Here is a 57,671-nt window from a genome sequence, read left to right on the forward strand (position 1 = left end):
CGCCTGCAGGGAGCGCGGAGAAGCCGTAGGTATCCGTTCCGTTGCCATTGCCGGACCAGCCACTGCCCGACTTAAGAGCCTCACCAGCAGCGCTGGAACCACCAACAGCCTTGAACAATGTTTGCCATTCGTCGTATGTCGGCAAGTGCCAACCACTGGGGCACACGCCTTGAACAACTGTCGGCAGCCTACATTCTTTGAAGTAGCCGCAAGTCTGAGGATTATCAACATCGTTCGCCAAAGCAACGGAGTCAATGGCCGCCGCCCAAGTGTAAAGGCGACCGGCTACATCGCAATTCTCGGCCTTATTGCCATAGCACCAGGAATTGCCCTTCAGGCTCGGTGTCTTTACAGAATCCGCGTAGTTCAGATTCTCGGCCATCCATACCTGATCATAGATCTTTACGGTCTTATAGGTCTTATTGTCGCGGGTGTCAGTCATGGTGCCGTAGGTGATTTCCGGGTTCAGAAATTCATCCTTCGTCACATCAAAAAGACCGCGACTACTACTGGACTTCGGGTCGTCCTTCTTGCTGCTGGAGGAACCGGGCTTGACACTGGAAGATGAAGCGTCCTCCGAAATAACAGACGATGAAGATTCCTTGTCCGCATCTTCGTTATTTGCAGAAGAAACGCTATCGTCACAGGCCACCATGCCCAAAGCCATAGCCACAACGCTTATTCCATAAAACAGCTTTCTCATCGAAACTTCTCCTTGAATCACCTACAAGATAAAAAATATTCAAAATTTTTCCACGGGAACAACCTTAATAACATACCCGTTCTTTTCAATGACCCGTTCATCATTCCATGTTACAATGGTAAGGTTATCGCACTTCAGTTCGCCGGCGCATTCCACAAGGCTACCCACCTCTCGCTTTTCTGTTTTTTCGTTCGACATCTCGTAACAAACTTGAATTAGCTGCTTTACCTTGTTACCTTCACGAACTACAAAATCCGTTTCCTTGTCATTGCGGGAATGGTAGTAGAACAAGGATTTTTCGGTATCGTACCCACGGCGAAGCAATTCAATAAAGACTTGATTTTCCAGAAGTTTTCCCAGATTTTCGCTAAGGCTAAACGCCCTCGACGAAACAAAGCCATTGTCAACCACATAGACCTTGCGCGGAGCCTTTTTCATCAGTTTCAATTTGTTGTTGTATCTATCCAGATAATAGAACAGGAATGGCTCATGCAAATAGTCCATGAACTTTTTTGTCGTGGCAACACTGGAAAGGCCAAGGTCATCCGCCACATCGTTGTAGCTAAATGTTCCCGTAAAATTTGCAAGAAGGAATGTAGCCACATTATTCAAGTCCGTAACATTTCGGATCTTGTGCCTGCGAACCACATCCTTGTACACAATGGAATCGAACAGTGTCTGCAAGTATGTTTGCGTTATGGCCCGATGCGACACCGTTTCTGGATAGCCCCCGTTTTTAAGATAATCGTCCTTGGTCAATTCCCGATTAAACGAGCATGTTTCAAACAAACTAAAAGGTAGCATCTTGATTTCAAGATATCGGCCCGTAAGCACGGTTGCCATTTCTCCCGAAAGCATGTTGGCGTTACTACCTGTTATAACCAGGTTGTACCCACGACGAAAAAGCTTGCCGACCCAAACATCCCAGCCACTTACATTTTGGACTTCGTCAAGCAAAAGGTACTGAAAATTCGGGTACACCTCGTTCAGCAGCATTTCCGCCTGTTCCTCGTTCCAGCCTTTTAGCAATTCATTATCATCGAAATTCAGGTAAGCAAAATTCTTCCCGCGCAGCATCAAAATAGCCTGGGTGGATTTTCCCACGCGACGAGGCCCCGTTAGCAACTTTATGTTCGGGCTCCGAAGCAAGGCATCAAAATCATACACTGTTTGACGTGTAAGGTAAGGCTCCGCTAAAAGGCGGTCCCGTTCTTTTCGCTGATTGAGCACGGCACTTTTCATGCCTTAAAAATAGCATTTTTAGTCAACAGAGCAACCATATTGAACAAAAAAGGTTAATTTTTATTCAATACAGCAAGCAAATTGAATAAAATGAATTAGACAACCTATTTTAGGTAAAAGTTTAGTTAGAGTGGCGTTCACACGCCACTTCGCTGCGGATCGACCATGCCAGAACGCAAGCGTTCTGGCGAGGCACTCGCCTTGCTTCAGTTCTGGAGACAACGCACTGAGTAACCGTAGTCCGTATCGCAGTAGTACATGTCGGCACTCTCGTTGACGTAGTACAAGTACACGCCGTTGGCGCCGCCGCCATTGCCCTCGTACGGAGGGGCAGACCAGAAGATGGCATCGTAGCCGGCACCGTTGAAATTACCATTGCTGCGTCTGTAGCCTGCAGGGAGCGCGGAGAAGCCGTAGGTATCCGTTCCGTTGCCATTGCCGGACCAGCCACTGCCCGACTTAAGAGCCTTACCAGCAGCGCTGGAACCACCAACAGCCTTGAACAATGTTTGCCATTCGTCGTATGTTGGCAAATGCCAACCACTGGGGCACACGCCTTGAACAACTGTCGGCAGCGTACAGGTCTCACCATAACCGCAGGTCTGAGGATTGTCTGCATCATTTGCCAAGGCAACAGAGTCAATGGCCGCAGCCCAAGTGTAAAGGCGACCGGTTACATCGCAGTTCTCAGTCTTATTATCATAGCACCAGGACTTGCCCTTCAGGCTCGGCATTTTTGTAGAATCGGCATAGTTTAGGTTCTCAGCCATCCACACCTGATCGCCAATCTTAACGGTCTTGTAGGTTTTATTGTCGCGGGTATCCGTCATGGTGCCGTAGGCGATTTCCGGATTCAAGCGTGCTTCCTTGGGAAAGCCCCAGCTCCAGCCACCCATCAGGCTTACCCAGCCCTTGCTGGAGCAGTAGTACTTGTTGGTTGCAGTCTCCTTGCCGTTCATGGTCTTGCCCACTTCGGCACTGGTGCACTTTTCACCATAGGTGTCGTAGTCAATTTCTGCAGCCACCCGCCAGTTGCTGTTCTTGCACACGTAGTAAGTTTCACCGCTCTTGCCGATTTCGCCGGTGCGGTTGGTGGTGCAACCAAAGCCTACGCTCACATCGTTCTCATTTGCCTCCACCCACTGATCCAGGGACTCGTCGTACTTGTACTGCACATCGGTGAAGTTCCCCCTCTTGATGTCGCCATCTTCGCCAGCAGCCCACTGGTAAGTATCGTATTCAATTTTTTTGGCCACCTGCCAGTTGCTGCTCTTGCACACGTAGTAAGTTTCACCGCTCTTACCGATTTCACCGGTGCGGTTGGTAGTGCAGCCCATAAGTTTCAGGCTTACATCATTCGCATTCGTTGCCACCCACTGATCCAGGGCCTCGTCGTACTTGTACTGCACATCGGTGGAGTTCCCCTTCTTGATATCACCATCGCTACCTTCTACCCAACCCTGGGTATCAACGGTAATGTTGTTGGTGGATTCCCACTTGCGGTTCTTGCAAATGTATCAGGTTCCATTCACCTTGCCCGTATTCAGAGAAATGTCGGCTTCGCGAGTTTCGGTGCAACCGCCAAGGGCGGCCTCAACTGTGGAGGCGTTTCTCCAGGCGTTTTTAGCGCCGTCGTAAACATAGTTCACTGATTTGGTTACACTGCCTAGCCTAATTTCGCCATCTTCACCGGCAGCCCACTGGTAAGTGTCCTTTTCAATGTCGCTAGCTTCTACCCAACCCTCGCCATTACAGATATAGCGGGTTTTAGTACCATAGGCTTCAACAAGTTCGTTGGAGGCTGCGGCAACCACGCCCTTGCTATCGGCTTCGCAAGCCTCAAGGCCATAATTTGCATACCAGAAATTACGCACATACTTTTCAAAATCCGGGACCGAACCCAAGCCCCAAGTATTGATATTGAAACGGATCAAAGAAAGATTACCATTCAGGTCCTGTTCATTAGCCCAGTCCGCAATCTTCGCCTTTGTGGAAGCGTCATTCCATTCGCCATCCTTCTCGATGTCGGTCGCAAACTTTGTCAAAAGTTCCGTGAGTTCCGCTTCGCTGCGATCGCCCTGCATCAAGATGCTGAAGGCCAAAAGGGCAGCATTGCCCTCGCCTTTGCTAAAGATGTTCAGATCTTCGGAGTTGGCAAAATCGCCCTGAATACCAAAGGCGTTAAAGATTTCTGCCTCGGCCTGTTTCTTGGCTGCAGGAACATTCACGCCAGTGCCCACCAGGTAAAGGGCGCGTTCATACTCAAGGTGAGTCAGCAAGTTGATGTTCACCTTTTCGCGGTCGCTAAGGTCTGTAAGTGCGTTCAAGGTAATGGTACCGCCCGACTTCTTGCCGCTGACTTCGTTACGGTAGTAGCCACTGGCTTCGAGCAATGCATACTGGCTGGCCAAGGTAACGCTGGAAACACCAAACTCACCGTTGTCGCTAGTAATCTTGCCTGTAAAACTCTTGCCGGTCTGTGCGTAGGTTTCGCCATCCAGTTCATAAAGCTTAACCGCAGAACCTGTCACAAACGGACCCTTCTGGCTAACGCCTGCGATGGACTTGTCCTTCACCTTCACAACATCGGGCTGTTCGTAGGCCGTAGAATAAATCCATTTGCCGTCTTCGCAGATGTAGGCGGTCTTTTCATCCTTCACGTAGGCGGTAGCGCCCTCACGCTTGCCGCTGCAAACAGGCAAGTCATCGAAAGTCGCAACAACCAAATCGGCCTCAGAAACGGAACCATTTGCAGAGGTCCCGGAATTGGACTCGCCGTCACCGCAGGCCCAAAAGGCCAACGGGGCACAAAGTAGCGGAAGCATCAGAGAAATCTTTTTACGCATATAAAACTCCTAGGACAAAATGGAGATTATCTGTAAATAGAAATATACGCTTTTTTATAGATAAGCACAACAGACAAGTGCTAACTCAGCCCTTACAAGCGGGCAATGCTCGCAGCAAATTCAACAAAATCGCTTAGGTTATTCTTGACAATGGAGTAAATTATTTTGTTGTCAATAACTTCGTATTGATGTACTGCGATATTTCTAAAACCAACAGCCTTCGCTAGATTGTCTGCATTGGATTTTGAAATCACATTTTTCTCAAACAAAATTTTGAAAGTATCCGCCATGGTAACTGGCGATGCTCCGTAATCAACTACAATGTGATTACCAATATCTACGCACACCTGAACAGCCCTTTGCAAATTCAAAAGGATAATATCTTGTTTATCCAAACTGTTTTCAAGGTCTTCCAAAGTCTGGATATTTTGCGACTTTATGCGTTCAACACAACGCATAAGCATTTCTAATTTCGCTTGAAGTACATCCTTATCCATTAACAAACCTCTTTATTTTTTCTGCACGGCAAGCACGGATAATCGGTAAAAAATCCTCGTAAAAATAGAGAGCCTTCATAAGGTACTTGTGGAATACCGCATGGTCAAACTTGATGCGTTCACCGGTGGTCATCACCTGATGCAAAAATACACCCTCGGCCTTGGATAAATCCGAAATATCGATTTCTCGACCGCAAAGAAGACTCAATTCCACCTGCATTGTCGCAAGCGAATCAAAATCCAGGCTTTCCTTTGAATGGACCACAAGGTCAATATCACTATACTCGTTGAAATTACCTTTCGCAAAGGAGCCATAAAGGATTACCGCATCAATGGAATCCTGATGCGCAAAATAGTCCTGCAACTTAGACTTGATTATGTCCTTTTGTATCTGCACTGCTAGAATATAACTATTTCAACAAAACAACGCAAGCCGATTTCCAAACGCAATTTTTCATTTATCTTTTTTTCTAAATTTTGCGGGTAAAATTTCAAGCCCCATGCCCAGCACTTCGAGCATCAAACCTCGTACCTGGAGCCTCGAACCTGGAACCTATAAATGAGCGAAGATATTTTAAAGAAGATTGTTGACCGCAGACGTGCAGACATTGAACGTCTTGGCCTCACCTTTGGCTTTGACATTCCCGAAAAGCGTACCGTTGGTCGTTGCGAATTCCTGGGCCGTCCTGGTCCCATTCTGGAAGTCAAGCGAGCTTCGCCCTCCAAGGGGGACATTGCCCCGGATCTGGTTCCTGCTGATTTGGCATGCACTTATGCCGCTGCTGGAGCACAGGCAATTTCCGTTTTGACGGAAACCAACTTCTTCAAAGGTACTTTGGCCGACTTGATTACTGTAGCCAAGGCCGTGGATAACGGCGATACAACCGCCGACAAGTTGGGAACCAAGAAGTGCGCCGTGCTCCGTAAGGACTTCTTGCTGTTCGAAGATGAAATCGACATCGCCTACCGCTGCGGTGCCGACGCCGTTCTCTTGATTGCCCGCATCCTGGATGACGAGCAGCTGATCAAGATGGCCAAGCGCGCCCAGAGTTTCGAGATGCAGGCTTTTGTGGAAGTCCGTGAACCGGACGATCTGAGAAAGCTGAATCTTGTTTTGGAAACGTTGGACAAGGAAGCCGCTGGGGACGCAGCGAAAAGCGCCGAACGTACCATCGTCGCAGGCGTAAATTCCCGCGACCTGGCAACCTTCCACATCGATCCCATGGTTCCTGCAGCTATCCGCAACAAGTTGCCGGCAAAGGCTGTTTTTGAAAGCGGCGTACACACTCCTGCCGACGCAGCATTCGCCCGCAGCCTGGGCTTCAAGGGAATTCTCGTTGGCGAAGCCGTGGCAAAGAACCCGCCCCTGGCCGCAAAGCTGGTTGAAGCATTCGCTGCAGCCGAAGACAACCGCCGCGGTGACTTCTGGAAAACCTTTGCAGAACGCAGAGACGGCAAACGCGCAGCCTACGGCGCACAGATTCCCATGGTCAAGATTTGCGGCATCACCCGCGAAGAAGACGGCTTCGCCGCCGCCGAAATGGGAGCCGACATGCTGGGCTTCGTTTTCAGCAATACCAAGCGTCTCACCAACGAAACCTTTGTCCGTAACTTTACCCAACTGCTCCGTAACGAATACGAAGCCGAAGGTCGCGCTTGCCCCCTGTTTGTTGGCGTCATTACCGAGACCACCACAGAAGAAGGCAAAACAGCCATTAAGCTTGCGGCCGAAGGCGTTCTGGACGCAGTGCAGTTCCACGGATTTGCAGCCCCCGCATTTGACGCAATTCCCGCTGACGCTGCGGAAACAAGCGCCGCCCAGTCTCCGTCCCTCCCCTGCTACAACGCCCTTCGCATCGGTTCCGCAGAAGACTTTGAGAACTTCGCCGCCATCCGCAAGCACGGCGAGCCCCGCGTTCTTCTGGACGCCAAGGTAGAAGGCATCCCCGGCGGATCCGGCCAGCGCATTCCTGAAGAACTGCTCCGCGAAAAAGCAGGCGAAACACCCTTCTGGCTCGCCGGCGGCATCACTCCCGAGAACATCGGCGACATTTGCGCAAAGTTCTCCCCGGAACTTATCGATGTTTCCAGCGGCGTAGAAGACGCACCAGGCATCAAGAACGCAGAAAAGATGATGCAGCTGTTCGAAGCAATCAACAGCTTGTAAGAATTCTCAATAAGCATTCAAAAAATTCAAACTCCAGAGATCACAACTCCGGAGTTTTCTCATTTTTCTAACGCATGTTAATCCGCACTGCCGTATTTTGAAAACTAACCGTTTCTTTTCCGTCTCCGTTCTTCGTGCATAAGCTTGATTTCGGCTTCGATTTCTTCTTCGCTCATGCCGGCAGTACCATTGCGAAGAGCATTTTCATTTGCAGCCTTGAAGGCCGCTAGCAATCCTGTCGGATCGTAAATAGCACCGTTGTCGTTTACCACCAATGGAATAGTTGGATTAATCATGTTCAAAAAAGTCCTTGGAGTTACTGCAAATTCGCAATCAGGGAAATGCTTTGTATTTCCGGTTACGATGTAAGCACCCTTGTCCTGATTGGCAAAAGCAACATCATAAAAGATGACGTCATCCATATCCGGTAAAATCTTCCCGGTCGATGGAATGGAAACCTTGAGCGCATTCTTTAAGATGATTTCAATTACATTTTCTGCTTCTTTGTGAATAAAGCCAAATTTCGTTCTAAACAAAACTTCTTTATATTCTTCAACGATCGATTCATCAACTATAGGGATAAAAGATTTTTTCAAAATTTCCAACAAAATCAAATAAGGAACAGATTCTATTTGATTTCTCGCTAAAGCTGCAGATACAAGAACATTGGTGTCTATTACCGCGTAGAGCATTTTTTCTTCCTTCTTTCAGCATGCATCTGCTTGATTTCTTCCTCAATTTCTTCTTCGCTCATGCCTATAGTCCCATTTTTTTGAGCATTAGCATTCAACGCCTGAAGTGAAGACAAAAGCCCCATTGGATCATCAGCCTCTTTTGACGAAGTGGTTTTGACATCAAAGGGCAATCCTTTTTCAACAAGGGCTCGCTTGAAAAATACACGAATTGCAGTAGGGATGTCCATGCCGAGACTTTCGAACAATTCTGCGGCCTGGTTTTTCAAATCTTCATCCATTCGAATTTGTAATAACGACGTCGCCATATTTAACCTCATTATAGAATATATGATAATAGCATACATTTGTCAATATATTGTAATCATAAAGCACTTATTTTTATCGCAGTATAAAAAAAGGCAAAAAAAACGCACCTATTCTTAAACCATATTGAAAATTTCTAGTTTTATAAGAGTTGCTTCGCCGCTTAATTAAAAACATCAACATGCCAAAATTCATACCACCGTTTTTATTGAAGATCCTCTGTTTTAGCCTGATGGGTTGTCATCCTCCATCACACCTAATCCGCATTAACGAATCCCTGCCGAAAAATGCAACCATAGAAAAAGAATCCGTCGTTGTTTATGCACAAACAAACTGCCCTGGGGATTGTCCTCTAAGCGACAAGGATGTGGAATGGCATAGCGCAACGATTTATAAAAATGTAAGACAAATCCAATTTACACGATACGGGCGAATGACATGCGATCCCGATGAACTTTGGGAAGGATATCGCGGTTACAACTATTATGTAATTTGGTACAGAGAGGGAGTAGCCCATCGGGGAATACAGGCATATTGCGATGCAGAAAAAAAAGAGTTCGTTGTAAAGAACATTATTGACGAAACAACGCATGTAGCTTTTCTAAAATCACGAGATGAATGGGTGGTTGAAGTAAAATGAAAGCCTTACTCTTATTAGCACTATTTCTTCTTGCTTCTTGTGGAGGGATCTTCAGCTCAGATTCATCGTCCTATGTAGATAGGCTACCCCCAAAAATTGAGATTGAGCCGTTTTTTGTTGTAGTCGGTGATTTTCCTGAAGGAGTGTCCCCAAAGGATTTCCAGATTGTCGCTTACAAAAATACTCCTGTCAAAAGCGTCGTTCCTTACAAATATTATATTGATTATAGATATGCATTAAAAACGGGAGGATTCGACTTTAAGAATCCAATACCCTCTTACGAAGTTCTTATAGACGAATTCGACCCGGCAACCGAAATCGTGTGGTACAATAAAGGAGTTCCTTACCAAACCTTGAATATTGAATATACGATAAAGAAAGGGGATATCGTTTCCTTTAAAGCCTTTTGGAATGGAAAGCAAGAATTGTGCTTAAACAATTATATCGGAACCTCGGTTTCACGAATTTATATTCACATGCCAGACAACCGCCAGCCAGAGAGTGAATGGTTTACGATATTTAAAGACAATCCCAAATGCCGAGAAACTGAAAAGTAGAAACACACGAATTTTTAAGAACGGCATTTTTTACTGAAAACTTTTTCAAAATCAAGTAAAAGTTTTCAGTAGGAATTTCAATTTACTAAAGAGCGTTCCATTCTAGGAATGCTCTTTTTTGTATTGCAACCACACGTTGTAGGCGGCTTGCGCTTCTGCCAAAGTCACCGCCTTGGGTATCACATCCAGAGAATCCATCATCAAAAAATCCTTGAGCATGATATGCCTTACCGTACTTGAAGAATAGTCCACTTCATCGTTGGTGATAATTATTTTCTGGAAGTCTCCTTCTACACCAATGAACGCATTAAACTCCCTAGCGTAAGCCTTTTCTTCGGCGACGCTGTAGGCAACTTGTATCAAGTATCTTTTGTTACCCTTTTGGGCAAGGAAATCAATTTCTTTTCCCTTGTTGTTATACACAAACAATTCGTAGCCCATATAGATTAGTTCATTGTAGACAATGTTCTCCAGGTTGTGGATAATGTCGTAACGACCCGCGGAGGCATGGATAGAATTGAGGGCAACATCTTCATTGTAGATTTTCTCGTAGAAAGAAAGTTCACGCTTGACCTTGGTGGAGTATTGCGGCAATCCGCAAATGACGTAAGCCTCCTTTAAATAGGCAATGTATTTCATAATTGTGTTGACAGAGCACTTATCATGTTCCTGTTTCACGTAATCACGAATCGCCTTGGCCGAGAAAATGCGACTATTGGAATGCAGTATAAAAGTAACAAGGCTTTCAAAGAGTGAGCGTTTTCTGATGCCGTAGCGGTTTACCAGGTCATTAACGACAATAGTTTCCTTAAGGTCATTAAGATATAAGTCTTGAGCCTCTTGATTTTTCATGTAGAACCGATTTGGGAAACCACCCCAAATCAAGTAATCGGAAATGGGAACCTTTTTCCTCTTTTCCTTGGCAATCTTTAAAATTTCCTTGTAAACAAAGGGACGAATCCGGAATGAAACATAACGGCCACTTAGTTCCTTGGTAAATTCACTTGAAAGAAGTTTTGAATTTGAACCTGTAATGAATACGGAACATTGATTCAGGCGCAAGGTCTTGCACGCAAGTTGCCATCCATCGATGGTTTGCGCTTCATCCAGAAAAACGTAGCAAAGCCCGCGTTTTTTCTTTTTCAGAACGTAATCAATCAAGTCATTGCCGTTCTTTATGTCCGGAACATTGACTGCGTTTTCAAAATTAAGGTAAATCAAGTTAGAAGACTTGACAGAAATTTCATCCATGACCTGCTTAAGAATCACGGATTTTCCACAGCGGCGAATCCCTGTGATAATCTTAATCAAATCAGATTTATAAAAGTCACGAATCGGAACAATGTACTTTTCTCTTAAAATCACTCAAAACCTCTACTGAAAACTTTTTCCAAAATATACAAAAGTTTTCAGTAGGAAAAAAATCAAATAAAACCAAAATCGGTTCAAAATCAATGATTATATAGAATCGACTTTTAAACCAAGCAATTCCAAAGTCCTTGTGTCTTTTTCTCCCGAAAAGAATTTCTCAAGGACCTTTCCGAAGACTTCGATTTCGGGCGCCACTTCCATGAACAGAGTCATGCTCGATCTCAGTTTCAGATCGTCGGGATACCCCATGACTTCTGTTGCATCATTATTTTCCAACGCCAGCAACGCCTCTGAAATTTCAACAAGGCGAGTCCTTAAAACATCATCTGCAATGTAAGCCCTGGCCTCATCCTTCGTCAATCCATAGTATTTTGCAGTTGGGCTATATCCAAGTTCCTTCAGTTGAGGAAAGATGTACCAAATCCAATGGCTTTCTTTGCAGCCAGCCTTTATTTCGTTCAACGCAACTGGATAATCGGATTCCTGGGCGTCTTTAAACCTTTGCAAATCAAAACTCATATTGATAAATATACTCTATTTTTCAATGACACTTGTAGGGCGAAGGGATTATATTTACAACCGTATGAAGAATAGAATTACTAAAGATCATTTTGTCATCGCCTATGCCGTGGTGATTGCGGTCTGTAGCGTAATTTGTCTTGTTACGACTTTAAAAATTTATTCCTTGCCAGAACTTGGGTATGTAATCAACGACGGCTTTTTGAAGTTGCTGGTTCAGTACGAAAATTACGAAATCATCCAGGATTCATCCGCAGTACTTGCAGTCACTTTTGGAATCGCTATTTGCATTTACATCGCCCTCAAATACAAGTTCCCAAGATTCGAAGAGAATCACAAAAAATGGAATTTGGGTTGTGCGCTCATTGTGTTTCCTGTTATAGGCTTTTTTGCATCTATCGCCCCTAACCTGGATTTTCCCACAAGGCTAAAGGCAGAACCTAGACTCCATAAAGAATTTGTCGTCGATAAGTATAAGTCCCATGGATCAAAAAGTGGAACCTCTTACCACTTGCTATTTAACAGCGGTTCCTCATTTATGGTGGGTTCAAAAAAGTTTAACGCCGCATTTAATGGACAAGAATTCTATACGGTTTACCAGGGAAATACTTTGATCCAAATTTTTTCGCCTGATAGGTATCGATTAGCTGAAGAAAAATAGAGATTTCGGCAAACAAATTTACAGTTATTACATTGAATCTTACAGTTCTTTTTGAACCCGGGGAAAACCTTAACGCTCATCGTCATCACCTCCGAAGAAAACAGCAAGAATCCAACCAATTACGAACGCCGCGACGACAATGGCCAGTTCCTTTATCGTCACTTTGTACCTCCTAAGTTCAGCTTGCCGTCAACGAGCAGCTTTATCTGTGTTGTCAGCTCAATCAAGTTCTTTTCAACCCCGCTCATGCGGTCGGTCAGCTTCTCGGTGTTGGCGTCAAGGCGTGCCTCCAACCTCGCAAGGTCAATGGCCTGTTGCTGTATGGCTAGAGAGTTGCGCTGTGCCGTGTAGCAGCCGTATGCATCTTATAGGGGTTCTTTTTGAACCCGGGGAAAACTTTACTCTGCAAAATTGGGTGATTATGAGGAATTCTTTTCAGAATCTTTTGCTATATGGATTCAAAGTAAGTTATCTTTAGATAGACGAATTTCTAACTTTATCGGCGAGGTAATGGAATGATTTTTTTATTTAAAACAGATGAAGCTCGATATGCTTTTTATAAAGGGGTGCGAGTTTTCAGCAAAAAAGATTATTCTCCAGAAGCAATCGAAGATTTAAAAGCGTTTGATAAAACCCTTGAAGAACGAGGCTTGAAAAGACTTGTTTTTGTAGATTGATAAATCCGATTTTTTTTTAATCTTATAGGGGTTCTTTTTGAACCCGGGGGAAAACTAAAAAAAATCTTTGGTTAAAATTGGACCATGTTATTTTTAGGGCAAAAGAAAAGCCGGTAAAAACCCGGCTGGATATCATTTGTCCCAAACTATAAAATAGTTGTAACCAATCTCAGGATGTTCTATAACATAAAAATAAAGCTTATGTTTCTGGTCAAAATCAATTGACTTTATCAATTGATCCGTTGAAACTCCTCCTGATTTTAAAGAACGTTTATACAATTTTGCTGGTTTTTGCTTACCATTTTTCGAACCAAGTAAAATTCTAAACTGTATAAAATCAGTCGGTTCATCAACTTTACACCCAAATCTTGGCTCATATTCAGAATACTGGCATTCATGGGACGTTGTGTAGAACGAAGTCTCATTGTAGGCCAACGTTTTATCAAGCTTTATAGAAACCTTGTCAAATTCATCAGGATTACCATTCGTAGAGTAATTTACAGGATGGCCATTTACCTTAAATATCGGCATTCCTCTACCTTGCCATTTTCTTTCATAAGTAACTTCATTCAGAAAAGGTGCTTTAGACTGAATAAATTTTCTGGTTTCAAACACGACCGTTTTACCATCATCACAAGTAAACGTGTTCAAAACAGCAATCCTCTTGTATTTGTCTTTATACCTAAAAGAAAGGCTTCTTAAAACATGAATATACACGGCAATAAAAAAAGCAGTAATAGCTATAGAATAAACTATTACCGCAACCAAGAATCGATCCTTATCTAAAAGGAACATCGAAACAACTCCAACAATGGAGCAAACGCCAGAAACTACTGCAAATATTTTACCGACAATGTTTAACATATTAGGAATCAGTATCCATGGTTCGTGTCCTCCGTTAGAGTGTACCATAAATCTACAAAGAAAATACCTAATTGATTTTGGTAAAGCAAAGTAAATCATTCCAAATCATAGCATTTTTAATCATTTCATTGCAGTTTATATCGTTTTATTGCATTTTACATCATTTTTGTTCACTTTCATTCATTTACATTCACTTACGTTCATTTCCATTCATCTACATTCATTTATCGTCTTTTACATTCAATTTGTCAATATTTTCTGTGCCGGGTTTCCCTGACAGGGTTTTCTATGACGGGAAGCGGTGCAGCTGTGAGCGTAATGGGGCCATCTTCGGATCCCAACTGGATGCGGCGGTCCACCCAACGCCAGGCACCATCCACCAACCATCACCACCCCTTAACCCAAATCAAAAATCCACACAAACGGCGGATTTTGGGGCTCGCAGTTACCCCATTCGGGCTCTGAGCAGTAGCAACCCTTTTGACGCCCGGGGGCCTACCCCGCGAGGGTGCCCATCATCCAGGACTGCGGCAAACCATCGGTCCAGGTCACGCCACGCGGCACCCCTCCCCCCGCCACGCTTTTAAATCTTATAGGGGTTCTTTTTGAACCTAAGCAAAACTCAAGAATCCCAATGACTGCAGTTCGAACGGAGCACATCGGAGTTGGCCAAAATATCCGCTGTTTTCACTACACTTTTTCGAGACGTACGCAGCAGACAAAAAAACACCCTTGTGTTTAAAGCCGTGGATGGATATTTGCAAATCTATACATTCTACCCATCTGGAAAATTATCAAAGGGAAGCCCGATGTAAAAAAAGCATTGCCGCTGAGCAATGCAAAAAAAAGGCGCCGGCGCATCTCACCTGCATCCGGGACTCTTGTTAATCATCAGGGTGGACAACCATAACAAGTTCAATACAAATATAACTCTTTTTTAGGGAAAGTCAAATCTTATAGGAGCTCTTTTTGAACCCGGGAATTTTATTTACATTCCTTCCATCATTTTTGTAAAATGCTTATCCCCATTTGGACTTGTTGAATATAAAATAATTGCGTTGGACTCTTTTAAAAGAAACACTACAAAATCATTTTTTTGTTCGTCTTTTGGGACGGACAAAGAATAGTGGAAATTCATTCCCTCAATATTTTCAACAATCTGATATGAGCTAAAATCTTTTAATACATCAGCAACATTATCTATTGATTTATCAAAGTCCCCCAATGAGCAGCGAACCAAAGCCCGTCGAGTACTACCTAATAAAGGAATTTCCGTTTTTGTTATTTTCACTTTTACTGGGGATCCAAAAGCGTAGTGTGAAAAAATAAGATCAATCGCATCGTTCATCCTGCCGGACTGCGCATAAGCAAATTGCATCGATTCCATTTGTTCCAACAACGCCTGCAGTTCCTGCGAAGTATAACGAATTTTAGGATTTGCGGTTTCCTTACATTTCAACGATGTCCCAGAACCATCGCATAAAAAGGCGTAGGGATACGTCTTCTCAAATTCAACATTGGACTCGCATCCCATAAAAAGCATCGAGCACAAGGTCAAAACAGACAATAAAGGGCTTTTCAACTCACCCTCCACAAAAGCCAAGAAGTATCGTACCAATAAAAATTATAACACCAGGAATTAGTCCAAACTGGTAAATCATAAAACCACCTAGAATCAATCCACCAATAATTATTTCCATAATCATCTCCTATTTGAAACGAAACGTAAACAAAAAAAACATTGTCAAGTGTTTTTTGTATTTTTTACTAAAAAATCAGTATTTTCGGAAAAAAATTCTCACAAAATCCATTCCTTCCCCATTCCCTTGCCAATTTTTAGGGATTTTCATAAATTTTGAAGCATGAAGATGATTAACGTGCTTTGCGAAAACTTTGACAGCCGATGGTGGCGCAGGCTCTAACATAGAGTCTGGTTTTTGCGAGTATAGTTGATCAAGGCAAAAGGCTTCCAGACTCCCTGGAGGCTTTTATTTTTCCCAAAGACATTTAGAACCTCCAGGTAATCCAGGGCCTGCGCCTAAAAAGCTATTTTTACGGCGTTTAAAACAGCGGCTATGCCGCGTAACCTTAACCTCAAAGGCCGTTGGCCGACCTCGAAGAGAGCGAAGCGAACGACCTGAAACCTGAAGACCTGAATATGGCAAAATCTCTGGTAGAATCTGATAACGGCTTTTTCGACAAGTTCGGCGGCAAGTACGTCGCTGAAATCATCCGTCGCCCTTTGGACGATCTTGAAGAAGCTTTCAACAAGTACATCAAGGATCCGGAATTCCTGGAAGAACTGCGTATCATCCAGCGCGACTACATCGGCCGCGAAACTCCGCTGTACTACGCCCCCACCGCAACAGAACTTCTGGGCGGCGCTCAGATCTACATCAAGCTTGAAGGCCTCGCCAACACCGGCGCCCACAAGATCAACAACGCCATCGGTCAGTGCCTCTTGGCAAAGAAGATGGGCAAGACCCGCATTATCGCAGAAACAGGCGCAGGTCAGCACGGTCTCGCCACTGCAGCCGCTTGCGCAAAGCTGGGCCTGGAATGCATCGTCTATATGGGCGAAGTTGACGTTCGTCGCCAGCAGCCCAACGTCGCCACCATGGAACTTTACGGCGCCAAGGTGGTGCCTGTCACCAGCGGTAGCCGCACCTTGAAGGACGCGGTAAACGAAGCCATGCGCGACTGGGCAACCAACTTTGCTACCACTCATTACGTTCTGGGTTCCGCTCTCGGCCCCGCACCGTTCCCCGATATCGTCCGTACTTTCCAGAGCATCATCGGTGAAGAAGTAAAGCGCCAGGCTGCAGAACGCAACATCGACATTGCTGCAATCGTAGCTTGCGTGGGCGGTGGTTCCAACTCCATTGGCGTTTTCACCCCGTTTATCGAAGACGAAAAGATTCGCCTCATCGGTGCAGAAGCCGGTGGCGTAGGTCCGAAGCTTGGCGAAAACGCAGCCCGCATGGTGGGCAATGCTGCCAAGGTGGGTATCGTTCAAGGTTACAAGAGCAAGTTCCTGGTGGATGACGATGGTCAGTCACAGCCCACACGCTCCATTTCCGCAGGTCTTGACTACATGGGCATCGGCCCTCAGCTGGCAGCCCTGGGCGAAGCCGGCCGCGTAGAATTTACCAGCATCCTGGATAAGGAAGCTTTGGAAGCCGTAAACTTCTTCGCCAAGAACGAAGGTATCCTCTTCGCCTTGGAAAGCTCCCACGCCGGTGCCGCCGCCATGAAGATTGCCAAGGATTATCCCAAGGATAAGGCAATCATCATCAACATGAGTGGCCGTGGCGACAAGGACATCTTCATTACCAGCCCCGTGTTCCGCCCCGAAAAGTGGAAGGAATTCCTGGCCGCTGAACTGAAGCGCCTCGAAAACAATGAAGACATCCACGACGCAGAAATTATGAATAAATAGGTTTGAGGACGCGCTTTCGCGCTTTGAGCAATGAGGTCGGTGCCAAGGCACCTAGAGGCAAAAGAACTTCACATCAAAGCGAGTAAACACAACCTCAAATTTCAACCTTTGAACTTTAACCTCAGAGGCCAAAGGCCGACCTCAAAGCGAGCAACGCGAGCGACCCCACACCTCACACCTAAAAATATGAACGCACCAATCCGTTTAATGTCTCATTTGATTGCCGGTTTCCCCGATGGTGAAACTTCCGTGGCAATCGCCGACGCTCTGGTAAAGGGCGGCGCATCCATTCTCGAAATCCAGTTGGCCTTCAGCGATCCTAGCGCCGACGGTCCCGCTATCCAGACCGCTTCTACCGTGGCTTTGGAAAAGGGCTACTCCACCAAGCAGGGTCTTGAAATCGTGAAGAAGATTCACGACATGCATCCGGACATTCCCATCTACATCATGACCTACGGCTCCCTGGCATTTACCCCCGGTGTCGAAAACTTCGTGAAGATGTGCAAGGACGCAGGCGTTAGCGCTTGCATCATTCCGGACCTTCCCTTCGATAATGACGAAGGCCTCACCGCCGCTTGCAAGAAGTACGGCATGGAAAACATCCCCGTGGCAGCTCCTTCTATGACCCAGGCTCGCCTGGAAGAAATGGCCTCCAAGGGCTTCACCTACATCTACGCAGCACTCCGCGCAGGTACCACCGGTTCCCAGACGGTCATCGACCAGGCAACTCTCGACTTCCTGGATACCGTGGGCAAGGGCGGCGCCAAGGTTCTGGGAGGCTTTGGCATCCGTACCGGCGAACAGTCCAAGGTTCTCTGCAAGCATGTGCATGCCGTCGTGGCAGGTTCCGTATTCGTGAACATCATGCTGAAGGATCCCAAGGATATCGCAGGCGTTGAAGCCAAGGCCCGCGAACTTTCCGGCTTGTAATTCCGCCAAGCAAAATCGTTAGGCAGTTGTCATTGCGAGCGAAGCGTGGCAATCTAGCCTAAAACACAAATGAAAAGTCCAAGGTTCATTCACCGCCTTGGGCTTTTGTTTTTTTAGAAAAGGTTACGATTACATGGGAGGCGGAGTGTATTGCCACTTGCTGCCATCGCATATGAAATCGCAATTTTCAAACACTCTGTTGCATATAGAAAAATCCAAGGCAACAACCCTGGATCCTATCTATAGAGAAATATCCGACTCCCCTACGGTTTCAAATACAGTTTCCTGTTTTCCTGAAGGCCTTCATTATCAAATCGGACGGTTGGATTTTCGCCCTTCTTATAAGCCTCTTCGCTTTCATAAATGGACAAGGCTATAGTTACGCCAGGCAAAGCCGCCACATTGGTCTGTCTTGCAGGAACTTCATGGGTGAAAGAGAATTCCTGAGTCATGCCATCCTTGAACGTTTTCTTGGGAATATGGACGGTCTTGCCAATCTGCGCCAGGGACGTTCCCTCGCCATCCACAAATTCAGCCACCAGATACACGTCAAAGAAACAGGGAGCCACACCGGAATTCTTCACCGCAATATTTAACTTATTTGTAGTCACCGTCGCTTCGGTTACGGTTAGCAGTTCCGCCTTGGCGATCGTAAAATTATAACCGATAACATGGGTCATGGAATCCGCCAGCGCCTTGTTATCCTTGTAGAAATAGTAGCCATCATCGCTATCCTGATCCAGCACGTAGTAGGTCAGGTGTGCGGTAGTAATGGCATCCACCCAACGTTGCGGAGTCCACTTCAAATAACCGCCAGGAATGACGTCGTTATACGTGAGCATGGTCTTATAGCCACCCAAGTTTTCCGCAATTGTGGGAAGCCCCGCCTTGTAGCAACGCACCAGGGAATCAGCCCTTCCGGGAGTTCCGATAAAACCGTCATCACGTTTGGCGATGCCCAGGCTCAGCGCATACGTATACACATCGCCGGAACCATTGGAAGGCAGTACAATCAAGGTTTTCTTGAAAACAGAAGCATAATGTTTCAGCATGTCCTTCTCGATTTCGGCAGAAGGCATTTCGCTCCCCACCAAGTGAGAGGCATGCCACTCGCCCCATTCCCCAAAGGAACGAATATCAATGTATTCCAGGCGGGGATCCCCATCATACTTTTCAGCCAACGCGGTTCCAAAATCCTTGGCGGCCTGCAAGTAAATGGAATCATCCCAAACAGGAACGGTGGCGTCGTAACCTTCCTTCAAAGTTTTTGCGGTAATCTTTTTTGCGCCCTTTTCATAAACCCATTTGGGAGTCCAGTCGTATTTTTCTTCGGGAGTATCATTACCCTTAATAAAGGACGGCGTATAAGGCAGAACGCGGAGCGCATACGTCAAACCATTCTTTTGACAAGCCTCCAGGATTTTTTCTACAGGAGCCCAATTGTACACACCTTCGCCAGGGTTCAGCGAATCCCACTGGAAATAGCCGGAGCCATAAGTGATCAAATCCCAGGCACGATTGTTCAATTCACCATAGGGACCATATTCAAATTCCGGGACAAAAGTCCAGGTGCCGCCCACAGGAACGGTAAAGCCCTTATGGGGGTTAGCTAATGGTCCGTCATACGGTTTAAGTACATAAGAAATTTTTGCCGTATCCGCGGGAGCGATCGTCATGGAATCAGTAGGTACCGCCGCGGAATCTGTAGGCACTATCGTCGTGTCTGCAGGCACCATCGCAGAGGTGTCAACGGGAACCGTCGAGGAATCTGCAGGAACAATCAACGCGGTATCGGCAGAAACATTGGATATTGTATCTTCGGGAATCAGCGCAGAAGTACCCGCAGGCATTTCATTAGCCGCATCTTCCGACGAACTGGAAATTTCGTTAGCAATACCCGCACTGACGTCATCATCACTACAGGCCCCTAAATTCAAACCTATGACCGCAGATGCCACCACACCAAACAAAATAGAACGCTTCATCTAATCCTCTTATGCCGCAATGAATATAGATTGTTTTCTTTTAAAAAAGCTTTATCCCGAAGCAAGAAATCGTTTACACGGCGGACCAACCTTTTTTCTAAATTTGTCGCCGTAAATTAAAGCAGGCCGCCCCTGCACAATCACGAGATTTTTTATGAATTTTAGCGACTTTGGAAAATACAACCAGTTCAAGGAACAGTTCGCCAACATGTCTCCCGAAATGAAGGAGCAGATGATGAAGATGGCGAAGGAACAGATGAAGGCCCGTGTTGGAGGCTTTTTCAAGAAGTGGTTCTCCCTGCCGGTTTTGACAGTCGTTGCCGCAGGAATGGGTGCAGCCATTGGCGCGCTGATGGCATTCTTCGGCCAGGTCTTGCAGACTGTTGGCGGATTGCGAGATGCACACCCCATCTACTTTATTCCGGGTTTGGCTCTGGCTGGTATCGCCATCGTTCTCGCCTACAAGAAATGGGGCAAGGGCGCAGAACGGGGCATGGGCTTGATTTTCTCTGTGGGACAGGGCAAGGAAAGCCACATTCCGTTGCGTTTGATTCCCATGGTGGCTGTGGGCACTTGGCTTACCCACTTGTTCGGCGGAAGCGCCGGCCGCGAAGGAGTGGCAGTACAGATTGGTGGCGCACTGGGTCACAACATCAGCAAAAAACTGCCTTTTGAAAATGCGTCCCACATTATGCTGGTGGCGGGCATGGCCGCAGGCTTCAGCGGACTTTTCCAGATTCCTATGGCGGCAACGGCCTTTGCATTGGAAGTGCTGATTGTTGGCCACATGGACCTGATGGCTTTGCTGCCGGCTGCAGTGGCTGCTTTTACCGCCTGCAAGGTTTCCAATATGTTGGGCCTTGAAAAGTTTGCGGTAGACCTGAACGGAATTTTGAGCACCGACGGCGGCGCAACCGTTAGCGGGCTCTTTATGAATGGCGGCGCACTGGACATGAATTTTGTGGTGAAGCTTGCCTTGCTGGGCGTTTTGTTTGGCGTTATTGGTGGAGGCTTTGCAAAGTTGCTGAGCTTGGCCAAGGAATTTTTCGCCAAGAAATTCCCCGACGGAATGAAGCGTATCGCCATTATGGGCGTTACCTTGAGCGCACTTTTCCTGTTGCTGTGGCAGGGTCGCTATTCCGGCCTGGGCACCAACCTGATTGACATGTGTTTCTCTGGCGCAGGCATTGCTGACGGTTCCAATATCGCCGGCGGCATCCAGAGCTACGACTGGATTCTGAAATTTGCATTGACCATTTTGACATTGGCCGCAGGATTCCAAGGAGGCGAAGTCACTCCGCTGTTTAGCATCGGCGCAAGCCTTGGTGCAGTTTCTGCAGTGATGTTCGGCTTACCCTTCCCCCTGGCAGCAGCCCTTGGCTACGCCGCTGTTTTCGGAAGTGCAACCAACACCCTTTGGGCCCCGATTTTAATCGGCTGTGAAGTTTTCGGTTTCGACTGTTTGCCCGCATTCTTTGTGGTTTGCATTGCAGCTTATGTTTGCAACGGCGGACAATCCATTTACAACCAGAAGAAACTGAAACTGAAGTTCTAGGCAACTCTTTTAAAAGCTCAAGAAACAAGCGAAAACGTCATCCTGAGCGAAGCGCCGCGAAGTCGAAGGATCCAGTCGTTAGATTCCTCGAATCCAAGCCTACGGCATTTTGCTCAGAATGACTCTCAGGTAGAAAATGAACGGCGTTTACATTGAAATCACGAATGTGTGCAATCTGCACTGCAGTTTCTGCCCTTGCGGAAAGCGTAAGACAGAAGCGCCTCGTGAATTCATGAGCTCGGATCTTTTTGAGCGTTGTGTTACCGAAGCAGCCGTCGTTACAGAACAAGTTTACTTTCACGTTCTTGGGGAGCCCACATTACATCCGGGATTTTCCCTGTACCTGAAAAAGCTGGAGGAAGTTTCCAACGCCCGCACCGACGGCAAAAAGCTCCAACTGAACTTAACTACAAATGGCACCACCATAGCACGCTGTGGCAAATCAATTCTAGCCTCCCCCGCTGTCCGACAGGTGAATTTTTCAACCCACGCCTATGCGGAATTGCCCTTTGACGAAGCCGCGGAAAACCTGCAGAATATCCTAGACTTTTGCCGTATGGCCGCTGCGGAACGTCCCGACTTGTACATCAATTTGCGACTGTGGAATGTAGGCGACGAAAGTTCCAACGCCTGGAACAACTACATGCTGGAGCAGGTGAATAAAGCCTTAGGCCGCACAGGCTCTGCAGATGAGAACAGTGCACCGGAAGAAAGCCGCGCGCCCATCACATTGGAGCATTTCTGCAGCCGCCACAAGAGTTTCCTTGTGGAAGGTCGCATTTATATTCATCAGGACTCAAGATTTGAATGGCCCGCGGCCGTCTCCAACGACGACAATTCAAGTTCTTGTGCAAACTTTCCGAAGGGAACGTGTCGCGCCTTGGACACTCACTGTGCCATCCTTCACGACGGCCGCGTTGTGGCCTGCTGTCTGGATCACAGCGGACAAATTACGTTAGGACGAATTCAAGACAACAGTCTTTTAAACATTTTGCATTCTCCTCTTGCAGTCCAAATCAAGGAAGGCTTTACCAATCACGAGCTGCGCCATCCCTTCTGTCAAAACTGTACTTTCTGCAAACGATTTAAATAAGACTTTTTCTATAATTCCTCCAGTAGGAGGTTTATATGAAAAACAGATTCTTATTTGGCTCTGTCCTAGCCTTTTCATTAGCATTCTGGGCTTGCGGAGATGATACTTCTAGCACAAGTTGCATAAGCGAATCGTCCAGTAGTTCTAACGAATCAATTTCCTCCAGTAGCGAAGATACATCCAATAAGTTGGGTGTCTGGAGTTTTTACGAAGATAACTGCGACGCCTGCAAAATTTCAGCATCAAGCGTTTACTACGAAGAGTACGACTTTACAGGTTTGAAGGGCGCTGTAAAATGCCAAATGGGAGAATCCACTTATGCCGGCGCAACTATTCGCATTTACGAAGAACAGCAAGACATAACCGACTGGGGTGGGCTTTGCGCCGTCTTCAAATCAGAAGGTAGATTCTTCTTCGGCATTGTCCCCGAAGATGCAAAAAATTATTCGGGAGGAATCAATTATATGGCATGGATGGAAAGTGCAGATTCCCTTGTCATAGCAGACCTTCCCTGGGAAGTTTTCAGTCGTCAGGATGGCTTTGCAGAACAACGGGTAACAAAGGAAGACTTCCTCACGCGAATCGTAGGATTCATGGTCCAATTCGAAGACAACGGACCAGAATTGGACGGATCCTATAAAGGTGGATTTGAAATTCAAAAAATCGGTCCTTTAGGAACATGCGGAACTCCTACCGAAGGTTATACAACTTGGTGATAAAAAGTTATCCGAGGCGGTCTTGATGGACCGCCTTTATTTTTCTAAATTGCGGTACGCAAAGACAGTTCGAAAACCTCCTGTCTCTAAACAAAACTAGGAGCACATATGACCGACAATACGTCCGTTAATTCCGGCCGTACCGACGCTGAATTGGAAGGCGTCACCTTGCTTGGCAATCAGAATACCAAGTACAAGTACGATTACGATCCCGACGTTCTTGAACGTTTCCCCAACAAGCATCCCGACAATGACTACATGGTCATGTTGAATTGCCCGGAGTTTACTTCCCTCTGCCCGAAAACCGGTCAGCCGGACTTTGCGGAAATCCGCATCAACTACATTCCGGACCAGTACATTGTGGAATCCAAGTCCCTGAAGCTGTATCTTTTCAGTTTCCGCAATCACGGGGATTTCCACGAAGATTGTGCCAACATCATCATGAAGGATTTGGTGAAGTTGCTCTCACCCAAGTACCTTGAAGTGGAAGGCATTTTCACGCCCCGTGGCGGCATCTCCATTTACCCCTTCGCCAACTATGGCAAACCGGGTACCATTTACGAACAGAAGGCAACCGACCGGCTTTTCGCCAGCGTAGACCGCAGAAACTCCTGGAAGTAATTAGTAGGAAGTAAACTGTCTACTGTCTACTTCCTACCGTCTACTTCCTACTAAAAATATCTATGAAAAAAGCAATCGTCCTTTCGTCAGGCGGTGTGGATTCCACCGTCTGCGTGGCCATGGCCGTAGCTAAATACGGCGCAGAAAATGTAGCCACCACTTCCATTTTTTACGGTCAAAAACACAACAAGGAACTGGAATGTGCCCGCAAGGTGGCAGACTATTACAAGTTGCCTCATTACGAATTTGACTTATCCAGTGTACTGCAGTTTTCAAACTGTTCGTTGTTAGCCCAGTCTACACAAGCCATTGAGCACAAAAGCTACGCCGAGCAAATCACGCCCGTCAATGGCAAGGTTTCCACTTACGTTCCTTTCCGCAACGGCTTAATGCTCAGTGTTTGCGCCAGTCTCGCCCAAAGCATTTTCGAAAACGATGACGTGGAAATCTACCTGGGTGCCCACGGAGATGACGCCGCCGGTAACGCTTACGCCGACTGCAGCGAAATTTTCGTAAGCACCATGAGTAGAGCCATTTCTATCGGCACCTACGAACAAGTCCGCGTCACCGCTCCTTTTGCAGGACTATCAAAAGCAGACGTGGTCAAGAAAGGTCTGGAGCTTAAAGCCCCCTTTGAACTGACCTGGAGCTGCTACGAAGGCGGCGATAAACCCTGCAGCGAATGCGGCACCTGCATCGACCGCGCTAAAGCTTTTGCCGCCAACAACGTGAAGGACCCCGCCATCGCATAAGGATTTCACTCATGAAAAAGACCAACGAAAACTTGATTCTTCTAAACATAATCTTCACCGTTGGCTTGGTCATCTCAAATGTGGTTACTGCCAAGCTGATGTACACAGGCATTAGCCTTTTCGGCAACGCAGTCACTTTGCCTGGTGCGGGCGTTTGCTATGCCTTTACCTTTTTGGCCACCGACATCATCGGCGAAATCTGGGGCAAGAAAGAAGCCAACAAGGCGGTCATCTTCGGCCTAGTGGGGCAAGTTTTTGCCACCCTCCTGATTTTGCTGACCCAGCACCTGCCCGCCGCAGACGACAGCATGCAAGAAACCTACGTTCGCCTTCTAGGTCAGAACTGGGTGTTCGTGGTGGCAAGCCTCGCCGGCTACCTCATCGCACAAAAATGGGACATCTGGATTTTCCACAGCATTCGCACCCGTTACATCGCCAAGCATGGCGATACCAAACATCGCTGGATCTGGAATAACGCCTCCACCATGACCAGCCAAATTCTAGATACCGTTGTGTTTATCGGCATCGCCTTCGGTTTCGGATTCGGTTGGCTGTTCCAGGCAGAAATGCGCCCGGTGCTACTTTCCATGATGGTGGGGCAATACTTCTTCAAGATGATTCTTGCGGCCTGCGACACCCCCATTTTCTACTTGCTCACCCGAGATATCAAAAAGGATACCGAAATAGAGCTAAAAGATTTTTCTTAACTTTACGTCATGAATTTTTGCACCATCCAAGACTTTACCGGCATCCATAGCGAACAGCCTTTTATGCAGGAACTGCGGGAACGCGCCAACGTCTACTGGATGGATTGCACAAATATCAGCGGCACTGATTGTTACTGCGATGACGACGCCCAAGCTGAAATCCGTAAAATGATGGACCAAGCCGCAGACCGCGTCACAGCTAATAACGACGCCGGTTTCACCGGCATCCACTTCTTTGACAACGGCAATTACCACTACATGAGCAAGCTGTGGACGGACCGCGTCAACGAAGATTTTGACCTGGTCATATTCGATCATCATCCCGATATGCAGCCACCCCGATTTGAAGGGATTCTCAGTTGCGGGGGCTGGGTCAAGGAAGTTCTGGACAACAACAAGTTTATTAGAAATGTGGTGCTTATCGGCGTTGCGGACCATCTGATTGAAGAAATCAAGAACGAACCTAGTGCGGAATTCGAGAAGTACGCAAGCCGCGTGACATTCATTCCCGAGACTTTGTTACGCACCCCAAATTTTGATATATCACAGGTAGCACTTGCCGCCCTACGTTCATCAAACCTATATATCAGTATCGACAAGGACGCCCTTTCCATTGACGACGTGGTGACCAACTGGGACCAAGGCAGTCTAACCTTTGAACAACTGGAAAATATTTTGAAGAATCTGTTTGCCCACCGTAAAATACTTGGGGTGGACATTTGCGGAGAACGGGCTCGGAACCAGGATTTCCCGGAAGACATTGACGAAGGCTCTGCGGATGCCACAAACAATGCTTTAAATAAAAAAATATTCAGCCTTCTAGATGTGCTCTAGATCCTTCGACTCCACTTCGTTTCGCTCAGGATGACACGTAAAAAAATGGTCTTCAATTCTCGCAACAGTTTCAACAAGCGTCCGCAACAGGGTAAGCCATCCTTTGGAAAAACCGCCAACAAGTTTGGCGGAGGCGCTCACGGCGTTGCCCGCGTTATTAGCAAGCGGGGTTACTGCAGCCGAAGCAAGGCCGAAATGCTTGTACGTGAAGGCCGCGTCACCCTGAACGGTCGCATCATCCACGACCCCGAAACTCCTGCCCGTGAAAGCGACGAAATCATCATCAACGGCAAGCGCATCGAAGCCAACGCCAAAGTGTACTTCATGATGAACAAGCCTCGGGGAATCGTCACCACGGCAAACGACGAAAAGGGACGCGCCACCGTCATGGAAGTTTTCGCAGAGCAATACCGCAAAATGTATTCGGGCAAGGAACCGCCCCACATCTCGCCGGTGGGCCGCCTAGACGCAGCCAGCGAAGGGTTGCTATTGTTCACCAACGATACTGAGTGGGCCAACCGCATTCTGGAACCCCGCAAATCAGACGAGAGACCAGAGGCGAGAGACGAGAGCGCAGGCACAGACATCCACAAGAAAATTTACCGCGTGCAGACCAAGGGCAAGCCCACCGCCGAAGACCTTCACAAAATGGAAGAGGGCTTTATAGTTCCGCCCCGCGTTTTCGGGGAATCCGAAGAATTCATGCACGCCAAGCAGGCTGTCCTCCACACCGAAGGCGAAAAGAACTGCTGGCTAGAAATCACATTGACCGAAGGCAAGAACCGCGAAATTCGCCGCATGCTAGCCCACTTAGGCTACGAGGTTCTCCGCCTGGTCCGCATTCAGATTGATGAATTTATTTTAGGCGACCTTAAACCAGGTTGCATCAAGGAAATCCAGATTTCCTAAAAGTAGAATAGAGCCATTTCTATGGCAATCCAAAAACGAGTTAAATGGAATGGAAACCAGGATGACGTCCAAAGTCCACCAGCAAAGGAACAGGAACAAATCATTGCCAGGCAGCAAATGATTTTTACAGCCATTCCCCTCAACATATTCGGAGGCCTTAAATAATATCGCGATTGAGCAGTTCGCCGTGGTCAAGAGTCAGACGGCGGAAAGTGCTGTTCATGTAGAAGTCGGGATTATGGGTTGCCATCAAAACGGTAGTGCCGCGGGCATTGATTTCCTTAAAAATCTTGAACACCTCTTCGGCGTTTTTCGGGTCAAGGTTTCCAGTAGGTTCGTCAGCCAGCAACAAGTACGGGTTATGCACCATGGCGCGGGCGATGGCCACACGCTGCTGTTCACCGCCAGACAATGTGTAAGGCATGGCAAAACGCTTCTGACTGATACCCACCAAAGCCAAGGCGTCAAAAACGGCGGCGTTAATCTTATTGTTGGGAGTGCCCACAATACGCAGGGCCAAGGCCACATTTTCAAAAACATTGCGATCCGGCAACAGCTTAAAGTCCTGGAAGATGATACCCATCTTGCGACGCAGCGCCTGGATGTTCTTGTCGGGAGTGTTCTTGCTATCGTAAAGGCAATCGCCGGTAAACTTCACCATGACCTGTCCACCGCGTTCATCGTCAGGGCGTTCGTCCATGTAAATCAGCTTCAACAGCGTAGACTTACCGGCACCGGAATGACCCGTCAAGAACACAAACTCACCCTTGTGAATACGGAAAGAAACGTTGGAAAGAGCTTTCCAGTTTTCTTCGTAAGACTTGGTGACGTGGTTAAAATGAATCATGGTTCAGCAAAAAAATTATTCGGTCATACGGATTTCCACATGGACTTCCTCACGCCACTTCTTAATGAGTGCGCCGAGTTTTTCGTTTTCCATGTGGGTAGCACACATCTGTTCGATCTTGCCGTAATCTTCTTCCAGAGTCAGTTCACGAATCTGGCGGGAATCATCCAGGCGGAACAGATGGTATGCACCATCAATCAGCACCGGTTCAGAAACCTGACCTACTTCCAAGTTAGAGACAGGATCTACATAGGCAGGAACCATTTCGCTCTTCTGGAACCAGCCCAAGCGACCACCGGCAAAGTTGCTGGCCTTGTCTTCGCTGAACTTACGGGCAGCCTTGCCAAAATCTTCGGCAGACTTGATAGACTTATGAAGAGAGTCGGCGCGAGCCAGAATGTCGGCACTGTCCTTGGCAGAGGGAATGGTATAGAGCAAAATCTGTGCGGAACGAACGCCGTCTTCCTTACGACCGAGAACGCGAGGAATATGCCAACCCAGAGAAGTCTTTACCGGGCTTGCAGAATACTGACCGTTCTTCAGCTGATCCAGGGCGCGTTCAAATACAGGGTCCAGCTGACCGCGCTTGTAATAACCCAGGTCACCGCCCTTGGCAGCGGCAGTATCCTGAGAGTGGGCCTTGGCCAAAAGTTCAAAGCTCATACCCAAGTTCAGGGTATCGATCAAGGCTTCGGCCAACTTCTTCACGGAGTCCACAATGGCGGCATCGGGAACAATGGGTATCTGAATATGGCTCAGCAAGACGCAATTATACTGCGGCGGCAGAGAATCCTTATAGGCAGCGTAGAAGGCATCCACTTCCTTCTTGGTGGGATTGATGGAGCCAACATGACGCTGACGGACACGGCTCATTTCGATATGGCCGCGAATCTGCTTGGCCAGCTGGTCGCGGTACTGAGCCATGCTAATCCCCAGCTGGGCACGGATTGCCTTTTCCAAAGTGGCCAAGTTGGTGTTCTGGCTAGAAGCCAACTGCTGCAAGTGGGCCGTCACACGCTGATCTACTTCGGCGTCAGACACCACAATGGAATCGCGGTCGATTCGAGAAAGCAGAACCTTTTCTTCGATAAGCTGATCCAGCACATACTTACGCTGATCCGCTTCGCTCATGGCAGAGCCTTCAGGTGTTTCCTGATACCGATAAAGGCTGCTCAAATATTCGGAACGCATAATAGGTTTGCCGTCTACAACTGCTGCAACCCCTTCCATCAAGACCGGTTCTGCAGAAGCCAAGGAAGCCACAGCACACAACGCCAACAAAATCAAACGGAACTTCATCATCATACCTTTTATTGTTCCTTTCCACTAAAAACATTCATCTGTGAAAAAATGGGGCGAGCCTTTTTCCATTCCTTTTTCAGTCGGTCCATCACCACCTTCTGATGTTCCACCCAGGCGCGATCAGCCACATCGTTAGCCACTTCGGCATAGGGCAGCACATCGGCAGAATCCAGGCGAGAAAGAACCACGGCCATCTTGAGGGAACCACCGCAATACTTCATGCGGGTCAGGCTACCCACAGACACACTATCTAGAGACGGAATGGTGCAACTGTCCGGCGTCACTGCCACAGAGTCAAAAGTCTCGTACTTCTTAACCAGGTAATGGGGGCCCGGAACGGAATCGTAAACCGTATTCTTGTGGCCCTTGTAATAAGTGTCAGCGCTCTGCCAATCCTTGAAGTAAATCAGGAAGCCAGAAATGGTGGTCTTACCACGGAGGAACAAATCCTGATGATTGGTATAGTAGTCCAGGCGTTCGCCATCGCCCACCATCATGGTATCTGCAAAAGTCTGAAGGAAGTGATCCACGACAATCTTTCGAACCGTCTTTTCGATCTGGTACTGGAGCACGGTATCTTCCAGCACGTTGTTGGCCAAGGCTTCCTGGTAAATGGTTTCTTCATTAATCCAGTGTTCCAGGAAAGAAAGCTTTTGACGGTTGTCCCAGGAATCCCAATCCGGAGCCATGCGGCGCACGTCGGAATCCTGCAACTTAGATTCGCCAACAGAAACAATCACAGAATCATTCTTGCCCAAACTAAAGGGCAAATCACAAGCAGTCAGCGTAAGGGCGGCAAGGCCCATCACGCAAGAAATACAAAAATTGCGGAAATTAAATTTCATCGGACACAATTTAGAAAATTACGTCCTTCCAAACCACGTTAAAGACGGCCAAATCGGCCCTTTAGCTTAGCCAAAGCGTCCACTTCAACCACTTCTTCGGAATCGTCGCCTTTCCGCTTGAAACGAACAATCTCGAAATCTTCCAGCATGGCCTTGGCCTGCAAGAAAAGTTCCGGGAATTCAGCATCATCGCTATTCTTGCGTTCAATTTGAGAAAGCAGGTCACGAGCCGCCTTCAGCTCATGATCCTTCATAAAGCGAGCCTTGAGGTACGGGCGGAACAAGTCGCGAAGAGCGCGGGCATCCAGTTCACGGGCCGGAGTCCCGGCCGAATCTATGGGATGGACGTCACGACGGGTTCCGCTAACTTTTTGATCAAGAGAATGATCCAGCAAATTGCCAAGCGCCTGAACGCGGTCAAACAAAGCGTTATCTTGTTGGTAAAGAGCCGCAATTTTATTCACCACGAATCCCGCAGCATCAACCGCATGATCGTGGCCCTGACGCATGGCCACACTGAAATTCTTCAGAATGTCCCAAGCCTTGACAAAAGCATTTCCGCCAAGGAGGCCTGCTTCGTAAGTCCCACGAACGAGGGCCAGACGAATTTCTTCGTCTTCACTGCGAGTAGTGTTTGCCAAATTCCTGAAATCAGAAATTTTCTTGCCGCGGGAAAATTCCAGCCCCGTAAAACGGGTACAGCGATTAGCGTCCAGACCGTCTGCGTTAAGGGATTTCGCCACCCAGATTTTAAGGGCCGTTTTGAAGCCGTCGGAATAGAGGCCGCCCGTTTCCAGCATATTCAGGCGGTCCGCAACAAGGTCAGCTGCACCCGCAGCAGAACCCGTCCCGGAATTAGCCGTCGAGCCCCGTTCCAGACGCTTGCGGAAATCCTGCCAGAAAGTCGATTCCTCGGGAGCCATCAAGGCAGACTCTCCCAGGCGCCAACCAAAGCGCAAGCTCTCCAGCGGAAAATCGATACCGAAAGTCACCACCACCGGACGCACCGCCAGGAACAGGCGGTAGCTTCCCCACTCCGGAGAAAGTTCCAGCGGGAACTTTTCTTCTACACCCTGCTTAAACACCTTAAGATGCAAGCGCAGATGATTTTCACGTTCCGGAGTTACGGTAGGAATATCGCAGTCCAACTGTTTAATTTCAGCCAAAGCCTCGTACAGGCACAGCAGCGGAGCCTTATGGGGATTGTTCACCAGCTTTTCGCAGAAGGCATCATCAATCTGAGTACGTCTGCCTTCCAGGTACTTCTTGGCAGACTTGGGCATTTCGCGAACGATGGATTCCACCATCCACTCACGCCATTGATGAATAGAAAGCGCCAAAGTAGCCGGAGAAGTTTCCGTGAGCAAGTCATAGGGGAATCTCAAGGTAATGCCGTCGCAATCCTTGGTGGCGTCGAAAACCATTTCGCCGGTCACCACACGTTCCTTACCGCGAGTCAATTCCATAATGCGGAACTGTTCTACAGAACCGCCCAATTCCGCCTGAGGCTTTTCTTCGTGCTTCCTGGCGGCACGGGGATCATTACCGCGACCCTTTAAGGCACCATCCAGCAAATCGCCGAACTTTCCAAGACTGCGGTCCCCGCTAGACTGCAAGGCAACGCCCATCTTTTCGTCTAGCTGATCCAGCCAGAATTTCGCATCGAATTTTAGCCACTGGTCGCCAGACTCTTCCAAATACTTTTTCAAGGTCCTGATGGAATTAACCTTAGGTGCAATACGCACATAATAGTCCACCAGGGCATCTTCGCTGGGAGCCAGACCAAACTGACGCTTACGGGCTTCCAGGGCATGCAAATCTTCCACCACACGTTCATTGTGGACCATGAAGGGGAAGGGCCTTGCCATCTCGCCCACCACAACCGCTTCGCGCCAGAAGATCTGGCAGCATTCTTCAGGGTTCACGCGGGCATAATCCACACGGTGACCGCGGCTAATCACAAGACCGCGGAAGGTCACTTCTTCAACAGCTTCTACAAAGCCTCGTTCCTTGTTCCACACCGGCGCATACCAGCGGCGGGTGCAGAAAGGTTCCGCCACCTGCATAATCCATTCAGGCTTGATTTCTGCGCCCTTGGTCAAGAAGATTCGGCTGGTTTCGCGAACTTCGGCGCTGAACAGCCATTCCACACTCTTGCCATACAGATCGCTACCCGGGAACACGTGAGTTTCACGACCGCTTACCAGGCGGTAGCAACCGTTCTCGATATCACGGCGGGCAATACCGCCCAGGAAACCGCTGAGCAAGGCAATGTGCAAATTGTCCTGATGGAACTTGTCTGGCGGGCAAATGCGGCTTTCGAACTTGGCATCCAGAATTCGTCCGAACTGTTCGTACAAATCGATCCATTCGCGGCAACGCAAAAAATGCAGACTCATCTTGTCGCAGAACTTGCGCAACTTGTTCCAGGATTTCTGATCGGTATCCCAGGCTTCGCAGAATGCATTCCACATGCACACATAGGTGATAAAATCGCTCTTGTGTCCCGCAAACTTTCGATGGAGTCCGCGAACACGACCGCGTTCCGGCTCCTCGTTAGGAACCACTCGCGGATCCTGAATAGAAAGGGCGGCGCACACAATAAGGGCCGGCTGCAAAACACCCGCATCACGAGCACGCAGCAGCACCGCAGACAAAGCCACATCCATAGGCAGCTTCGTCATATCGCGGCCCAACTTCGTCACATGACCGCTGGCATTATCCGCCGTCAGGGCACCCAGTTCAAACAGAGTCTTGTAGGCGCCACGGAACGCAGAATGAGGCGGAGCCTGCAAGAAAGGGAAACTTTCCATTTCAAGGCCAAGACTGCGCAATTGCAGCACCACGTTGGCCAAATTGCTTCGGCGAATTTCCGGTTCCGTAAAGTCGTCACGCTTTTCAAAATTCTCGGGAGAATAAAGTCGAATGCAGACACCGGGCTTCACACGGCCCGCACGACCTGTACGCTGACGGGCGCTTGCCTTGGAAACCTCTTCCACAGGCAAGCCCTGAATTCGGGACTGGGCGTTGTAACGTGAAATTCGAGCCATACCCGTATCCACCACGTAGGCGATACCGGGAATCGTCAGGGAAGTTTCAGCAATGTTTGTGGCAAGAACGACACGGGTCTTGCTGGTGCTCTTGAAAATGCGGCGCTGTTCATCGGGGCTCATGCGGCCATACAGCGGCAAAATATCAAAGCTGGCGGCATCCAGATCCGGCTTCAATTCGTTGGCCAAATCCTGAATATCACGTTCCGTCGGCAAGAAGCAAAGCAGATGGTCGCGATGGCGGCTTTCCAGATCCAGAATGGCATCGCGGGCTTCTTCTATGAGACCGGAGTCCCCCTTGCCAGAGGCATCACGGCGATCATCGTCGTCATCATCCCAAGGTCCGCGGAAACCATCCCTCGGTTTGCTCTTCTGCACCGCATCCCGGAAGTAATATTCCACTTCTACAGGGAACGTGCGGCCTTCCGCTTCCAGCACACAGCTGTTATCATAGAACTTCTCGAAGAGGGCCGCATCCAAGGTGGCAGAAGCCACAATCAGCTTAAACTCGGGACGCGCCTTCAGCACCGACTTGAAAATCCCCAGCAGGATATCGATGTTCAAGGAGCGTTCATGAGCTTCGTCAATCACGATGGCGGAGTACTGCTTAAAAAGTCTGTCGCGACGGAATTCCTGAAGCAGGATACCATCGGTCATGACCTTGACAGGAGCATCATTGGTTCCCTGTTCCCAGAAACGGATCTTGGTGCTGACCAGTTCATCCGCCTTCAGTTCCTCACGCAGGCGGTCTGCAATAGACATAGCCGCCAAGCGACGAGGTTCCGTCACACCGATCTTGAAATCACCACCCTTGGTGATTAAATACTCCAGCAGGAATTTCGGTAACTGGGTAGACTTACCGGATCCCGTATCCGCCTTGACGATCACAACCTGATGTTTTTCAAGTAGCTTAAAAAACTCCTCCCGTTTCTGAACAACGGGAAGCTCCGGGTACTCAATCTTTAAAGCAGTAAGATCCATCAGAACAATTATGAATTATGAATTATGAAGTATGAGTTACGAGAATCCTATGGCATGGTCCAGCCAAGATCACCTATCTCATAATTCATAATTCGTACTTTGTAATTCAAAGATTAAAACCGCCGGTTTTAATCTTTGATATGTCCACACTTGTCGCAGGTGAACTTGTAGCTGTTATCCGGATCCACCACCATGACGCCGTCGCATTCGGGGCATTCACAGGGGAGTTCACCGGGCATTACTTCGCGATAGGTTTCTTTTTCTTCGTTCATTTTATTCCGCAATTTCCTTTAGGTAACGGCTCAGGGCATCCTGCCAGGTAGGCAGCGGTTCAAAGCCAGCTTCACGCAACTTGCTCTTATCCAGTCGGCTGTTAAAGGGTCGAGCCGCCTTAGAAAGACCATATTCCGCAGTAGTCACAGGAACAACCTTGGTGCTCATGCCAGCCTGCTTGTAAATTTCACAGGTAAAATCGTACCAGCTGATGAATCCGCCTTCGTTGGTAGCATGGTAATAGCCGTACTTTTCAGATTCATTCATATCGATAAGCAGACGGGCCAGGTCAAACGTGTAAGTGGGAGTACCGATCTGGTCGTTCACCACGCGCACGGTATCGTGAGTCTTGCCCACGTTGATCATGGTCTTGATGAAGTTCTTGCCATTCAAGCCAAAGACCCAGGCAATGCGAACGATAAAGTACTTTTCCAGAGTGTTAGAAACGGCAAGTTCGCCTTCCAGCTTAGTCTGACCATAAACATTCAGAGGCTTGTAATCTTTGCAATCCGGTCGCCAGGGTTCAGAACCTTGACCATCGAACACATAGTCTGTGCTGATGTAGGTCATCTTGCAATCCAGCTTCTTACAGGCGTTGGCAATGTTCTGGGTACCGCCGGCATTTACCGCACGTACCTTTGCCACGTTGGCGTCATCTTCAGCCATATCCACGGCAGTCCAGGCAGCACAATGAATCACGGCGTCGGGCTTGATTTCAGAAATCACCTTTTCAACGGCAGCGGCATCAGTAATATCCAACTGAACGTAGGGCATCGTGGTAACTGCACTTCCATCGGCCACACCACTGTATTCAGGAGCCATATCCGTACCGACACCGGTATGACCGCGCTTAGCCAATTCATTCATCACATCGTGACCTAACTGGCCACCCACACCTGTAACAAAAAACTTCATAATGCACTCTCCCATTTTTTGCGGGAGCTCCATGACACCAAAGATAGAAAGTTTCCCATTTTAGCTAAATTTGAATTCCGGTAAATCAGGTTAGGAACGCTAACTTTAAAAAAAGGTTATGTCAATGTCCACATTCACCAAATGGGTTGCCGCCTGGGGTAACGCCACCTCTATCACAGACAGAACTGCAGCGGTATACGCCAAGGACATCACCCTCCGCTACCCCATCCGCATTTGTTTTTCGGGAAGTAAGATCCGTTTCAGATTTTCCAATCTGACAGGAACTGAACCCGTCACCATTACAAGCGCATTCATCGCCAAGCAAGTTCCGCAAACCGCAAACGCAACGACCTACACCCCCGCAGCCATCACCTTTGATAGCAAGGTCTCCATCACCATGGCCCCCGGCACCGAAGTAGAAAGCGACGCCATCGCCTTTGACATTACCGCCGGCGAAACCATAGAAGTCAGCATGTACTTCGCAGACTTCACACAAATGAACGCAGGCACCCTGATTACGGGTCCTCTTTCCAATGGCAAGTACAGCTACGGCAATTTCGCCAAGGACCGCGACCTTCCCGCCGATTTAACCCGCAACACCAACTGGTTTTACTTCCTGAACACCGTCGACGTATTCACCGAAGAACAGAACCACGCCCTGGTCTGCTACGGTGATTCCATTACCGCCCAGGATTGGCCCGATTATCTCGCCCTGCGCGCATGGGACGCAGGCTTCCGCAATGTGTCCGTCATTCGTCGCGCCGTCAGCGGCACCCGCATTCTCCGCGAATACAACTGCATCACCTATGCCGCCTACGGTTTAAAGGGCGCCACCCGCTTCCCCATCGAATTGAACGTAGCGGGAGCTTCTGCAGTAATTATCCAGCATGGCATCAACGACATCATCCATCCCGTGGGCGTCGAAGTCAATAAGTTCCGTCCCTGGAGCGACATGCCTACCGCAGAAGATCTGATTAGCGGCATTCAGGAAATCTACCTCACCCACGCCCGCAAGCTAGGTCTCAAAGTTTACAGCGGCACACTGCTCCCCATTTACGGCTGGCGCACCTACAACGAAAACCGCGACGCCATCCGTAACGCATTCAACCAATGGCTGAGAACCGCAGCGGATTTCGACGGTTGCGTTGATTTTGACGCCGCTGTACGCGATTCCGCCCGCCCAGAATGTTTCGCCCCAGGCTTTGACTCTGGTGACCACCTGCATCCTAGCGCCGCAGCCTATAAGGCCATGGCGGAGGCCGTTCCCGAAGATTTGCTGAAATAAAAAACAAGTCCCGAAAACCGCCCTTGAAGAGGCCCCCAAAAAGCCTCCTTCATCTTTCGGGAATTTTTCATATCACGCACACATAAAAAACGTCCCGCATTCACGGGACGTTTCTTCGTTAATCACAGAGGTTTTGTAAGGAGCAATTGAGTGAGTAACGAAACCTTTTGCCTTTCTTAGCGAGAGACAGAAACCTTCTGGAGTCGATTGCCCTGGCGAACCATATAGACACCACTCTGCTGGAACTTGGCCTTGAGGGCATCCTTCAGAGAGGTACCGGCAGCAACTTCAACCAAGCCCAGGCTCTTACCCTGCATATCGAATACCTGGAAGCTGCCCACAGCCAGTTCGAACTGAACACCCTGAACCATAGAACCGAAAGAAGTCGTACCAGAATCATTTTTACTTTCGGAACCCGGTTCAGCAGTGGTGAAGACCAGCTTGACGTCACTAATCTTGACAGCACCTGTAGCCTGTCCCAAATTGAAGGCAAACTGAGCGGCATCATCAGAATCTTCTTCCATAGCAAAGATAAATGCGTATTCCTTTTCCGTGGTGGTGATGTCAAATTCCTTAGTGGCGTATGCACCCCAGGGGTCTACGGACTGCTGGAAAGAAACTTCAATCTTGCGAGCAACATCTGCGCTAGCCTTAAAGGACAACTTGTACTTCATGCCCTTATCAAGAGCCACACCGTACTGAACAAGCTGCGGCATATAAGTTTCTTTACCAGTAGTGGTAACGTCAACCGTAGCCGTGCCACCAGCAACAGAAGTCTTTGCAGCAGAGCCACCCCAGTTTGTACCCTGACCCAGGAACCAAGATGCATCGTTGCTTGTAGAAATCACGCTGCCGCTAGGGAAATTACCATCCTTAAGAAGGTTCACAGAGGTTTCGCCAACCAATTCAAACTTGGCGACCACAGACTTTTCCTTGTCCATGGTTACAGAAATGGTTTCGGTAGAACCAGTAGCGCCACCTTCCCAACCCACAAACTTCCAGCCTTCGTTAGCCTTGGCGGTGAGCTGTACAGTAGATTTGGGAGCATAATAGTTAGCGCTGGGGCTCTTTGTCACAGTACCTGCAGCAGCCGGAGATGCAGTTACATTGAGGGCAAGTTCATCGGCACTGCCACCGATTTTCAGCAGGTTCTTCTTAACTTTAGCATAACCCTTTGCAGTACCCGTATTTCCAGTGTAGGATTCAATTTTCATGGAAGCAACTTCATACAGCTTACCCATCTTCATACCAGCTTTAGCCCATTCGCTGAAGTGCTTGGAAATAGAAATGGTACCCTTGGTACGATGCTGGCTCGTATTCGACGGGATGGACCAATACTGCTTAAAGGTGCTGGTACCCGAAAGAGAAGGCTGCTGAATACGGTCGGTAGTATAGAAATCGTAGCTAATACCATCGATAGTTGCAGAACCCCACTTTTTACCGCCCTGGGTAGGATTGTAGCTTCCGCGATCCTGGACAATGTAGTATTCAATTTCATTGCTGAAACCACTGGGAATGTCCGCCTGGTCGTAATAGCCCCAGCCATAGACACTGACATACTTCACGTTGTCGGTGGAGCTCCATTCCACTTCAAATTCAGAGGTAATATTACCCACATTCTGTACGGTAACACTGGAGTTAGATCCCCAACGCTTTCCGGTACGGGCTAACATGTTGATAGTACCCTGCCATTCAACTTCGAAAGCACCACCATTTTCGTCGCTTACGTTAAGCTTCATAGTTGCGGAACCGGCACCATTCTGGCTCCAGAGTTCGTAATCATAGCCACCGGCGCTACCCATTTTCTGGGATGTGCCATTGGAGCAGGTAACGGTCTGTCCCCAGGAAATGGATGACGAAATTGCAGCCATGGCAAAGGCTGTTGTTAAAACTTTTTTGATACTCATACTTATCCTCTCGGGGGGTTATTTGTACTCTATTCTAATCTATACTATTCTACATCGGTTGTTAAGCACTACTGGATCAATTCCGTTGTAGCCTTCTACAACAGCTACAACAGGTAAAAAACAGCTTTTTTCTAAAAAAAAAATCAACAAAAAGAACGTTGGCTTTATAGAGTTCCGTAAAAAAATCCCTGTCGCAATAAGCAACAGGGATTAAAAGTTTTAACCGATAATTTAAAACAAACTATCGCTAGTCTTCAGAAGGAGCACCAATCTGCTGTTCCGGAGAATCATCCTTCACAACGGAATCGTCATCCACTTCTACGCCTTCGACGTGGTCGAAGGTTTCCTTGGCTTCAGCGGAATCATGCTCGATGTCTTCGACGCTAGGCAGAGCGGTTGCATCCTGGACGGTGTCGCCATCGTTTAGGCGGATGCACTTCACGCCGATCGCGCTACGATTGGTAAGACGGATAGAATCGGCTTCGATACGGATGACCTGGCCTTCCTTACTGGTAATGATCAAGTCGTAATCATCTGCAACACTTTCTACGAATACTGCAGAACCGGTCTTTTCCATACCGTCGGCACTGAGGTTGCGAACGCCCTTGCTGCCGCGCTTGGTCACGCGGTAGGAGCTGGGCTGAGAACGCTTACCAAAGCCCTTTTCGGTAATGGTCACGATCTTGTTGCCTTCCTTGAGCCAGATGAGGGAGATGACTTCATCACCTTCGGCCAGGGTAATGCCCTTCACGCCGTGAGTGCCACGACCCATGGAACGCATGCAGCTAATGGGGAACGTTACGGCCTGACCATTCTTGGTGGCAAGCATCAGGAGGTCCTTGGCAATGGGCTGGGCAGCGGTATCGTCGCCATCTTCAGATTCAGGGGCGGCCTGATTTTCTGCAGTCTGAGATTCTACAGATTCATCATTGTCGTCACCTTCCTGAGAGGCGTTAAATTCTTCGGCAGACATACCCACCAGCTGTACCTTCACCAATTCATCGTCTTCATCCAGGCTGATGGCATTGACGCCAGCCTTACGGGGACGGCTGAAGAGGGTGAGGTCCATCTTGTTGACGATACCCTTCTTGGTAGCGAATACCAGGCAGAAGTAACCGCCGAACTTACGGACGGGCACAATAGCCTGTACCTTTTCGCCTTCGGTAAGACCAATGAAGTTGATAATGGGGCGACCCTTACTGTTGCGGTTACCTTCGGGCAGGCGATAAACCTTGGTCCAGTAGGCACGGCCCTTGTTGGTAAACACCAGCAGGTAGCTATGGGTGCTTGCAGTAAAGATCTGGTCCACGTCGTCATCGTCCTTGAGGCCGGTGCCAACAACGCCCTTACCGCCGCGAGACTGAGCCTTGAAGGTATCGATAGGCAGGCGCTTGATGTAGCCTTCCTTACTCAAGGTAATTACCTGTTCTTCTTCGGCAATCAGGTCTTCGTAGTCGTAATCGTCTACAGCATCTTCGATGGAGGTGCGGCGTTCGTCACCGAACTTAGCCACAACGGCATCCAGCTTTTCAAGCATAATGGCAATGCGACGTTCGCGCTTTTCCAGGATATCCTTCAAGTCGGCAACGAGAGCGATCAGTTCGTTGTATTCGTTTTCCAACTTTTCCAGGTTCAGGCCGGTAAGCTGGGCAAGACGCATGTCCACGATAGCCTGGGACTGAATTTCATCCAGGTTGAAGCGATCCTGCAAAGACTTCTTTGCGGCTTCGGTGGTTGCGCTGCTCTTGATAATCTGCACCACTTCATCAATGTTCTGAGTAGCGATGCGCAGACCTTCGATAATGTGGAGACGGGCTTCAGCCTTCTTCAAGTCGAACTGGGTGGAGCGGGTGATCACATCAAGACGATGGTCGATATAAATCTGGATCAAGTCCTTCAGGGTCAGAACCTTGGGCAGGTTGTTCACCAGGGCCAGGTTGTAAATGCTGAAGGTAGTCTGCAGCTGGGTATTCTTGAACAAGTTGTTCTGAACCACTTCTGCAACGGCATCCTTACGGAGTTCGATAACGACGCGGATACCTTCCTTGTTGGATTCATCGCGGATGTCGGTAATGCCGTCGACGCGTTTGTCCTTAACAAGTTCTGCAATCTTCTTACAGAGTTCAGCCTTGTTCACCATGTACGGAATTTCCGTCACGATGATGCGGGGCTTGCCGCGGCTGTCGGTTTCAATTTCTGTGCGGGCACGGAGGCGGACCTTGCCGTGGCCAGTGAGGTATGCATCACGGATACCTGCGCGACCGCAGATGATGCCACCCAGAGGGAAGTCCGGACCGCTGACATAGTTCAGCAGTTCTTCGCCCGTAATGTCGGGATTTACAGCCTGAGCGTGAATAGCATTTGCAATTTCACGGAGGTTATGGGGAGCCATGGAGGTGGCCATACCCACAGCAATACCGGTAGTACCGTTCACCAGCATGTTGGGAATGGCAGAAGGCAGGACCTTCGGCTCTTCCAAGGATTCATCGAAGTTGGGACCCATGTCTACGGTATCTTTTTCAAGATCTTCCAGCATGAGAACACCCAGGTTGTTCATCTTGGCTTCGGTATAACGCATTGCAGCGGCGCCGTCACCATCGATAGAACCGAAGTTACCCTGACCGAAAACCAGCGGATAGCGCAGGGAGAAGTCCTGAGCCATACGGACCAGAGTTTCGTATACAGCGGAGTCGCCATGGGGGTGGTACTTACCGATCACGTCACCCACGATACGGGCAGACTTCACGGTGGGCTTATTGGGAAGCACACCCAGCTTATGCATACTGTACATGACGCGGCGATGCACCGGTTTAAAGCCGTCACGGGCATCGGGCAGAGCACGAGCCACAATCACGCTCATGGAGTAGCGGAGGTAGCAGTCCTGCATGTCCTGTTCAATCAAGGACTTGAACTGAGTACCTGGAAGCATTTCTTCAGACATTCACTTTTCCTCAAATTAGTGATTAGTGGTTAGTGGTTAGTGGTTAGGAAAGCACTCCTAAACTTGGCCACCCTCCGCTAATTTTTCATTTATCATCTCATCTATTAATTTCAAACTTTCGTAGGCGGTCTGGTTGATGCGGTGGGGCGTAATAGTCGCATAACCCTGGTTCAACAGATAGTCATCACTATCCACAGGGGATTCATTCCACAACTTGTCGCCATCCAGCAGCCACAGCTTGTCGCCAGAGCCATCTTCTGCGTCTACCAGACTATAATGGTCCGTAAACATTTCGCGGGCCATGACCGCAGCCTTGAAGCCCTTGAAGTCCGCAGGCTTTACCTTGGGGAAGTTCACATTCCAGAAAGTACCGGGAGCGACATTCTCGAACAGGCGATCCTTGACCACACGAACTGCAAATTCAACAGCAGTTTCCAGCAGGTCTCCCCCACAACCGCGGAGGGATAGTGCAACACCAGGAACACCCCACAGGGCGGCTTCGCGGGCACCGGCCACCGTACCGGAATACAAGGACGAGACGCCGGAATTTTCACCCACATTCACGCCAGAGAAACAGACGTCGAACTCCCCTGCCGCAGAACTTACACCCGGGCAACCCTCCGGTTCCTGGGAAAGCCCGAATTTTGCAAAATGACCTAGGGCAAACTTGGCGCAATCTGCAGGTGTGCCAGACACGGAATAGAATTCATAAGGCCAGGCTTTCGTACCGTCGGCAGCCACCGGAGCATCATCATCGGCGGGAACGGCCTTAATCCTCAGAGCCCTACGCACGGTAAAGGCCTGGCTCACCCCACTTTGCTCCGTTTCGGGGGCAAAGACGAACACATCGGCAACCTTGGACAAGGCAGCCGCAAGAGCGCGCAGATTGTCGCTCCTAAACCCATCGTCGTTTACGATGAGAACTCGTGTTCTAGGGGTATTTTGCATGCTCTATAAAAAATAGAAATTTCTTACAAAGCGGGCTGTAAAAACCTGACATTTGGGCCCTTCTGGCCCTTTTTTCTATTCATAATTAGCAATACCTTCCCGACGTACCCCCCTTTTTGTTTTATATAAGTCCATTTTTGTTTTATAAAAACGTCGTTTTATAAAATTAATCTTATTTTCTTTCGTTTTTAAGCAAAATTCAACATTTTTGTTTTATAAAATATTGACAATTATGTTTTACCTAGGTATATTTGGGTCATGCTTAAATCTGTAATCGAATACCAAAATTACCGCCAATACATTTTGGACTACTACACCGAGCGAAAGCGTTGCTCCGCTTTCACCTGGAGAGAGTTCGCCAAACTGGCTGGTTTTGCATCCGGTTCCTATCTTAAGCTTGTCTGTGACGGTAAAACACGCCTTGTGGAGGAAGGCGCTAAAAAGACCGCCATAGCCATGGGGTTATTGGACTTTGAGTTCGACTATTTCATTTTGCTGGTTCAGTACGAAAACGCAAAGAACGACCAGCAGAAGAAAAAATACTTTGAAGAAATCCAGGAACTCACATCGGCACACAAAGTCAAGCTGCTGGGTAGTGAATCCTACACCTATTATGAATCCTGGGTCCATTCCGTGATTCGCGAACTTGCTCCCGCCATGCCTGGCGCAAAGCCGTCGGATATAGCCAAGGCCTGCAGCTCCCCTGTCAGCGCCGCCGACGTCAGCGACAGCTTGCAGTTCCTCACCAAGAACGGCTTCTTGTCTAAAGACAGCGCGGGCAATTATCATCAGGAAGACCGCTCCCTGACAACGGGGCGCCTAGACTACGTTTCATTGGCAGTCCATTCCTTGATAAAGCAGATGGGCGAATTCGCCTTGAAGGCCTTTGACGAACTTCCCATTTCAGAGCGACACTTCAGCGGCATCACCCTGGGCGTCACCGAAAAAAGTTATAGGCAGGTCATCGACGAATTGACGGAATGCCGCCGCCGTATCGTGGCCATCGTTTCGGCAGAAGACGAAACCGAAAAAGTCTGCCGTCTAAATATGCAATTATTTCCCCTGGCAACCGTGCCAGAAGAATACAAGAACAATCAACAAAAAAATTAAGGGCTAGGAAAATGAAGAACTACTTTAAGACATGGGGCGGAATCGCAACGTTATCGCTAATGGCGTTAACTACAGCCCTCACCGCATGCGGAAATCAAGAAACCGCCGGAGGCACCAGCGAAGAAGCCGAAGGCATCGTCGCCATCACCGACAAGACCATCGCCGGCGTCTCCCAGAAGGGTCCGTTCCTTAAGGGTTCCACCGTAATCATCAAGGAAACCGCCTCAGACGGAAGCCTTACCCCCACCGGCAAGGAATTCGAAACAACCATTCGAAGCGACAAGGGAGACTACAAGTTCTCAAATCTGGATCTCAAGACCCAATACGCCATTTTCTCTGCCGAGGGTTACTACCAAAGCGAAGAAACCGAAGAAAAGTCAAACTGTCCCATCCATCTTGAAGCCGTATCCGACATCGAAGGCCGAGAAAAGGTCAACATCAATATTCTTACTCACTTTGAACACAAAAGAGTCATTAACCTAGTCAAAGAAGGAAAATCCTTCTCCAAGGCAAAGAAGCAGGCTTCAGAAGAAGTCTTACAGGCTTTCGGCGTGGACGTCCAGAACTACTCTGCAGAAAATCTGAACATTTTCAACATGACCGAAGCAGATCTCGTTTTGTACAACCTCAGCCTTTATATTGACCACATTACAAACCGAACCTATTACTATCACGAAACCGAAGAAGAATCTTGTCAAAATGCACAAAACGTTCTAGACAGCTACGCAAACGATTTCGCCGACGACGGAGAACTTAGCGACTCCCTTTTATCGGTATTCATCGACATCGCTTACGAAGGTCAATTACGCAATGAAGAAGGCCTCACCTTAGAAGGTATAGACGAAAAGGAAAAAGTCGACCCCGGTTCCCGTCTTGACTTGACCATTCTGGGAAACGAATACTTATTCGGCACAATGTTGTTTACAAACTATATGGAAGTCGAACCCTGCGGAGAAAGCCAATGGGGAGTCATTAAGCCCATAAAGAAGTCCATTACACTTGGTGGCGACTACTTAATCTGTAACGCATTTTATTGGGAGATCATTACAAAAGAAGAATATGAAGAGTTTACCGCACCGATCAAGCACCAAGTCGGGTCCATGACCGACAAGCGCGACGGGAAAAAATACAGTACAGTTTCCTTCAAACACAAAGGTAAAACATACGAATGGATGGCAGAGAACCTCCTGTACACCGATTCCACCGTACATTATTCCGACAAGAAACTTCCTGGCAGCTACAATTGGACAACCGCAATGAATCTGGACAGCAGCTACAAGAAAAAAACTGTCGACATAAGCCTCATTGATTCACTCCACCAGGGAATTTGCCCAGACAACTGGCATATCGCCACAAACGACGAATGGGAAGCCCTCATTAAATACGTCGGCGATGCACGCAATCTGCTTGATGAGAAATGGAAAATTTCGGACAGGAAATTCGCTTTGGCAAAGGATATCTTCGGGGTATTCCACAACAAGTTTGACTTCAACCTCACTCCGACCGATTATGAATTCCTGGAAACATACTACCACACCTATGCACGAGACAGCAAACTCTTAAATTACGTTTCCTTTAAGGATATGTACGGCGAATGTACTTTTGATGAAAAACTTGAAGCAGACGCCTACGACGATTATTATGAAAAATACTACGAATACATGCGAGAACATCACGAATACATCGAAGGCGGATTTTCAATAGAATTAGAAGTTCTTCATGGCAGCGTTTATGACAATTTCCGTTCCAACAAGGAAGATGTCGCCTACGTCCGTTGCGTAAAGAACTAAAACCATTTAGGTCCCGATTTGGGAATCTGCATACCAGGGGTTAGGAAAAAGCAGATTTGGGACCAGTTAGGAGAAATCCCGCGGAGACGTCCGCGGGATTTTTACGTTCTTTGCACAGCGTTAAAAATCAGCCCTTGGCGCTTCTTAGGCAGAACGCCATTATGGCAAAAGCCCCTGCCACATTCATACTGGCCTTGCGACCTGCCATGGGAATGGTCACCTTCATGGTGGTTGCGGCCATGATTTCGGGAGCGATACCCAGTTCTTCGTTACCCAGGATAATCAGGCCCTTTTCCGGCCATGTTACTTTATTTATGTCCGGAATATCTTCACCTGTTTCAAGGGCGATAATTTCGTATCCGTTTTCCTTATGCCAGTTGATGCAGTCAAAGGGATCTTCCCAGCGCTTGATAGGAATCCATTCCTGACAGCCACGGGCGGCACTCTTTACAGTCACATGATCGGGGCTGCAGCTATAACCGGAAAGATGGACGCCTTCCAGGCCGAAGCAATCGGTACTGCGGATAATGGAACCCACATTAAAGGCACTGCGGAGGTTATGAACCAGGACCGCAAACTGAATAGGCTTTTCGTTTGCAACCTCGCGGTCGCCCGGTTCCTGCTCCAGATAAACGTCACGTTCAAAGCCAAGGCCTGCGCGGGTACGGAAGGTCTTGTACAGGTCAATCATCTGAGCCTGGTTCTTGCCCACCAGAGTTTCTTCGGGAGGAAGCTTCATCCATTCTGCGTAGGTTTCAAATTCCTTCTTGGCACGAGAAACGTCATCGCCCAACTGCAAAATGATGACACGCAGAAGTTCCGCCAAGCGCTTGTACTTGGAGGTTTCCTTTGTAGCGAGAAATTTCTTTTCAGAGAACATATTTTGCTGGATCCTTCACTTCGTTCAGGATGACACGCGGGAGGAGAACATTACTTGGCCTCGGCGACGCCTGCGGGAATGTGTTCAGCGCCTTCGGCGGCCATGTTCTTGTCCATCTGGGTGCGGGTCAGAGCGTTCACTGCTTCGGTCAGGCGGTCGATAGCCTTGATCAGTTCGTCCATCTTGGCTTCGCTTACACCGCCAGCAATAACTGCGGCTGCCTGAGACTGGACGGCGGCAACATCGGCCACGGGAGCAGCCTTTGCTGCAGCGGGAACCTTGCCCAGCCAAATGTCCGGCCAGCGGTCATTACCGGAATGATAAGTAATACGTGCCGCAGATTCTACCGGTTCACCAATCTTCCACATATAAAGTTCGTAGTCGAATATGTCGTGGTCATGGCCCTTATCGGTAGCACCCCACACCAGCCACTTTCCGTCAGGGGAAATTCTGGGGAAGTATTCATGACTGCGACGACCCGGCAAATCCATCAGACGAACATTCTTGGGAATGCCAAAGAAGCCCACCTTTTCCACCTGCTTGCCATCCTTGGCGCTAAACCACAGGATTTCGCTAGGAGCGGCCGTTCCACCATTACCAGTGGGGTTCACACGGTAGAGCTTGGAGCCGTCAAAGTTCCAGTCAATCTGGCAACCGTCACCGGACTTGGTCCAGCTATTCTTTGCCAAATCCCACACGCCAGTTTCACGCATAGAACCGCGAAGGGTAATAGCCAAGTGCTTTCCATCAGGACTCATGTTAGGTTCCTGAAGAATTACGCCAGACTTGTCAAAAGCGACTTCGCCGTCAAGGATCATAGTTTCTGCCTTGGAAGCCAAATCCATGGTAAAGACCTTGCCTGCACGACTAAACACAATAGACTTTCCATCAGGGCGCCACGTACCCCAGGTCGCATTCTCAACCACCTTATGGGCATCACTTCCATCCAGATTTACCATCCAAATGTCCCACTTTTCAGGGTAGTTGGCATCGTTTTCGGGAACCCAACCGCCCTTGCTGCGGTTAAAAAGCACCTTGGATCCATCGGGGGAAATTCTGGGGAACCAGTCCACATTGTCACTAGCAGTCAGGGCATGAGCGCCAGTTCCGTCGGCATTCATAAGCCAGATATCGTGATGAGAATTTGCTCGACTTGTAGACCAGGCGATTATACCTTCCACCTTGCCTTTCAAGGCGTCCAAAGCCTTCTGTTCATCGGCGGTGGGGTCAACGGCAGCTCCGGTAGGAGCACCCTGCTGGGCAAAAGCCATAGCAGTTGCAAACAGACTGGGCAATACAAACTTCATTGCTTTCATAAAATCCTCAATTCGCGCCTTATACTTTTCTCTCAAAAGATAGCAACACAACCTTATTTTCTAAAAAAAATCAGCATTTTATACCCGACATTCCCCATTTTTAAGGTCAAAAACTTGACGAGAAACACAATCGGTTCCATCCGTATACATAAATCACTTACAATTAATCGCAAATTAAACTTTTGAATTTATTTTAGTACAAAAAAAAGGTGTGCTATATGAAGATGTTTTCTATTCCCGCTCTCGCCTGCGCCATGACCCTGGGTTTTGGCCTGGCATCCGCTCAGACAATCACCCCCACCCGCGTGGGTCCCGTTAGCCAGTACGGCCAGCTCATCACCGGTAAGAATTCTGCTGGACAGGGCCGAATTTACGGTTCCTGCGAAGGCGTCAAGGACGGTGCCGAAGTACAGGTTCGCGGCATGAGCCTTTACTGGAGTATGGTCGCGAAGTCTACCGAATTCTGGACTCCCGAAGGTATCGCCACTATGGTCAACGACATGAACGTCCAGATTGTCCGTGCCGCCATGGGTACAACCAACGAAGACTGGTGGGGATGTAAGGACGGAACGGAAAGTTGCGGCAACGACAAGTCCAAGCACATTACCGGCTATGCAACCGATGCCGAATTCCAGACCAATCTTATGAACACCGTGGTAGAAGCAGCCATCAAGAACGACATCTATGTCGTTATCGACTGGCATTCCCATCAGGCTCACGAAGAAGTGGACAACGCAACAAAATTCTTCACAGAAATGGCCCAGAAGTGGGGTCAGTATGACCACGTCATTTTCGAACTTTACAACGAGCCCAAGGAAACATCCTGGGGCGTGATCAAGGACTACGCAGACAAGGTCGTTTCCGCCATCCGTCAACATTCCGACAACCTGATTCTTGTGGGCAACAGAAAGTATGACCAAAACCCGCAGGAAGCCATCAATAACGAAGTAACCGGCGAAAACATCGCCTACACCTTCCACTATTACGCCAATTCCCATTGTTGGGAAGGTCAGACAAGCTGGGGTGACCCCTGCGAAGGCGCCAATGCCCAGCAGGCAATCAACGCCGGTCTGTCCGTATTCGTGTCTGAATGGGGAACCGCCGACGCAAACGGCGGCGGCAATCCCGATACCGGCCGCAACACCAGCTGGCAGAATTGGATGGATCAGAATAAACTTTCCTGGGCAAACTGGAGTGCCTCCAAGGTTGAAGAAGGTACCGCCGCATTCAGCAGCGGATCCAACAGGAACAGCCTGCAGTACACCACCTCCGGCCAAATGGTCAAGGAATATCTGTCAACCAATCCCACCACTTACACCAGGTGCGCCACCGCCCCCATTCCGGAACCCAATCCGGAAGAAGCAATCCATGGTTTGCACAGCGCAAACTTTGACGTAACCTTCTCGGGCAAGGCATTGAACGTTTCCGGTGCTACCGCCAACGTTGAAATCTTTACCGCAAAGGGTGACAAGCTGATGGACATCAACAACGTGCAGGGCGAACTTTCCCTTGCCGCATTCCCTGCAGGTAAGTACCTGGTTCGCGTAAAGTCTGGATCCGTTTCCAAGATGAAGGCAATCAGCATCAAGTAACTCAAATTTTCTATGAGAGAGAAGGGGTCGCCGGCCGTGGGTCAAACCATAACGCTGGCGGCCATTTTCGCATCCAGGAATGCATACAGATAAAAGAACGTAACCTGGAATCCGTTTAGTTGACGCGATCTAGTACTGCAAAGTACTCATCGTTATAAACGCAAGTCCACCGACCCGACTGAATCAAGGAATTAATCAGCTTTTCCCAACGGGCGTAATATCGCAAGGGAAGAACGGCCCTATCTATATTATGAATTTGCGCATGAGTTACAAACTCCTGGGGATTTTCGGCAAAGTTTAGATACTGCTGAAAAAAATCCGCTGACTTTAAAATAAAGCGTCCGTCGATGTACGTTGAATCCGCAGGATTTATAAAGGCTAGATACCCTCCAGCACGGTCATCATTAAACAATCTTCCCAAATGAGGATGCATCGACATCCACTGTGCCGCCAACACAGGCACACGCTGATACGAAATCATCGAGCAATCGTACGTTGTTAGAGAACGGCACCAAAGCCCTGCGACAAACATCAATGCCGCACACAGAATGCCCCATACGACTTGCCGCCCATGGGCGGTCATTCTCTTTATCCACAGATTCACTCCGGCAGTCACCACAACCACACTGTAGATGAACACGGGCAGGAACAGCACGAAATTCCGTTCAGCGGTCAAAGCGAGAACCGAAACCACAAGCAGGCAAAAGCGATACTTAAAAGAACTCCGTAGGCTAATCGCAATTCCCGCCAGCGACATCAAGATTACAAGCGCAGAAGTTCCCACAGATTCTCCGGCAAGAAGAATCTTGAAGGGTGACCTGTTCTCGGCAATTTCACTTGCAAAAATAGAGGCGGATTCCGTAAGCCCTAAAAGCCGGTCAAGAAGTCCAAACGGATACAGGAAAAGCCGGAGTCCTTCTGCATGAAGAAGTGGCATCAAGAACATTGCTATTACAAAGGCAATCCATGGAGAACGCCACCAGCATTTAACCCTGGAAACAAGAACATAGAATGCAAAGAGAGGGCCGAGAATGTACAATCCCTGGCATTTGCACCATAGCCACTGTACCAAGAGAACCAGCAGCGACACCATCATTTTCTTTTTCATGGCCCAGGCAGAATCAAAAACTTTTTCAAGGAGATTCCAATACAGTCCTAGAAATACAAGACTGAATACAACAGGACGGATTTCAAACTGATAACGGAAAACAAAAAGTAAAATGGCGAAGCACACCGTCACCAGCCAACTTAAGGTTTTATAGCAAGGGCGGAGGAAAAGCCAAAATACCAAGCCCCAAAGCAAGGACTTTGCAAATACAAGCAAGGGGGCTCCACCTAGACCATAGACAAAACCCGTAACGGCCTGAAAGTATTCATGTACATTTACGACAGGTTCACGAACAGGAGTCCACGTAACCACCCATTCTCGCGAACAGGCCAGGTGCCACCAGATATCAGTATCCGTTAACGGGAATAGTGCAACCAGAATTGCCGTCAAACAGATAAATGAAAGCATCCTAGGCAAGACTACTCCAAGGTCTTGAGCAAGGAATCAATACGGCTAGTAATCCGCATAGCCCCATAATAGCAGAGGTGGTCTGCATCAGAAGCCATGTCATCATCGTAGTCGTGGTTTCCCATCTTATTTTCATCCATCATCACGAAATTCGGGTACTTTTCGCTCAGCGCCTCAATCTTCTTGATAAGGCTCTTGGCCTTACTGCGACGCAAGCCGTAGCGTCCGTAAGCGCCTGTTTTCTTGTATGCCGGATTCTGCGGGAACAAAACGCCAACCACATAGATATCACGTTTCTTAGCTTCCTTGATAATGGAAACTAACGTATTAAAGCTACTGTCGAGCAATGCGGGATGATCATCTAAATATGTGGAGTCAAACAGGACCTCGGGATTCTTGCCCCAGGATTTGCATTTCGCCTTGCAGTAACGTCCATAATCCACCTTATAATCTGAACCGGACAACACACCAGGTCCGTCTTCAGTATATTCCGCAAGACCTTCAGGATATCCATCCTTCCAATAATCGTGATTTTCATCGTACACATAACCAGGATAGTTCTTGTAATAAGAGTCAAAGAAGTTATCACCGTCAGCACCATCGACCTTATGCCAGAAATCAATATCCAGCGACAGGACGATATATTTCATGTTCTTCACATGGTTGAACACATACTTGTGCAGCAAATCCCTAATGGTATAAATGGAGCTTGGCGTCTGCGCAATATTGATAGAAAAGAAATCATCTTTCATCTTGTTCGGAGACACACCATCCAAAGGTCTAGACGAGCCAACAATAACAACCTCGGCGGAATCCCTATATTTCCAGATCAGTTCCATCTTATAGCGCATCAGAAGCGCACTTTGACTGTCGCTAGGTTTCATATAGACACCCGCGCTATCGGGATCAAGGACAGATTCGTTTTCCAATTTTATCGGTTGCTGAATCCAGAAACTGGGATGCCACAACTCATCACTTTCGGCCACATCGATAACGCTACTGTCAGAAAGGTTTACCAGCACGATCTTAGGATGAGCATTGTTGGAATTGGTAACGGTAGCCACAATCAGGTTAGAACATTCATTAGGATTGCGATTCTGAACCCACTCGCTATGGTCAAAAGAAAATCCTTCGGGAGCCTTTACGGATTGAATGAGCTTGCCCGTACTATCGGCCACAAGAATACGTTCGTGGGTCTTGTAATCATCGCCAACAAATTCCTTGCCAGTCTTTCCACCGAAATCCAGGAACAAAGTCCTCTTGCAAACATCATGGGATAGCGACACATTGCAGGCCTGTTCTCCATTATACCAGACCGTATCCGCCCCACCCACACGAGCTCTAAGCAGGCGGGCCCCCGTCACAGCAAACTTATTGTTGTTGCTGACGCCTCCATGATAGGCTCCGTTAAAGAGTTTCTTCGGAGTTCCAAAACGGTTATTCGAGAAAGTTACCTGCCAAGTGCTTTTTTTCTCAAAGTCAGATTCGTTCTTATTATTACCAGCATCGGATACATAAACGATTACGGTATCTCCGTTATCCAGAACTCGCCATCTGGGAATTGCGGCATGATCGCTATCCAGCTTATAACGTTTATAAGTTTCAAGGTTTCTAACAAAAAGGTTAGACTTTCCACTTACGCCTTCCAATCCTGTACAATAGGCGACATATCGACCGTCAGGAGAAATTTCCGGATGATAGACCGAAACGGAATCATCAAACTCATAAGCATTCAAGAAGCCGTTAGAATAGTCCACATAGGCGAGATTTCCCGTCATATCGTCTCTAAAGGCAAGCTTTCCCTTATAACTTTTTGAAAGGCGGTATATGGTGTTATAGTCAATAACGGAACCTACGCGATTGCAACTAATGGTACCATCACTGCTCAACCATACCGCAGAAAGGAAGGGACCGTAGACAAGTCGGAAGCCCACATAATCGGCCTTCGTTGAAGATGTTACGGTATAAACGTCACCCCTGCTGTAGACATGCATGGACTTGGGAGAATTCTGATAGCTCCCCCCCTTGATAATGCGTTCACCAAGGGAGCCGCCGTTCAGCGCCCCCACAAAGTTATACACTGTAGTATCGGCAAATTTTCCCAGCCAGTCGTTCACCCATTCCGCAACGTTACCGGCCAGATCGCACACATTCAAATCATCGCCGGTAGTGCAGACTTCATGAACTTCATAATCAGAATTGTCGCTATTCCAGCTTTTCTTCGGGAGCCAATTTGTCTTTGCGGCAAAAGCCCATTCCGCTTCAGTGGGCAAACGGAAGCCCACATTTTCCATTTTATAGACGAAGCCTTCCAGGTTAGTGCAGTTTCCGTCGGAATCAAAAGTCATTCCCGTATAGGAATAAACCGTATCCAACTTCTCTTGCTTACTCAAGGCATTCGCATATAGAACCGCATCATAGAAGGTCACGTTCGTCACAGGCAAATTTTCTTTTGAACAGGAAACGAACTTCCCCCACTTTTCGCCCTTGGCCAACTTCTTGTAATCGCCACAAGTAACCTCATGCTTATCCATGTAGAAACTGTAGTTGAAAAGGACCCGCATCTTGGTCTTTTCATTTTCCTTGGCATCTTCATCATCGGTTCCAAGGAAGTTGTCAAATTCTGCGGCAGGATCAAAATACACCATTCCCTTTGGCATATAGCCTTCTTCCGTAGAGCTGCTAGCAGAATCCGTACAGCCCCAGAAAAGCAAGACCATCATGCACAAGGCAAGGCTAAATACACGTTTCATTACTTAAGTCCTTTCAACACATCAACAAGGCGGGTTGTTATGTATTCGGCACCCACACTACTTAAATGGTCACGATTATAGGCCATTTCATCAGCGTAGTTATGGTAACCCATCTTGTATTCATCCATCAGGATAAAATGTTTCTTTCGCTTGGCCAAATCATTCAGCCACTGGATTTTTTCAACAGCGATACTGCGTTGTAGGCCATAAACACCAAAGCTACCGGTATTGGCATATTGGGGTGCCTGCGGGAAAATTATACCTATAAGATAAATGCCTTTTTCTGCAGCAATATCAGTCAGAGCTTCCACTTCCTGCAAGCAACTATCCAGGAATTCCAGCTGTTTATCGGTAAAGACAGAGTCAAACAGGACGTCAACCGGATCAGAATTCCAGCCGCGAGAAGCAGACCAAATATTTCCGCGTTCACTAAACTGTTCCACGAGTTCATCTTCTGCAGGATAGGCTTCACGAACCGCATCAACAAAGCCTTCGGGAATTCCATCTTCCCAATGATTGTGGTTTTCGTCATAAATATACCCAGGCACAAAATCTCTAATCAAAGCCCAGTGATCTTCGACACCACGCCAGTTATCCAAATCGACAGAGAATACAATAGCCTTCAAACGGTCTGCATGCTTCAAGGCGTAGTTTCGGATAAAATTCAAGTCTCGATGACCGTCAATACCCGACACAGCCACATTCAGCATTTTCCATTCCGGATAGAGGTCGGGATTCAAGCCCATTTCACTGCGAGAACTTCCGACCATCAGGACTTCTGTACGGTCTAACTGTTCCCAGAACTTCTGAATCTTGATTCTATAGCGAGCCTGTTCAAGATTATGGCCATCTCCGAGGTAGACGCCAGCACTATCCCAATCAATCGTAGACTCTCCTCCTGCGTGACCGCTGTGCTTAATCCACAGACTAGGATGCCAAAGGTCATCACCTTCAATCAGTTCAACCACGCTACTGTCAGCAAGATTAATCAAGGCAATTCTAACATGAGAACCTTCCAAATCGGTAAGAGTAGCTACAGCAAAATTTTCCTTGTCGCTCCAATTGTTTCTTAGAGCCCATTCGCTATGATCAAAGGTATAGTTTTCGGGAGCGGCAACAGACTGTACCAGTTTGCCAGACTCATCGGCAATCAGCAGGCGCTGGTGAGTTCTGTATTTTTCGCCTACAAAGTCAGCACCAGTCTTTCCACCAAAATCAAGGAATAAGGTTCTTGCAGAGCCATCTTTAGACAAGGAAACGTTACAGGCCTGTTCACCATTGTACCATACTTCATCCTTTGCGGAAGAAGCCAGGGTTTCCCCCTTACGGGCAACTTTTGCACGGAGCAAACGAGCACCGGTTACAGCCAACTTTTCGTTAACACCGCCATGATAGGCTCCATCAAACAGTTTCTTGGGAGTACCGAACTTGCCGTTTGCAAAAGAAACCTGCCATGTAGAAGTTGCTTTAAAGGAATCATCATTTTTATTGTTGCCAGCATCCGTCACATATACAATCGTCGTATCCCCATCTTCGGTAACACGCCAGCGAGGTATAGCGGCACTTTCAACATCAAGTTTAACCAGACCGAAACCAGACACATCTAAATTACGCACATAAAGTTCAGAACGGCCGCTAACTCCTTCCGACTTGGTACAGAAGGCCACCTTGGAACCATCAGGGGAAATATCCGGATGATAAACCGACAGTGTATCATGGATTTCCCTAACGGTAGAACGGCCACTGGCATAATTCACAAAGCTCAAGTTTCCAGATACATTGTTTCGGAAAGCAAGCTTTGCAGAAAATGTTCCCACCAGGGACTGCATGGTAGACGAGCTAACTAGAGAAAGTACGCGGCTCCCGTTGGCGGAGCCATCAGAAGACAACCATGTTGCGTTGGCGATTTTACCATAAGCCAGTCTAAATCCCACATAGTCCGCCCTAGTCGAAGAAGTCACCGTATAGATATCGCCACGGGAATACACATTCAAGGATGTTAAATCATTACGATAGCTTCCACCCTTTACAACACGTTCACCAAGAGAGCCTCCATCAGGAGCTCCCGTATAATTTAAAATCGTAGTATCCTTGAAATAACCAAGCCAGTCATTCACCCACTCCATGGCATTACCTGCCATATCGCAAAGCATCAATTCTTCTTTAACGGCTTTCCTAGACAGGGTATTTCCTGTCTTTTTCACGGAACACACAGGATGCAGTACATAGTCAGAATTGCCGGAATTCCAAGACAAATCAGGATTCCAACCCGTAGAGGCCACCAGGACCCATTCCGCTTCCGTTGGCAAACGGTAGCCATCGGTTTCTGGCCTGAAGACAAAACCCTCTAAATCAGTGCAATGTCCTTCTGTGTCAAAAACAGCCTTCGTGTAGGAATAGGCTGTATCCCTATGATCCTTGACGCTTTTGCCATTGGCAAAGAGAACCGCATCATAGAAGGTAACATTGGTTGCAGGCAGACTATCGTTGTCGCAAGGAATCTGCACCAGTTTCAGTTCGTTAAATTCCTTACAGGTTACCTCATGTCGTCCCACAGAAAAATTGTAATCGAATTCCACCTTCATCACGGGGCGTTCATTGACCTTACCATATTCCGAACCCAAGAAGGTTGAGTGCCCTGCGGCAAGAATCCGGAGCATACCTTCGACAGAATCCCTATCCATTACAGGCTGAAAATACTCCGGCATCACAATCTTCGCCTCCGGTTCAGAATCGGAGCACGAAAGAGAACAAAATACCATTCCCAAAGCAAAGAACGATGTCAAATATTTTTTGAGATGTTTAGGCATAAATAGTCCTGGTTAGACAACCAAATTTATAAAATTAAAGACTATTCTTTGCAACCTGCTGGTTTACCTTTATGCCTTCATAATCAGGAAAAAACTGTTCTGCAACCCGATACCAAATCAGAGCGTGATGTACATCATCTTTTAAATACAGATTGCCCATGTTAAAGGCGGCAAGCCCCATGAACTGGGAGGATGTCAACGGTTTAAATTCAAAACCCGTCCATGGTCCAGACTTGTATTTTTCACGGTATTCGTCATCCGTGTAGGAATACCCCTGGCGATTAGGTTCCAGGTTTACTGAGCCATAGCGTAAAAAAACATGCCCCGGCAAGAGAATTGCAGAAAGATTGATTTCACGAGCCTCAGCCACCATCATGGCAAGCCAGGCCAATCCCATACAACCCGAGGTTTTCGCATCAAGAACCTTCAACGGTAAAATGGAACCTTCCGATACCGCAGCCTCCCCCGCCCCGGCAAATTTTATATCCCAGAAATTCCAGAGCAATTTTTTTAGGGAACCTAAGGTATCACCCGAAGCTGCAAGGGAACTGTCGTAAAACGCAAGCCCCCTTCGCCAATCATCCGTAGAATCAGCGCAATCCACAGAGCGACCCTCAAAGCCACAAGCCATTTCCAAGTAGCTAGGATTTCCACCCTGACCACCCCAAAGCCAATACAACCCAATACCCCCCAGAACAAACAAAGTTCCAGGAACAAACAGCTTAAAGATGTATTTCGACTTTTTCATACGTTTTCACCCAACCGAAACGCATCGCCCGGAGCAAAACTAATCATCACCGAAGCGCGTCCCACTCCATGGGGGATTGCCAGAGGTCTCTTGCTGTCATCATGTAGACAACGAGTCTCTTGCTTTGCATATCCTTCTTCATCTTCATCATACGGCTGCGCACGCCAGGGCCACCGCCCCAACTGGTAAGCACCTGTACATCCAAACCTGTTGCATAAGCCAGCAAGGAACCCGGTCCACCACTCTTCTGATCCACACTTTCAAACACACCCGTAAAAGAATCCCCCATCAAAAGAATAGGAGCATTCTTACCACCCTTATAAGTTTCAGTTCCCTTATAAACCTTCATCACGTTCAAGGTATCCGCAGGATACTTTGCTTTTTCTGCATCCGGCAAATGAGACACCAGATCACCTTCACGCAAGGTGGTCGTTTCCTGCAAATTCAGGGAACCAGGCTGAGCCCCCGTCTCTGCGTACCAGCTATACTGCGTCACGCGGCCGGCCAAAAGTTCCATGGCAGCAAGTTCACCCGGCAAGGCCCAGTGGGTATCGTAGCGCTGGTAGCTGAAATGAGGCG

At 48.1% G+C, this 57,671-nt stretch carries 48 protein-coding genes (1 of these 48 cut by a window edge); 19 read left to right on the top strand and 29 right to left on the bottom strand.

All coding sequences use genetic code 11. The annotated features are described in order from the left end of the window. The 6 genes from MMG03_RS05440 to mntA all read right to left on the bottom strand — a co-directional run. Positions 1 to 703 (bottom strand): FISUMP domain-containing protein (locus MMG03_RS05440; RefSeq protein ID WP_275976887.1); only part of this gene is annotated, 703 nt, incomplete at its 3' end. 39 nt (positions 704 to 742) lie between these two features. Beyond that, positions 743 to 1,945 carry an ATP-binding protein gene (locus tag MMG03_RS05445; RefSeq protein ID WP_263859270.1) on the bottom strand — a complete coding sequence of 401 codons (1,203 nt, stop codon included), beginning with the start codon at positions 1,943 to 1,945 and terminating at the stop codon, positions 743 to 745. Between the two features lie 206 nt (positions 1,946 to 2,151). Continuing rightward, entirely contained in the window at positions 2,152 to 3,354 is a 1,203-nt protein-coding gene (locus tag MMG03_RS05450; RefSeq protein WP_249505817.1) for a fibrobacter succinogenes major paralogous domain-containing protein, read from the bottom strand. A 108-nt stretch (positions 3,355 to 3,462) separates the two neighbouring features. Next, the gene (locus MMG03_RS05455) at positions 3,463 to 4,791 is read right to left on the bottom strand and encodes a hypothetical protein (protein WP_249505818.1); all 1,329 of its coding nucleotides are present in this window, start codon (positions 4,789 to 4,791) and stop codon (positions 3,463 to 3,465) included. Between the two features lie 92 nt (positions 4,792 to 4,883). Continuing rightward, entirely contained in the window at positions 4,884 to 5,288 is a 405-nt protein-coding gene (gene hepT / locus MMG03_RS05460) for a type VII toxin-antitoxin system HepT family RNase toxin (protein WP_249505819.1), read from the bottom strand. Next, entirely contained in the window at positions 5,281 to 5,685 is a 405-nt protein-coding gene (gene mntA / locus MMG03_RS05465; RefSeq protein WP_249505820.1) for a type VII toxin-antitoxin system MntA family adenylyltransferase antitoxin, read from the bottom strand. The genes hepT and mntA overlap by 8 nt, the downstream gene beginning before the upstream one ends. A 162-nt stretch (positions 5,686 to 5,847) precedes the next feature. Here mntA and MMG03_RS05470 point away from each other — a divergent pair, with 162 nt between their 5' ends. After that, positions 5,848 to 7,455, top strand: a complete 1,608-nt coding sequence (locus MMG03_RS05470) for a bifunctional indole-3-glycerol phosphate synthase/phosphoribosylanthranilate isomerase (protein ID WP_249505821.1) — start codon at positions 5,848 to 5,850, stop codon at positions 7,453 to 7,455. A gap of 104 nt (positions 7,456 to 7,559) precedes the next feature. On the opposite strand, the gene MMG03_RS05475 is transcribed toward MMG03_RS05470, so the two are convergent. Further along, on the bottom strand, positions 7,560 to 8,147 hold the full coding sequence (locus MMG03_RS05475) for a putative toxin-antitoxin system toxin component, PIN family (RefSeq protein WP_073157984.1): 588 nt from the start codon (positions 8,145 to 8,147) through the stop codon (positions 7,560 to 7,562). Then, positions 8,132 to 8,467, bottom strand: a complete 336-nt coding sequence (locus tag MMG03_RS05480) for a type II toxin-antitoxin system RelB/DinJ family antitoxin (RefSeq protein ID WP_249505822.1) — start codon at positions 8,465 to 8,467, stop codon at positions 8,132 to 8,134. Before MMG03_RS05480 ends, MMG03_RS05475 begins: the two co-directional genes overlap by 16 nt. Before the next feature lie 137 nt (positions 8,468 to 8,604). Here MMG03_RS05480 and MMG03_RS05485 point away from each other — a divergent pair, with 137 nt between their 5' ends. Together MMG03_RS05485 and MMG03_RS05490 are read left to right on the top strand one after the other, a co-directional pair. After that, a complete protein-coding gene (locus tag MMG03_RS05485; protein ID WP_249505823.1) occupies positions 8,605 to 9,093 on the top strand; it encodes a hypothetical protein in 489 nt (162 codons plus the stop codon). Next, positions 9,090 to 9,650, top strand: a complete 561-nt coding sequence (locus tag MMG03_RS05490) for a hypothetical protein (RefSeq protein ID WP_249505824.1) — start codon at positions 9,090 to 9,092, stop codon at positions 9,648 to 9,650. The genes MMG03_RS05485 and MMG03_RS05490 overlap by 4 nt, the downstream gene beginning before the upstream one ends. 102 nt (positions 9,651 to 9,752) lie before the next feature. Here MMG03_RS05490 and MMG03_RS05495 read toward each other — a convergent pair whose 3' ends face one another. Beyond that, on the bottom strand, positions 9,753 to 11,015 hold the full coding sequence (locus MMG03_RS05495) for an ATP-binding protein (RefSeq protein ID WP_249505825.1): 1,263 nt from the start codon (positions 11,013 to 11,015) through the stop codon (positions 9,753 to 9,755). A gap of 93 nt (positions 11,016 to 11,108) precedes the next feature. Next, positions 11,109 to 11,540 (bottom strand): DUF1810 domain-containing protein, encoded by a 432-nt coding sequence (locus MMG03_RS05500; RefSeq protein WP_249505826.1) that lies wholly within the window; start codon positions 11,538 to 11,540, stop codon positions 11,109 to 11,111. Positions 11,541 to 11,604: 64 nt separating this feature from the next. Between MMG03_RS05500 and MMG03_RS05505 the strand changes: the two genes are divergently transcribed. Both MMG03_RS05505 and MMG03_RS05510 read left to right on the top strand, forming a co-directional pair. Further along, positions 11,605 to 12,201 (top strand): hypothetical protein, encoded by a 597-nt coding sequence (locus MMG03_RS05505; protein WP_249505827.1) that lies wholly within the window; start codon positions 11,605 to 11,607, stop codon positions 12,199 to 12,201. A gap of 515 nt (positions 12,202 to 12,716) precedes the next feature. Beyond that, on the top strand, positions 12,717 to 12,878 hold the full coding sequence (locus MMG03_RS05510; RefSeq protein ID WP_249505828.1) for a hypothetical protein: 162 nt from the start codon (positions 12,717 to 12,719) through the stop codon (positions 12,876 to 12,878). A 132-nt stretch (positions 12,879 to 13,010) separates the two neighbouring features. On the opposite strand, the gene MMG03_RS05515 is transcribed toward MMG03_RS05510, so the two are convergent. After that, positions 13,011 to 13,742 (bottom strand): hypothetical protein, encoded by a 732-nt coding sequence (locus MMG03_RS05515; protein WP_249505829.1) that lies wholly within the window; start codon positions 13,740 to 13,742, stop codon positions 13,011 to 13,013. Positions 13,743 to 14,730: 988 nt separating this feature from the next. Further along, positions 14,731 to 15,285 (bottom strand): hypothetical protein, encoded by a 555-nt coding sequence (locus tag MMG03_RS05520; protein ID WP_249505830.1) that lies wholly within the window; start codon positions 15,283 to 15,285, stop codon positions 14,731 to 14,733. 615 nt (positions 15,286 to 15,900) lie between these two features. Between MMG03_RS05520 and trpB the strand changes: the two genes are divergently transcribed. Further along, entirely contained in the window at positions 15,901 to 17,181 is a 1,281-nt protein-coding gene (gene trpB / locus MMG03_RS05525) for a tryptophan synthase subunit beta (RefSeq protein ID WP_249505831.1), read from the top strand. A 186-nt stretch (positions 17,182 to 17,367) separates the two neighbouring features. Further along, on the top strand, positions 17,368 to 18,111 hold the full coding sequence (gene trpA, locus MMG03_RS05530) for a tryptophan synthase subunit alpha (protein ID WP_249505832.1): 744 nt from the start codon (positions 17,368 to 17,370) through the stop codon (positions 18,109 to 18,111). A gap of 263 nt (positions 18,112 to 18,374) precedes the next feature. Here trpA and MMG03_RS05535 read toward each other — a convergent pair whose 3' ends face one another. Continuing rightward, a complete protein-coding gene (locus tag MMG03_RS05535; protein ID WP_249505833.1) occupies positions 18,375 to 20,096 on the bottom strand; it encodes a beta-galactosidase in 1,722 nt (573 codons plus the stop codon). Between the two features lie 256 nt (positions 20,097 to 20,352). Here MMG03_RS05535 and MMG03_RS05540 point away from each other — a divergent pair, with 256 nt between their 5' ends. The 8 genes from MMG03_RS05540 (at position 20,353) to MMG03_RS05575 (ending at position 27,283) form a co-directional block, all read left to right on the top strand. Further along, complete coding sequence (locus tag MMG03_RS05540; RefSeq protein WP_346348706.1) at positions 20,353 to 21,651, top strand: chloride channel protein; 1,299 nt, start codon at positions 20,353 to 20,355, stop codon at positions 21,649 to 21,651. A gap of 136 nt (positions 21,652 to 21,787) precedes the next feature. Further along, on the top strand, positions 21,788 to 22,744 hold the full coding sequence (locus MMG03_RS05545; protein WP_249505835.1) for a radical SAM/SPASM domain-containing protein: 957 nt from the start codon (positions 21,788 to 21,790) through the stop codon (positions 22,742 to 22,744). A 35-nt stretch (positions 22,745 to 22,779) separates the two neighbouring features. Then, positions 22,780 to 23,460, top strand: coding sequence for a hypothetical protein (locus tag MMG03_RS05550; RefSeq protein ID WP_249505836.1), 681 nt, complete (start codon positions 22,780 to 22,782; stop codon positions 23,458 to 23,460). A gap of 108 nt (positions 23,461 to 23,568) precedes the next feature. Then, entirely contained in the window at positions 23,569 to 24,081 is a 513-nt protein-coding gene (gene queF, locus MMG03_RS05555; RefSeq protein WP_073161466.1) for a preQ(1) synthase, read from the top strand. 62 nt (positions 24,082 to 24,143) lie between these two features. After that, a complete protein-coding gene (gene queC / locus MMG03_RS05560; RefSeq protein WP_249505837.1) occupies positions 24,144 to 24,833 on the top strand; it encodes a 7-cyano-7-deazaguanine synthase QueC in 690 nt (229 codons plus the stop codon). A gap of 11 nt (positions 24,834 to 24,844) precedes the next feature. Continuing rightward, positions 24,845 to 25,540: a queuosine precursor transporter gene (locus tag MMG03_RS05565; protein ID WP_073161468.1), complete on the top strand. Its 696-nt coding sequence runs from the start codon at positions 24,845 to 24,847 to the stop codon at positions 25,538 to 25,540. Positions 25,541 to 25,549: 9 nt separating this feature from the next. Next, complete coding sequence (locus tag MMG03_RS05570; RefSeq protein ID WP_249505838.1) at positions 25,550 to 26,374, top strand: arginase family protein; 825 nt, start codon at positions 25,550 to 25,552, stop codon at positions 26,372 to 26,374. Positions 26,375 to 26,419: 45 nt separating this feature from the next. Further along, complete coding sequence (locus MMG03_RS05575) at positions 26,420 to 27,283, top strand: pseudouridine synthase (RefSeq protein ID WP_073161470.1); 864 nt, start codon at positions 26,420 to 26,422, stop codon at positions 27,281 to 27,283. A 157-nt stretch (positions 27,284 to 27,440) separates the two neighbouring features. On the opposite strand, the gene ftsE is transcribed toward MMG03_RS05575, so the two are convergent. The 6 genes from ftsE to rfbD form a co-directional block, all read right to left on the bottom strand. Next, positions 27,441 to 28,130 (bottom strand): cell division ATP-binding protein FtsE, encoded by a 690-nt coding sequence (gene ftsE, locus MMG03_RS05580; RefSeq protein WP_073161471.1) that lies wholly within the window; start codon positions 28,128 to 28,130, stop codon positions 27,441 to 27,443. A gap of 15 nt (positions 28,131 to 28,145) precedes the next feature. After that, the gene (locus MMG03_RS05585; RefSeq protein ID WP_249269302.1) at positions 28,146 to 29,435 is read right to left on the bottom strand and encodes a peptidylprolyl isomerase; all 1,290 of its coding nucleotides are present in this window, start codon (positions 29,433 to 29,435) and stop codon (positions 28,146 to 28,148) included. A 5-nt stretch (positions 29,436 to 29,440) separates the two neighbouring features. Continuing rightward, positions 29,441 to 30,277, bottom strand: a complete 837-nt coding sequence (locus MMG03_RS05590; protein ID WP_073234746.1) for a hypothetical protein — start codon at positions 30,275 to 30,277, stop codon at positions 29,441 to 29,443. Between the two features lie 38 nt (positions 30,278 to 30,315). Continuing rightward, positions 30,316 to 34,308, bottom strand: coding sequence for an ATP-dependent RNA helicase HrpA (gene hrpA / locus MMG03_RS05595; RefSeq protein WP_249505839.1), 3,993 nt, complete (start codon positions 34,306 to 34,308; stop codon positions 30,316 to 30,318). 128 nt (positions 34,309 to 34,436) lie between these two features. Then, on the bottom strand, positions 34,437 to 34,580 hold the full coding sequence (locus MMG03_RS05600) for a hypothetical protein (protein WP_158236671.1): 144 nt from the start codon (positions 34,578 to 34,580) through the stop codon (positions 34,437 to 34,439). A 1-nt stretch (position 34,581) separates the two neighbouring features. After that, positions 34,582 to 35,496 carry a dTDP-4-dehydrorhamnose reductase gene (gene rfbD / locus MMG03_RS05605; RefSeq protein ID WP_249505840.1) on the bottom strand — a complete coding sequence of 305 codons (915 nt, stop codon included), beginning with the start codon at positions 35,494 to 35,496 and terminating at the stop codon, positions 34,582 to 34,584. A gap of 118 nt (positions 35,497 to 35,614) precedes the next feature. Between rfbD and MMG03_RS05610 the strand changes: the two genes are divergently transcribed. Beyond that, positions 35,615 to 36,781: a GDSL-type esterase/lipase family protein gene (locus tag MMG03_RS05610; RefSeq protein ID WP_249505841.1), complete on the top strand. Its 1,167-nt coding sequence runs from the start codon at positions 35,615 to 35,617 to the stop codon at positions 36,779 to 36,781. Positions 36,782 to 36,957: 176 nt separating this feature from the next. On the opposite strand, the gene MMG03_RS05615 is transcribed toward MMG03_RS05610, so the two are convergent. The 3 genes from MMG03_RS05615 to surE form a co-directional block, all read right to left on the bottom strand. Next, positions 36,958 to 38,688, bottom strand: coding sequence for a glycoside hydrolase family 11 protein (locus MMG03_RS05615; protein WP_088665332.1), 1,731 nt, complete (start codon positions 38,686 to 38,688; stop codon positions 36,958 to 36,960). A 247-nt stretch (positions 38,689 to 38,935) separates the two neighbouring features. Further along, positions 38,936 to 41,629, bottom strand: a complete 2,694-nt coding sequence (gene gyrA, locus MMG03_RS05620) for a DNA gyrase subunit A (protein ID WP_073161478.1) — start codon at positions 41,627 to 41,629, stop codon at positions 38,936 to 38,938. Positions 41,630 to 41,686: 57 nt separating this feature from the next. Next, positions 41,687 to 42,577: a 5'/3'-nucleotidase SurE gene (surE, locus tag MMG03_RS05625; RefSeq protein WP_249505842.1), complete on the bottom strand. Its 891-nt coding sequence runs from the start codon at positions 42,575 to 42,577 to the stop codon at positions 41,687 to 41,689. Between the two features lie 258 nt (positions 42,578 to 42,835). Between surE and MMG03_RS05630 the strand changes: the two genes are divergently transcribed. Next, on the top strand, positions 42,836 to 43,687 hold the full coding sequence (locus MMG03_RS05630) for a TIGR02147 family protein (RefSeq protein ID WP_112132071.1): 852 nt from the start codon (positions 42,836 to 42,838) through the stop codon (positions 43,685 to 43,687). Between the two features lie 11 nt (positions 43,688 to 43,698). After that, positions 43,699 to 45,477 (top strand): FISUMP domain-containing protein, encoded by a 1,779-nt coding sequence (locus tag MMG03_RS05635; protein WP_158535449.1) that lies wholly within the window; start codon positions 43,699 to 43,701, stop codon positions 45,475 to 45,477. A 127-nt stretch (positions 45,478 to 45,604) separates the two neighbouring features. Here MMG03_RS05635 and MMG03_RS05640 read toward each other — a convergent pair whose 3' ends face one another. Together MMG03_RS05640 and MMG03_RS05645 are read right to left on the bottom strand one after the other, a co-directional pair. Further along, positions 45,605 to 46,357 (bottom strand): TrmH family RNA methyltransferase, encoded by a 753-nt coding sequence (locus tag MMG03_RS05640; protein WP_249505843.1) that lies wholly within the window; start codon positions 46,355 to 46,357, stop codon positions 45,605 to 45,607. A 50-nt stretch (positions 46,358 to 46,407) separates the two neighbouring features. Further along, positions 46,408 to 47,673 (bottom strand): hypothetical protein, encoded by a 1,266-nt coding sequence (locus MMG03_RS05645; protein WP_249505844.1) that lies wholly within the window; start codon positions 47,671 to 47,673, stop codon positions 46,408 to 46,410. A gap of 218 nt (positions 47,674 to 47,891) precedes the next feature. Here MMG03_RS05645 and MMG03_RS05650 point away from each other — a divergent pair, with 218 nt between their 5' ends. Beyond that, on the top strand, positions 47,892 to 49,265 hold the full coding sequence (locus MMG03_RS05650) for a glycoside hydrolase family 5 protein (protein ID WP_249505845.1): 1,374 nt from the start codon (positions 47,892 to 47,894) through the stop codon (positions 49,263 to 49,265). A gap of 115 nt (positions 49,266 to 49,380) precedes the next feature. Here MMG03_RS05650 and MMG03_RS05655 read toward each other — a convergent pair whose 3' ends face one another. The 5 genes in view from MMG03_RS05655 to MMG03_RS05675 are tightly spaced (at most 46 nt apart) and all read right to left on the bottom strand, a layout consistent with a single transcriptional unit that may run on beyond the window. Beyond that, positions 49,381 to 50,781: a hypothetical protein gene (locus MMG03_RS05655; protein WP_249505846.1), complete on the bottom strand. Its 1,401-nt coding sequence runs from the start codon at positions 50,779 to 50,781 to the stop codon at positions 49,381 to 49,383. A gap of 11 nt (positions 50,782 to 50,792) precedes the next feature. Beyond that, positions 50,793 to 53,534: a TIGR02171 family lipoprotein gene (locus MMG03_RS05660; protein ID WP_088658615.1), complete on the bottom strand. Its 2,742-nt coding sequence runs from the start codon at positions 53,532 to 53,534 to the stop codon at positions 50,793 to 50,795. Then, a complete protein-coding gene (locus tag MMG03_RS05665) occupies positions 53,534 to 56,344 on the bottom strand; it encodes a TIGR02171 family lipoprotein (RefSeq protein WP_406600061.1) in 2,811 nt (936 codons plus the stop codon). The genes MMG03_RS05660 and MMG03_RS05665 overlap by 1 nt, the downstream gene beginning before the upstream one ends. A gap of 34 nt (positions 56,345 to 56,378) precedes the next feature. After that, positions 56,379 to 57,092, bottom strand: coding sequence for a transglutaminase family protein (locus tag MMG03_RS05670; RefSeq protein WP_073156812.1), 714 nt, complete (start codon positions 57,090 to 57,092; stop codon positions 56,379 to 56,381). A gap of 46 nt (positions 57,093 to 57,138) precedes the next feature. Then, on the bottom strand, positions 57,139 to 57,671 hold the 3' end of the coding sequence (locus tag MMG03_RS05675; RefSeq protein WP_249505848.1) for an alginate O-acetyltransferase AlgX-related protein. It continues 1,459 nt past the right edge of the window; 533 of the gene's 1,992 nt are visible here — the last part of the coding sequence; the start codon falls outside the window, past its right edge; it ends in the stop codon at positions 57,139 to 57,141.

This window comes from Fibrobacter sp. HC4 (genome assembly GCF_023373925.1).
GTDB lineage: Bacteria > Fibrobacterota > Fibrobacteria > Fibrobacterales > Fibrobacteraceae > Fibrobacter.

Excerpts from the sequence above, each read along its gene's own strand:
- MMG03_RS05445 (WP_263859270.1), bottom strand. The coding sequence starts at position 1,945 with ATGAAAAGTGCCGTGCTCAATCAGCGAAAAGAACGGGACCGCCTTTTA.
- MMG03_RS05455 (WP_249505818.1), bottom strand. The coding sequence starts at position 4,791 with ATGCGTAAAAAGATTTCTCTGATGCTTCCGCTACTTTGTGCCCCGTTG.
- hepT (WP_249505819.1), bottom strand. The coding sequence starts at position 5,288 with ATGGATAAGGATGTACTTCAAGCGAAATTAGAAATGCTTATGCGTTGT.
- MMG03_RS05470 (WP_249505821.1), top strand. The coding sequence starts at position 5,848 with ATGAGCGAAGATATTTTAAAGAAGATTGTTGACCGCAGACGTGCAGAC.
- MMG03_RS05475 (WP_073157984.1), bottom strand. The coding sequence starts at position 8,147 with ATGCTCTACGCGGTAATAGACACCAATGTTCTTGTATCTGCAGCTTTA.
- MMG03_RS05480 (WP_249505822.1), bottom strand. The coding sequence starts at position 8,467 with ATGAGGTTAAATATGGCGACGTCGTTATTACAAATTCGAATGGATGAA.
- MMG03_RS05490 (WP_249505824.1), top strand. The coding sequence starts at position 9,090 with ATGAAAGCCTTACTCTTATTAGCACTATTTCTTCTTGCTTCTTGTGGA.
- MMG03_RS05500 (WP_249505826.1), bottom strand. The coding sequence starts at position 11,540 with ATGAGTTTTGATTTGCAAAGGTTTAAAGACGCCCAGGAATCCGATTAT.
- MMG03_RS05505 (WP_249505827.1), top strand. The coding sequence starts at position 11,605 with ATGAAGAATAGAATTACTAAAGATCATTTTGTCATCGCCTATGCCGTG.
- MMG03_RS05510 (WP_249505828.1), top strand. The coding sequence starts at position 12,717 with ATGATTTTTTTATTTAAAACAGATGAAGCTCGATATGCTTTTTATAAA.
- MMG03_RS05515 (WP_249505829.1), bottom strand. The coding sequence starts at position 13,742 with ATGTTAAACATTGTCGGTAAAATATTTGCAGTAGTTTCTGGCGTTTGC.
- MMG03_RS05520 (WP_249505830.1), bottom strand. The coding sequence starts at position 15,285 with ATGCTTTTTATGGGATGCGAGTCCAATGTTGAATTTGAGAAGACGTAT.
- trpB (WP_249505831.1), top strand. The coding sequence starts at position 15,901 with ATGGCAAAATCTCTGGTAGAATCTGATAACGGCTTTTTCGACAAGTTC.
- trpA (WP_249505832.1), top strand. The coding sequence starts at position 17,368 with ATGAACGCACCAATCCGTTTAATGTCTCATTTGATTGCCGGTTTCCCC.
- MMG03_RS05535 (WP_249505833.1), bottom strand. The coding sequence starts at position 20,096 with ATGAAGCGTTCTATTTTGTTTGGTGTGGTGGCATCTGCGGTCATAGGT.
- MMG03_RS05540 (WP_346348706.1), top strand. The coding sequence starts at position 20,353 with ATGAAGGCCCGTGTTGGAGGCTTTTTCAAGAAGTGGTTCTCCCTGCCG.
- MMG03_RS05545 (WP_249505835.1), top strand. The coding sequence starts at position 21,788 with ATGAACGGCGTTTACATTGAAATCACGAATGTGTGCAATCTGCACTGC.
- MMG03_RS05550 (WP_249505836.1), top strand. The coding sequence starts at position 22,780 with ATGAAAAACAGATTCTTATTTGGCTCTGTCCTAGCCTTTTCATTAGCA.
- queF (WP_073161466.1), top strand. The coding sequence starts at position 23,569 with ATGACCGACAATACGTCCGTTAATTCCGGCCGTACCGACGCTGAATTG.
- queC (WP_249505837.1), top strand. The coding sequence starts at position 24,144 with ATGAAAAAAGCAATCGTCCTTTCGTCAGGCGGTGTGGATTCCACCGTC.
- MMG03_RS05565 (WP_073161468.1), top strand. The coding sequence starts at position 24,845 with ATGAAAAAGACCAACGAAAACTTGATTCTTCTAAACATAATCTTCACC.
- MMG03_RS05570 (WP_249505838.1), top strand. The coding sequence starts at position 25,550 with ATGAATTTTTGCACCATCCAAGACTTTACCGGCATCCATAGCGAACAG.
- MMG03_RS05575 (WP_073161470.1), top strand. The coding sequence starts at position 26,420 with ATGGTCTTCAATTCTCGCAACAGTTTCAACAAGCGTCCGCAACAGGGT.
- ftsE (WP_073161471.1), bottom strand. The coding sequence starts at position 28,130 with ATGATTCATTTTAACCACGTCACCAAGTCTTACGAAGAAAACTGGAAA.
- MMG03_RS05585 (WP_249269302.1), bottom strand. The coding sequence starts at position 29,435 with ATGATGATGAAGTTCCGTTTGATTTTGTTGGCGTTGTGTGCTGTGGCT.
- MMG03_RS05590 (WP_073234746.1), bottom strand. The coding sequence starts at position 30,277 with ATGAAATTTAATTTCCGCAATTTTTGTATTTCTTGCGTGATGGGCCTT.
- hrpA (WP_249505839.1), bottom strand. The coding sequence starts at position 34,308 with ATGGATCTTACTGCTTTAAAGATTGAGTACCCGGAGCTTCCCGTTGTT.
- MMG03_RS05600 (WP_158236671.1), bottom strand. The coding sequence starts at position 34,580 with ATGAACGAAGAAAAAGAAACCTATCGCGAAGTAATGCCCGGTGAACTC.
- rfbD (WP_249505840.1), bottom strand. The coding sequence starts at position 35,496 with ATGAAGTTTTTTGTTACAGGTGTGGGTGGCCAGTTAGGTCACGATGTG.
- MMG03_RS05610 (WP_249505841.1), top strand. The coding sequence starts at position 35,615 with ATGTCAATGTCCACATTCACCAAATGGGTTGCCGCCTGGGGTAACGCC.
- MMG03_RS05615 (WP_088665332.1), bottom strand. The coding sequence starts at position 38,688 with ATGAGTATCAAAAAAGTTTTAACAACAGCCTTTGCCATGGCTGCAATT.
- gyrA (WP_073161478.1), bottom strand. The coding sequence starts at position 41,629 with ATGTCTGAAGAAATGCTTCCAGGTACTCAGTTCAAGTCCTTGATTGAA.
- surE (WP_249505842.1), bottom strand. The coding sequence starts at position 42,577 with ATGCAAAATACCCCTAGAACACGAGTTCTCATCGTAAACGACGATGGG.
- MMG03_RS05630 (WP_112132071.1), top strand. The coding sequence starts at position 42,836 with ATGCTTAAATCTGTAATCGAATACCAAAATTACCGCCAATACATTTTG.
- MMG03_RS05635 (WP_158535449.1), top strand. The coding sequence starts at position 43,699 with ATGAAGAACTACTTTAAGACATGGGGCGGAATCGCAACGTTATCGCTA.
- MMG03_RS05640 (WP_249505843.1), bottom strand. The coding sequence starts at position 46,357 with ATGTTCTCTGAAAAGAAATTTCTCGCTACAAAGGAAACCTCCAAGTAC.
- MMG03_RS05645 (WP_249505844.1), bottom strand. The coding sequence starts at position 47,673 with ATGAAAGCAATGAAGTTTGTATTGCCCAGTCTGTTTGCAACTGCTATG.
- MMG03_RS05650 (WP_249505845.1), top strand. The coding sequence starts at position 47,892 with ATGAAGATGTTTTCTATTCCCGCTCTCGCCTGCGCCATGACCCTGGGT.
- MMG03_RS05655 (WP_249505846.1), bottom strand. The coding sequence starts at position 50,781 with ATGCTTTCATTTATCTGTTTGACGGCAATTCTGGTTGCACTATTCCCG.
- MMG03_RS05660 (WP_088658615.1), bottom strand. The coding sequence starts at position 53,534 with ATGAAACGTGTATTTAGCCTTGCCTTGTGCATGATGGTCTTGCTTTTC.
- MMG03_RS05665 (WP_406600061.1), bottom strand. The coding sequence starts at position 56,344 with ATGCCTAAACATCTCAAAAAATATTTGACATCGTTCTTTGCTTTGGGA.
- MMG03_RS05670 (WP_073156812.1), bottom strand. The coding sequence starts at position 57,092 with ATGAAAAAGTCGAAATACATCTTTAAGCTGTTTGTTCCTGGAACTTTG.